52 protein-coding genes (2 of these 52 running past the window's edge) are annotated in these 57671 nt (G+C 64.6%); 44 read left to right on the top strand and 8 right to left on the bottom strand.

Going from position 1 to position 57671, the window contains the following annotated elements; translation table 11 throughout:
• The 3 genes from scpB to rluB all read left to right on the top strand — a co-directional run.
• Window positions 1-476, top strand: the final stretch of a protein-coding gene (gene scpB, locus CAG41_RS18100; RefSeq protein WP_085707281.1) for an SMC-Scp complex subunit ScpB. The gene continues 505 nt to the left of window position 1, outside the view; the window shows 476 of its 981 coding nt (coding positions 506-981); the start codon falls outside the window, past its left edge; it ends in the stop codon at window positions 474-476.
• Window positions 477-738: 262 nt separating this feature from the next.
• The gene (locus CAG41_RS18095; RefSeq protein ID WP_085577893.1) at window positions 739-930 is read left to right on the top strand and encodes a DUF1289 domain-containing protein; all 192 of its coding nucleotides are present in this window, start codon (window positions 739-741) and stop codon (window positions 928-930) included.
• A gap of 154 nt (window positions 931-1084) precedes the next feature.
• Complete coding sequence (gene rluB, locus CAG41_RS18090; RefSeq protein ID WP_085631100.1) at window positions 1085-2260, top strand: 23S rRNA pseudouridine(2605) synthase RluB; 1176 nt, start codon at window positions 1085-1087, stop codon at window positions 2258-2260.
• A gap of 219 nt (window positions 2261-2479) precedes the next feature.
• Here rluB and CAG41_RS18085 read toward each other — a convergent pair whose 3' ends face one another.
• Together CAG41_RS18085 and CAG41_RS28635 are read right to left on the bottom strand one after the other, a co-directional pair.
• Window positions 2480-3445, bottom strand: coding sequence for a leucyl aminopeptidase (locus tag CAG41_RS18085; protein ID WP_085707280.1), 966 nt, complete (start codon window positions 3443-3445; stop codon window positions 2480-2482).
• A 70-nt stretch (window positions 3446-3515) separates the two neighbouring features.
• Window positions 3516-3653 carry a hypothetical protein gene (locus tag CAG41_RS28635; RefSeq protein WP_170930044.1) on the bottom strand — a complete coding sequence of 46 codons (138 nt, stop codon included), beginning with the start codon at window positions 3651-3653 and terminating at the stop codon, window positions 3516-3518.
• Window positions 3654-4582: 929 nt separating this feature from the next.
• On the opposite strand from CAG41_RS28635, the gene CAG41_RS18080 reads away from it, so the two are divergent.
• On the top strand, window positions 4583-6001 hold the full coding sequence (locus CAG41_RS18080) for an amino acid permease (protein WP_085577853.1): 1419 nt from the start codon (window positions 4583-4585) through the stop codon (window positions 5999-6001).
• A gap of 131 nt (window positions 6002-6132) precedes the next feature.
• A complete protein-coding gene (arfB, locus tag CAG41_RS18075; protein WP_085577852.1) occupies window positions 6133-6546 on the top strand; it encodes an alternative ribosome rescue aminoacyl-tRNA hydrolase ArfB in 414 nt (137 codons plus the stop codon).
• Here arfB and CAG41_RS18070 read toward each other — a convergent pair.
• From CAG41_RS18070 to phhA, 6 genes are all read right to left on the bottom strand, one after another.
• The gene (locus CAG41_RS18070) at window positions 6543-7730 is read right to left on the bottom strand and encodes an MFS transporter (protein WP_085577851.1); all 1188 of its coding nucleotides are present in this window, start codon (window positions 7728-7730) and stop codon (window positions 6543-6545) included. The genes arfB and CAG41_RS18070 overlap by 4 nt on opposite strands.
• An 83-nt stretch (window positions 7731-7813) precedes the next feature.
• On the bottom strand, window positions 7814-8032 hold the full coding sequence (locus tag CAG41_RS18065; RefSeq protein WP_085631102.1) for a hypothetical protein: 219 nt from the start codon (window positions 8030-8032) through the stop codon (window positions 7814-7816).
• Window positions 8033-8066: 34 nt separating this feature from the next.
• Window positions 8067-8198, bottom strand: coding sequence for a hypothetical protein (locus CAG41_RS28870; RefSeq protein WP_256575451.1), 132 nt, complete (start codon window positions 8196-8198; stop codon window positions 8067-8069).
• A 310-nt stretch (window positions 8199-8508) separates the two neighbouring features.
• On the bottom strand, window positions 8509-9702 hold the full coding sequence (locus tag CAG41_RS18060; RefSeq protein WP_085577849.1) for an amino acid aminotransferase: 1194 nt from the start codon (window positions 9700-9702) through the stop codon (window positions 8509-8511).
• On the bottom strand, window positions 9702-10058 hold the full coding sequence (locus CAG41_RS18055) for a 4a-hydroxytetrahydrobiopterin dehydratase (protein ID WP_085577848.1): 357 nt from the start codon (window positions 10056-10058) through the stop codon (window positions 9702-9704). Before CAG41_RS18055 ends, CAG41_RS18060 begins: the two co-directional genes overlap by 1 nt.
• Window positions 10059-10177: 119 nt before the next feature.
• Window positions 10178-11014 carry a phenylalanine 4-monooxygenase gene (gene phhA / locus CAG41_RS18050; RefSeq protein WP_256575465.1) on the bottom strand — a complete coding sequence of 279 codons (837 nt, stop codon included), beginning with the start codon at window positions 11012-11014 and terminating at the stop codon, window positions 10178-10180.
• A gap of 288 nt (window positions 11015-11302) precedes the next feature.
• On the opposite strand from phhA, the gene CAG41_RS18045 reads away from it, so the two are divergent.
• The 39 genes from CAG41_RS18045 to fliF form a co-directional block, all read left to right on the top strand.
• A complete protein-coding gene (locus tag CAG41_RS18045) occupies window positions 11303-12865 on the top strand; it encodes a sigma-54-dependent transcriptional regulator (protein WP_085577846.1) in 1563 nt (520 codons plus the stop codon).
• A gap of 304 nt (window positions 12866-13169) precedes the next feature.
• Window positions 13170-13910 carry a flagellar basal body rod protein FlgF gene (locus CAG41_RS18040; protein WP_085577845.1) on the top strand — a complete coding sequence of 247 codons (741 nt, stop codon included), beginning with the start codon at window positions 13170-13172 and terminating at the stop codon, window positions 13908-13910.
• A 45-nt stretch (window positions 13911-13955) separates the two neighbouring features.
• A complete protein-coding gene (gene flgG / locus CAG41_RS18035; RefSeq protein WP_085577844.1) occupies window positions 13956-14741 on the top strand; it encodes a flagellar basal-body rod protein FlgG in 786 nt (261 codons plus the stop codon).
• Window positions 14742-14794: 53 nt separating this feature from the next.
• Window positions 14795-15490: a flagellar basal body L-ring protein FlgH gene (gene flgH / locus CAG41_RS18030; protein WP_085577843.1), complete on the top strand. Its 696-nt coding sequence runs from the start codon at window positions 14795-14797 to the stop codon at window positions 15488-15490.
• Window positions 15491-15517: 27 nt separating this feature from the next.
• Entirely contained in the window at window positions 15518-16606 is a 1089-nt protein-coding gene (locus CAG41_RS18025; RefSeq protein WP_085577892.1) for a flagellar basal body P-ring protein FlgI, read from the top strand.
• Between the two features lie 11 nt (window positions 16607-16617).
• The gene (gene flgJ / locus CAG41_RS18020) at window positions 16618-17895 is read left to right on the top strand and encodes a flagellar assembly peptidoglycan hydrolase FlgJ (RefSeq protein ID WP_085631108.1); all 1278 of its coding nucleotides are present in this window, start codon (window positions 16618-16620) and stop codon (window positions 17893-17895) included.
• 24 nt (window positions 17896-17919) lie between these two features.
• Window positions 17920-19965, top strand: a complete 2046-nt coding sequence (gene flgK, locus CAG41_RS18015) for a flagellar hook-associated protein FlgK (RefSeq protein ID WP_085577841.1) — start codon at window positions 17920-17922, stop codon at window positions 19963-19965.
• Between the two features lie 13 nt (window positions 19966-19978).
• Entirely contained in the window at window positions 19979-21550 is a 1572-nt protein-coding gene (locus CAG41_RS18010; protein WP_085640322.1) for a flagellar hook-associated protein 3, read from the top strand.
• 111 nt (window positions 21551-21661) lie between these two features.
• Window positions 21662-25255: a glycosyltransferase gene (locus CAG41_RS18005; RefSeq protein WP_085707279.1), complete on the top strand. Its 3594-nt coding sequence runs from the start codon at window positions 21662-21664 to the stop codon at window positions 25253-25255.
• A 215-nt stretch (window positions 25256-25470) separates the two neighbouring features.
• The gene (locus CAG41_RS18000) at window positions 25471-27903 is read left to right on the top strand and encodes a calcium-binding protein (protein ID WP_085707278.1); all 2433 of its coding nucleotides are present in this window, start codon (window positions 25471-25473) and stop codon (window positions 27901-27903) included.
• A 97-nt stretch (window positions 27904-28000) separates the two neighbouring features.
• Entirely contained in the window at window positions 28001-28396 is a 396-nt protein-coding gene (locus CAG41_RS17995) for a hypothetical protein (protein WP_256582613.1), read from the top strand.
• Between the two features lie 126 nt (window positions 28397-28522).
• Window positions 28523-30529, top strand: coding sequence for a calcium-binding protein (locus CAG41_RS17990; RefSeq protein ID WP_085707276.1), 2007 nt, complete (start codon window positions 28523-28525; stop codon window positions 30527-30529).
• A gap of 254 nt (window positions 30530-30783) precedes the next feature.
• Window positions 30784-31557, top strand: a complete 774-nt coding sequence (gene rfbF, locus CAG41_RS17985) for a glucose-1-phosphate cytidylyltransferase (RefSeq protein WP_085577835.1) — start codon at window positions 30784-30786, stop codon at window positions 31555-31557.
• Window positions 31539-32621 (top strand): CDP-glucose 4,6-dehydratase, encoded by a 1083-nt coding sequence (rfbG, locus tag CAG41_RS17980; protein WP_085707275.1) that lies wholly within the window; start codon window positions 31539-31541, stop codon window positions 32619-32621. The genes rfbF and rfbG overlap by 19 nt, the downstream gene beginning before the upstream one ends.
• A complete protein-coding gene (locus CAG41_RS17975) occupies window positions 32618-33178 on the top strand; it encodes a dTDP-4-dehydrorhamnose 3,5-epimerase family protein (RefSeq protein WP_085707274.1) in 561 nt (186 codons plus the stop codon). Before rfbG ends, CAG41_RS17975 begins: the two co-directional genes overlap by 4 nt.
• A complete protein-coding gene (locus CAG41_RS17970) occupies window positions 33175-34401 on the top strand; it encodes a class I SAM-dependent methyltransferase (protein WP_085577832.1) in 1227 nt (408 codons plus the stop codon). Before CAG41_RS17975 ends, CAG41_RS17970 begins: the two co-directional genes overlap by 4 nt.
• Entirely contained in the window at window positions 34398-35255 is an 858-nt protein-coding gene (locus CAG41_RS17965) for an NAD(P)-dependent oxidoreductase (protein ID WP_085707273.1), read from the top strand. The genes CAG41_RS17970 and CAG41_RS17965 overlap by 4 nt, the downstream gene beginning before the upstream one ends.
• Complete coding sequence (locus CAG41_RS17960) at window positions 35245-36315, top strand: class I SAM-dependent methyltransferase (protein WP_085707272.1); 1071 nt, start codon at window positions 35245-35247, stop codon at window positions 36313-36315. The genes CAG41_RS17965 and CAG41_RS17960 overlap by 11 nt, the downstream gene beginning before the upstream one ends.
• A 17-nt stretch (window positions 36316-36332) precedes the next feature.
• Complete coding sequence (locus tag CAG41_RS17955) at window positions 36333-37070, top strand: cephalosporin hydroxylase family protein (protein WP_085577829.1); 738 nt, start codon at window positions 36333-36335, stop codon at window positions 37068-37070.
• Window positions 37071-37124: 54 nt separating this feature from the next.
• Window positions 37125-40040 (top strand): TIGR00180 family glycosyltransferase, encoded by a 2916-nt coding sequence (locus CAG41_RS17950; RefSeq protein WP_085707271.1) that lies wholly within the window; start codon window positions 37125-37127, stop codon window positions 40038-40040.
• 29 nt (window positions 40041-40069) lie between these two features.
• Complete coding sequence (pseB, locus tag CAG41_RS17945; RefSeq protein ID WP_085577827.1) at window positions 40070-41071, top strand: UDP-N-acetylglucosamine 4,6-dehydratase (inverting); 1002 nt, start codon at window positions 40070-40072, stop codon at window positions 41069-41071.
• Entirely contained in the window at window positions 41068-42225 is a 1158-nt protein-coding gene (gene pseC / locus CAG41_RS17940; RefSeq protein ID WP_085707270.1) for a UDP-4-amino-4,6-dideoxy-N-acetyl-beta-L-altrosamine transaminase, read from the top strand. Before pseB ends, pseC begins: the two co-directional genes overlap by 4 nt.
• Window positions 42226-42253: 28 nt before the next feature.
• Window positions 42254-42874: a pseudaminic acid biosynthesis-associated methylase gene (locus CAG41_RS17935; protein WP_085577825.1), complete on the top strand. Its 621-nt coding sequence runs from the start codon at window positions 42254-42256 to the stop codon at window positions 42872-42874.
• The gene (pseF, locus tag CAG41_RS17930) at window positions 42871-43566 is read left to right on the top strand and encodes a pseudaminic acid cytidylyltransferase (RefSeq protein ID WP_085631131.1); all 696 of its coding nucleotides are present in this window, start codon (window positions 42871-42873) and stop codon (window positions 43564-43566) included. The genes CAG41_RS17935 and pseF overlap by 4 nt, the downstream gene beginning before the upstream one ends.
• The gene (gene pseG / locus CAG41_RS17925) at window positions 43563-45065 is read left to right on the top strand and encodes a UDP-2,4-diacetamido-2,4,6-trideoxy-beta-L-altropyranose hydrolase (RefSeq protein ID WP_085707269.1); all 1503 of its coding nucleotides are present in this window, start codon (window positions 43563-43565) and stop codon (window positions 45063-45065) included. The genes pseF and pseG overlap by 4 nt, the downstream gene beginning before the upstream one ends.
• Complete coding sequence (pseI, locus tag CAG41_RS17920) at window positions 45062-46114, top strand: pseudaminic acid synthase (RefSeq protein WP_085577822.1); 1053 nt, start codon at window positions 45062-45064, stop codon at window positions 46112-46114. The genes pseG and pseI overlap by 4 nt, the downstream gene beginning before the upstream one ends.
• Window positions 46115-46341: 227 nt before the next feature.
• A complete protein-coding gene (locus tag CAG41_RS17915; protein ID WP_085707268.1) occupies window positions 46342-47268 on the top strand; it encodes a ketoacyl-ACP synthase III in 927 nt (308 codons plus the stop codon).
• An 88-nt stretch (window positions 47269-47356) separates the two neighbouring features.
• On the top strand, window positions 47357-48649 hold the full coding sequence (locus tag CAG41_RS17910) for a motility associated factor glycosyltransferase family protein (RefSeq protein WP_085707267.1): 1293 nt from the start codon (window positions 47357-47359) through the stop codon (window positions 48647-48649).
• Window positions 48646-48912, top strand: a complete 267-nt coding sequence (locus CAG41_RS17905; protein WP_085577819.1) for a hypothetical protein — start codon at window positions 48646-48648, stop codon at window positions 48910-48912. The genes CAG41_RS17910 and CAG41_RS17905 overlap by 4 nt, the downstream gene beginning before the upstream one ends.
• Before the next feature lie 243 nt (window positions 48913-49155).
• Window positions 49156-50007 carry a flagellin domain-containing protein gene (locus tag CAG41_RS17900; protein ID WP_085577818.1) on the top strand — a complete coding sequence of 284 codons (852 nt, stop codon included), beginning with the start codon at window positions 49156-49158 and terminating at the stop codon, window positions 50005-50007.
• A 73-nt stretch (window positions 50008-50080) separates the two neighbouring features.
• Window positions 50081-50437: a flagellar protein FlaG gene (locus CAG41_RS17895; protein ID WP_085577891.1), complete on the top strand. Its 357-nt coding sequence runs from the start codon at window positions 50081-50083 to the stop codon at window positions 50435-50437.
• An 81-nt stretch (window positions 50438-50518) separates the two neighbouring features.
• Window positions 50519-51961: a flagellar filament capping protein FliD gene (gene fliD / locus CAG41_RS17890; protein ID WP_085577890.1), complete on the top strand. Its 1443-nt coding sequence runs from the start codon at window positions 50519-50521 to the stop codon at window positions 51959-51961.
• A gap of 129 nt (window positions 51962-52090) precedes the next feature.
• A complete protein-coding gene (gene fliS / locus CAG41_RS17885; protein WP_085577817.1) occupies window positions 52091-52489 on the top strand; it encodes a flagellar export chaperone FliS in 399 nt (132 codons plus the stop codon).
• Between the two features lie 10 nt (window positions 52490-52499).
• A complete protein-coding gene (locus tag CAG41_RS17880) occupies window positions 52500-52796 on the top strand; it encodes a flagellar protein FliT (RefSeq protein ID WP_085577889.1) in 297 nt (98 codons plus the stop codon).
• A gap of 172 nt (window positions 52797-52968) precedes the next feature.
• Window positions 52969-54444 carry a sigma-54 dependent transcriptional regulator gene (locus CAG41_RS17875; RefSeq protein ID WP_085577816.1) on the top strand — a complete coding sequence of 492 codons (1476 nt, stop codon included), beginning with the start codon at window positions 52969-52971 and terminating at the stop codon, window positions 54442-54444.
• Between the two features lie 128 nt (window positions 54445-54572).
• Window positions 54573-55766, top strand: coding sequence for a PAS domain-containing sensor histidine kinase (locus CAG41_RS17870; protein ID WP_170930048.1), 1194 nt, complete (start codon window positions 54573-54575; stop codon window positions 55764-55766).
• A gap of 5 nt (window positions 55767-55771) precedes the next feature.
• Window positions 55772-57163: a sigma-54 dependent transcriptional regulator gene (locus CAG41_RS17865; protein WP_085656704.1), complete on the top strand. Its 1392-nt coding sequence runs from the start codon at window positions 55772-55774 to the stop codon at window positions 57161-57163.
• Window positions 57164-57291: 128 nt separating this feature from the next.
• Window positions 57292-57621 carry a flagellar hook-basal body complex protein FliE gene (gene fliE, locus CAG41_RS17860; RefSeq protein WP_085577814.1) on the top strand — a complete coding sequence of 110 codons (330 nt, stop codon included), beginning with the start codon at window positions 57292-57294 and terminating at the stop codon, window positions 57619-57621.
• A gap of 15 nt (window positions 57622-57636) precedes the next feature.
• Window positions 57637-57671: the start of a flagellar basal-body MS-ring/collar protein FliF gene (gene fliF, locus CAG41_RS17855; RefSeq protein WP_085577813.1), read on the top strand. It continues 1750 nt past the right edge of the window; 35 of the gene's 1785 nt are visible here — the first part of the coding sequence; the start codon lies at window positions 57637-57639; the stop codon falls past the right edge of the window.

The following is a 57671-nucleotide window of genomic DNA, read 5'->3' as shown; positions in this document are numbered from 1 at the left end:
TGCCGCCGTTGGCCGAGCTGCGCGAGATCGAGCCGGAACCGATGCTCGACTTCGACGACGCCCCGGTGCCGCCGGGCCTCCAGGAACAGGCCGACGCCAGCGCCGAGCCGGAGGAGCCGAAGGAGGAAACCAGCTTCCACACCCTGCTGCTGGAGCTGGACAGCATGGAGGAGGGGATCAAGACCGACTTCGACGACCTGCTGCGCGACGGACTGGAAGAGGGCGGGGCGCCGGACGGTTTCGAAGACGTGCCGGAACCTGAGTCGGTGTTCGAGCCCGAGCCAGAGCCTGAGTCGGTGTTTGAGCCCGAGCCTGAGCCCGAAGAGGACATCCTCGGCGTCGCCCAAGCCCGGGAAAAGCTGCTGGCCGCCGTCGCCGCTCTTGAACAGCCGGAGCCCGAACTGAGCGACGAAGAAGCCGAAGCCCGCGCCCTGGCCGAAGCCATCGAAGCCGAGCGCCTCGAACGCGAAGACTGACGCCAACACCTGTTGGAGCGAGCCTGCTCGCGAAGGCGGCGGTCCGTTCGTCACCGATGCGTCCGACAGACCGCCATCGCCAGCAGGCTGGCTCCCACAGGTTTGGCGGCGTCACAAAACCTCTGTAGGAGCGAGCCTGCTCGCGAAGGCGGCGGTCCATTCGGAATCGATGCGTCAGGCAGACCGCCATCGCCAGCAGGCTGGCTCCCACAGGTTTGCCTGCATCATGACCCTTGTGGAATGGCATTGAAGGGAGATGTTCATGAGCTCAACCAAAGACCCCTGCATCGATGTCTGCAAGTTCAGCGACGACATCTGCCTGGGCTGCGGCCGCAGCAAGCGCGAGATCAAGGCCTGGAAGAAACTCGACAAGGACGACAGGCGCACGGTGCTGGCCGAGGCCGCGTTGCGCCTGGCCCGGTTGGGCGGCGCCGGTCGGCGGAAAAAGAAATGAACGGGCGCGCGTCAGCTAGTCTCTGATGCGCGAACGGCCAGATCCGCGTATGATTCGCGACCCTTCGGCGAACCCTTCGCCCGAACACACTGTTTCCAATGCTTCAGGGCACCCGTTCCGGGGCCCTGGACAGACCACACCGGGAGGTGCCCAGATGAGCGACATCGAACAGCAAGACGACCAGCCAACCCCACCTGCAGGCGAAAAGCTGCAGAAGGTCCTCGCCCGCATCGGCGTGGGCTCGCGCCGTGACGTCGAGGCCTGGATCAGCCAGGGCCGGATCAAGGTCAACGGCAAGGACGCGACCCTCGGCGTGCGGGTCGACCTGCACGACGCCATCACCATCGACGGCAAAGTGATCAAGCGCGAAGAGTCCGCCGAGTCCGTGCGCCGCGTGATCATGTACAACAAGCCCGACGGCGAGATCTGCACCCGCGACGACCCGGAAGGCCGCCCGACCGTGTTCGACAAGCTGCCGCGTCCGAAAGAAGGCCGCTGGATCAACATCGGCCGTCTCGACATCAACACCACCGGCCTTCTGATGTTCACCACCGACGGTGAGCTGGCCAACCGCCTGATGCACCCGTCCTACGAGATGGACCGCGAATACGCGGTGCGTGTGCGCGGCGAGGTGGACGACGAAATGATCGACCGGCTCAAGGCCGGCGTCATGCTCGAAGACGGTCCGGCGAAGTTCACCGACATTCAGCAGGCACCGGGCGGTGAAGGCTTCAACCACTGGTACCACTGCGTGGTGATGGAAGGCCGCAACCGTGAAGTGCGTCGTCTGTGGGAATCCCAGGGCCTGGTGGTCAGCCGCCTGAAGCGCGTGCGTTTCGGCCCGGTGTTCCTCAACTCCGACCTGCCGATGGGCCGCTGGCGCGAAATGAGCCAGTACGAAATCGACATCCTGAGCGCCGAGGTCGGCCTGACCCCGGTGGCGTTGCCGCAGTTGAACGCCAAGAGCAAGGACAAGATGGAGCGCCTGCAGCGCAAGTCGTCGCGGCCGATGGCCCGGGCCGACCGGGTGCGCACCCTGCGCCCGGCCAACGGTGCGCCGGCCACGCCGCGCACGGGTCGTGAGCCGCAGTTGGAAGGCGAGCGTCCTGGCCGCAAGCCGGCCGCCCGTGGGGACGGTGAGCGTGCTCCGCGTGGCCGCAGCGAGCGTGGCGAAGGCCGCGGTGCGCCTGCCGGTCGCGGTACGCCGGTGGCCGAGCGTCCGGCAGACACCAAGCGCCCGGCCAAGCCGGCGGCGAAGCGTCCGGGGATCAAGCTGACCGACGGCGACAAGCCAGCGGGCAAGCGCCGCAGCACGCCGAAGCCGCGTTAAGCTCCAGCCGATGCAATGAACGAAAAACGCCAACCTCAGGGTTGGCGTTTTTTTTGCCCGGCGTTCAGCCTTGTGGTGTCCGCAGATTCCGCACTCACCCAAGATCCCTGTGGGAGCCAGCCTGCTGGCGATGACGGCGGCACATCCGGTATCGATGCGTCAGGCAGACCGCTATCGCCAGAAGGCTGGCTCCCACAGGTTGTCCTCCAACAGCCGGGTTCAGAGCACAAACCGCCCGTCGAACACCGGCTTGTCATCCAGGGCCAGCACGCCGCCGGAGAAGATCAGGTCCAGGTGATGGCTGCCCTTGGCGCCGCCGCCAAGGCCTAGGTGCAGGCCGCAATGGCGTTCCTCGAACCCGGCGTTGCGCGCATACAGCGACTTCACGCCTTCGTTGGTGCCGATGCCCAGCTCCTCGATCCGCCGGTTCGACGGGTTGGCGTCCAGGTACTTGTTGAAGTCGTGCTCCAGGCCCGGCACGTCGGTGGCGATGCGCTGGATGGTCGAGTTCTCGATCCACAGTTCCAGCGGCGATTCCAGCACGCCGTACTTGCGGGCGAACGGAATGGTGCTGAGGAAGGTGCCCTTGAACTTCACGTGGCCGTTGATGGCCTCGCTGTGGGTGGCGATCTCGCCGGGGGCCAGGTCGAAGTTGCCGACGCCGTTGATGTCGGTCCACTTCTTGATGCTGCTCAGGGGCGTTTCGAACCACGAGCCGTGCTCGTCGCTGAAACTCAAGGTGGTGGCCTGGGACATGCGCTGGATCAGGTGACTGTTGAGCCCGGCGATCCGCTGCGGCGCGATGCTGAAGGTGTCGTAGAAATAATCGCCGTAGTCCTTGAACAGCAGCGACTTCTTCCAGTTCTCCGCCATCACCCCTTGCAGGGCGCGCACGAAGTCCGGGCCGTCGGGGCGCGGGTTGGGCAGGGTGGAGGAGTCGTAGAAGAAAATGTAGAGATCGGTGTCGGTGATCGCCGAGGCCAGCACGGCGGTGGATTCCAGGTCCAGGCGCATGGCGTTGAAGCTGAAGCGCGGGTGGTCGCCGGCCTGTTCGGCGATGGCGCCGGTCAGCGCTTCGTAGTCGGCGGTGTGGCCGAGCAGTACCTTCGCCGATTCGAGGCCGGCAAGGGCAGGATGATGTTCGAGGTAGTACAGGAAATGCGCTATCGCGCGTGGCTTGTCCATGAATGCTCCCTGACAGACCGTGTGGAATGCGGCGGGCACGACCGGCCGATCGTGCCCGCCCGGGAATGGCTTACAGAGGCCACATCGCCGTGCCGAACGGTACGACCGCGTCGGCTTGCATCATTTCCACGGCGGCTTCATGGGTCGGGGCTTCGAACCATTCGTCCAGTTGCAGTTCGGAGTCCAGGTCTTTTTCGATCGCTTGCATGGTCTATCTCCTAGATAACGTTCACGGTGGGAGCAACAGTGCGGCCCAAGGGTGGGTCACACACTGACTCGCCGGTCGATGCGGCTCGGCGAGACGTGAAGAACGTAGACCAGCGCTTTTTGCATTGCAAAAAATCCTCTATTTAATTTTTAAATGGACTTTTTATTCCATTTTTCCGGGTGAATCTTTCTCATTGCAAAACAGTGACTAAATCGATTCACCTGACCGTTAGCCTCCTACCGTCAATTTGCAGACGGCTGTCGGAATTTTCTGAAATGGAATTTTTTCGTTACGGCTTGTACAGAAATATTTACGCAAATACCGAGGAAACGACCTGAGTGCCGCGTGTTTTTCGGGGTGTAAGGAAAACCTGCCGAAGTGCCCGCCCCCGGGGGCTTCCCAAGGCTCTGGCGTGCTTGTTTCAGGGGCGTTTGGCAGGTGAGATGCGCCCCATGCCTGTCGTGCAGGTGCATAACAAGAAGGAGGCGCAATGAACGCCGCAATCCGTTTTTTCTCACCCCGTGTGACGTGTTTTCCGACGTCCGCGCCGATGGCCCGCAAAGGCCTGACCCTTCTTTTGCAGCCGCCCGGGCCTCCCGGGGCGGACACGTGCAATCCCGGCCCAAGGCAACGCTGATCCAGTGATGTCTGGCAGCAGGGGGTTGGCGGTGTACAATGCGCCGCGTTTGAACTGTGACTCCCTGCGTAATCGCGCAAACCTCAAGGCTATCCGCCTTGTTCACTCCGTCGCGCCACAAGCGTGCCGGGTTCGATTTCGTCACAGACAAGAACAAACAGGTGACGCATGAGTGTTGTTAAAGAGCTTAATTCCTGGTGCCTGCGCTGGGGTTTGATCGGGGTCGCCTGAAAATCGCGACCGTGCAGCAACGTCTACTGACCAACATCAAACCCTGCGTGAGACCCTTTTCATGAGTGGACAAAACCCGCAATCAGGCGAACTGAAACGCGGCCTGAAAAATCGCCACATTCAACTGATCGCCCTCGGCGGCGCCATCGGCACCGGCCTGTTCCTCGGCTCGGCCGGGGTGCTGAAGTCCGCCGGCCCGTCGATGATCCTCGGTTACGCCATCTGCGGCTTCATCGCGTTCATGATCATGCGCCAGCTGGGCGAGATGATCGTCGAAGAGCCGGTGGCCGGTTCCTTCAGCCATTTCGCGCACAAGTACTGGGGCGGCTTCGCCGGCTTCCTGTCGGGCTGGAACTGCTGGATCCTGTACATCCTGGTGGGCATGTCGGAGCTGACGGCGGTCGGCAAGTACATCCATTACTGGGCGCCGGAGATCCCGAGCTGGGTCACCGCAGCGGCCTTCTTCCTGCTGATCAACGCGATCAACCTGGCCAACGTCAAGGTCTTCGGCGAGGCCGAGTTCTGGTTCGCGATCATCAAGGTCGTGGCCATCGTCGGCATGATCGCCCTGGGCAGCTACCTGCTGGTCAGCGGCCACGGCGGCGAACAGGCCTCGGTGAGCAACCTGTGGTCCCACGGCGGGTTCTTCCCCAACGGCGTCAGCGGCCTGGTGATGGCCATGGCGATCATCATGTTCTCCTTCGGTGGCCTGGAGATGCTCGGTTTCACCGCAGCCGAAGCCGACAAGCCGAAGACCGTGATCCCGAAAGCGATCAACCAGGTGATCTACCGCATCCTGATCTTCTACATCGGCGCCCTGGTGATCCTGCTGTCCCTGACCCCGTGGGACACGCTGCTGGCGACCCTGAACGCTTCCGGCGACTCCTACAGCGGCAGCCCGTTCGTGCAGGTGTTCTCGATGCTCGGCAGCAACACCGCCGCGCACATCCTCAACTTCGTGGTGCTGACCGCCGCGCTGTCGGTGTACAACAGCGGCACCTACTGCAACAGCCGCATGCTGCTGGGCATGGCCGAGCAGGGCGACGCGCCGAAAGGTCTGGCCAAGATCGACAAGCGCGGCGTGCCGGTGCGTTCGATCCTTGCCTCGGCCGCGGTGACGCTGGTGGCGGTGCTGCTCAACTACCTGATGCCGCAGCATGCGCTGGAGCTGCTGATGTCGCTGGTGGTGGCCACCCTGGTGATCAACTGGGCGATGATCAGCTACTCGCACTTCAAGTTCCGCCAGCACATGGACAAGACCGGCCAGAAGCCGCTGTTCAAGGCGCTGTGGTACCCGTACGGCAACTATGTCTGCCTGGCGTTCGTCCTGTTCATCCTGGGCGTGATGCTGCTGATCCCTGGCATCCAGGTGTCGGTCTACGCGATTCCGGTGTGGGTCGTGTTCATGTGGGTCTGCTACGTGATCAAGAACAAGCGCAGCGCGCAGCACGCCGTGCCTGCGGCGGGCATCGCCAAGTAAGCGTCAGATGCAGAAACGACAAACCCGGCCCCGTGCCGGGTTTGTCGTTTCTGGCCTTTGCGCAATGGATTGGCGGCAAGGGCGGGGCGGTTTCGCGGTATCCTGCGCGCTCTGAATCCGGACGCTTTTCCATGCTGGCGATTTCCAACAACGTGCACCTGCCCGACGCCGAGATCGAGCTGACCTACATCCGCGCCCAGGGCGCCGGCGGGCAGAACGTCAACAAGGTCTCCAGCGCCGTGCACCTGCGCTTCGACATCCCGGCCTCGTCGTTGCCGGAGTTCTACAAGGAGCGCCTGCTGGCGCTGCGCGACAGTCGCATCACTGCCGACGGCGTGCTGATCATCAAGGCCCAGCAGTACCGCACCCAGGAGCAGAACCGCGCCGATGCGCTGGAGCGCCTCGCCGAGCTGATCCAGGGCGCCGTCAAGGTCGAGAAGAAACGCCGTCCGACCAAGCCGACCCTGGGTTCCAAGAAGCGTCGGCTGGAGTCCAAGGCCAAGCGCGGCAACATCAAGGCCGGACGGGGCAAGGTGGACTTCTAGTCCTGCGGGTATTTGCGCGTGTGCCGGTACAGGTAGACGCTCAGCGCCAGGCCGCTCAGCGCCGCCAGCGCCGCGAACAGAAAGATCGAAGCGAAGCCGAACCCTGCCGCGATCGCCCCGGCCAGCGGCCCGGTGATCCCCAGCGACAGGTCGATGAACAGCGAGTAGGCGCCCACCGCCGCGCCGCGGCTGGAGGCCGGTACGAGGTTCACCGCCTCGACGCCCAGCGCCGGGAACACCAGCGAGAAACCGAAGCCGCTGAGCGCCGCCCCGGCCAACGCCCAGTGGGCGTCCGGCGCCAGCCACAGCAGCAACAGGCCGAGGGTTTCCACCGACAGGCAGGCGATCGCCACCCGGAAGCCGCCGAGGCGGTTGATCAGGTTGCCGAACAGCAGCCGCGCGCCGATGAAGCTGGCGCCGAACAGGCTCAGGCACAGCACGGCGTTGTCCCACTGGCGGGTGGCGTAGTACAGGGTGATGAAGGTGGCAATGGTGCCGAAGCCGATCGAGCCCAGCGCCAGGCCGCAGCCGTGGGGAAAGACGCGCCCCAGCACATGCATGAACGGCAGGCGTTCGCCGGCGACGATAGGCGCGGCGGTCTTCGGCCAGGCCAGCAGCAGCCCCAGCGCCGCCAGCAGGATGATGCTCACGCCCATGCTCCACAGGCCCAGGCGGCTGACCAGCCACACCCCCAGCGGCGCGCCGACCGCGAGGGCGCCGTAGCTGGCGATGCCGTTCCAGGAAATGACCTTGGCGGTGTTCGCCGCGCCGACCCGGCCTATTCCCCAGCCGATGGAGCCCGAGCCCACCAGGCTTTCCGCGCTGCCCAGCACCAGCCGGCCGATGAACAGGCTGATCAGGCTGAGCAGCGGCAGATGGGGCGTCCACGCCGAAATCAGCATGAACACGCCGCTCAGGCCACAGCCCGCCAGCCCGATCATTACGGCACGCTTGCTGCCCTTGTTGTCGATGATCTTGCCGGCATAGGGGCGGCTGAGCAGGGTGGCCAGGTATTGCACGCTGATCACCAGGCCCGCGATCACCGCACCGAAGCCCAGGTCGCTGTGGACGTAGCCGGGCAGCACGGCGAGCGGAATGCCGATGTTGAGGTAGCCGATGAAGGTGAACAGGACGATGGAGACGACTTGCAGCGTGACCGCCAAGGGGCGCCGGGTTTCTGACATGGGGAACGATCCACGGGACAGGCAGGATAGATAGGCTGCTTATGATACCGGCGTGGATGGGGCAGGGGCGTGCAAAAGTAAAACTATTTGTCGGGTGCGACCAGTTGCGTGGTGACCAATGCGGCCAGGGCGTTCTCTTCGCTGCCGAAGCGGGCGAGCAGGGCGGCCTGTTTTTCCGGCGGCAGACGGCTCCAGATCTCGATCATGCGCTCGGTGGCGTCGATCAGGACGGCGGCCTGCTGTTCGTTGAAGGATTCGTCGGTCATGGCGGAGTCGGCTTTCAGGCAGTGTGGAAAGCGCATGTTAGCGCTTTCCACACGGTCTGTACGGCGGGGTTTACTCTTCGCTGTCGGCCGGGCGGCCTTCGGCGGCTTCTTTGGGCTCGGGCTGTTGGGCGCCGGCCTGTTGCGTGGTCGTCTGCTCAGGTACGTGCAGGCTTGGGAAGGGGAGATTCGGAATCTCGTGCATGGTTGCGCTCCTCGCTAAGTCTGTTGATAGATCTGGTAGATCCGCGCTTTGAAAAAGCCTGGGAAGGATACAGCACTGAAAATGACAATCAGGCTTTTATGTCCGTTTATTTCGACGGGCGGGATTGTCTAGACAGGTCAATGGCGGGAGTGTGGAAGCCGATGCCTGGATCCTGTTCGGCGGTGCCTGGGCTGACGTCATCGCGGGCAAGCCCGCTCCCACAGGTATTGGTGGCGCATGCAACGCTTGTGAGCGACAGGGGAGGTTGCGAACCCTTGCGGGGGCGGATTTTTCCGCCCCCGCAAGGGTTTTAGCGGCAGACCTTGGCGATGGCCTCGGCCAGCAGATCCAGGCGGGTGGCGTCGATGCCGGCCACGTTGGCCCGGCCCGAGCTGACCATGTACACGCTGTGGTGGTCGCGCAGCTGCTTCACTTGCTCCGGCGACAGGCCGGTGTAGGAGAACATCCCGCGCTGCACGCCGATGTGGGCGAAGCGCTCACGCAGGCCATGGGGCTCCAGCGCCTCGACCAGGCCGCTGCGCAGCTGCGCGATGCGCAGGCGCATGGCTTCCACTTCGTCGGCCCAGCGGCGTTTGAGCTCCGGGTCGTCGAGGATGGTCGCCACCACCGCCGCGCCATGGTCCGGCGGCGTCGACCACAGGTTGCGGGCGATGTGGGCCAGTTGGCTGCGCACGTCGGTCAGCTTGTCGGCGGTTTTCGCGCAGACGATCAACGCGCCGGTGCGGTCGCGGTACAGGCCGAAGTTCTTCGAGCAGGAACTGGTGATCAGCAGCTCCGGCAGTTCGGCGGCGAACAGCCGGGTCGACCAGGCGTCCTGCTCCAGGCCGTCGCCGAAGCCTTGGTAGGCGAAGTCGATCAGCGGCAGCAGGTCGCGGCTGCGCACCACCTCCAGCACCCGGTGCCAGTCGTCGTGGCTCAGGTCGAAGCCGGTCGGGTTGTGGCAGCAGGCATGCAGCAGCACCACATCGCCTTTCGGCGCCTGGTTGAGCGCGGCGATCATCGCGTCCACGTCGAGGCGGTTGTCGGCGCCGACGTAAGGGTAATGGCTGATCTTGACGCCGGCCGCCGCGAAAATGGTCTCGTGGATCGGCCATGTCGGGTCGCTCAGCCACACGCCACGGCCCGGCAGGCAGTGGGCGATGAAGTCGGCGGCCAGGCGCAGGGCACCGGTGCCGCCCGGGGTCTGGGTGGCGCCGGCGCGCTGCTGGGCGATCAGGGCGGAGTCTGCGCCCAGCACCAGTTCATTGATGACCTTGCCGAACAGCGGGTTGCCGTGGCCGCCGATGTAAGTCTTGGTGGTCTGGCTGTCCACCAGGCGCGCCTCGGCGATCTTCACTGCTTCGGGGATCGGCGTCAGGCCCTGGGCATCCTTGTAGACGCCCACGCCGAGGTCGAACTTGCGCGGGTTGGGATCCTGCGCGTAGGCCTCCATCAGGCCGAGGATCGGGTCGCCGGGCACCCGGCCGATGGCGTCGAAGTGCATCACTTGCGTCCTTCTGCGGTCTTGGCCACGTCGTCGGTGCGGGCGGCCATGATGAAGTCGTTGCGGTGCAGGCCTTTGATCGAGTGGCTCCACCAGGTCACGGTGACCTTGCCCCATTCGGTCAGCAGGCCAGGGTGGTGGCCTTCGGCCTCGGAGATGTCGCCCACGGCGTTGGTGAAGGCCAGCGCGTGCTTGAAGTTCTTGAACAGGTAGACCTTTTCCAGCTGCATGATCCCGTCGCGCACTTCGATGTTCCAGTCAGGGATCTGCTTGATCAGGATCGGCAGCTCTTCGTCGCTGACTTGTGGCGCATCGGCACGGCAGGCTTCGCAATGGGCTTGGTTCAAACTGGACATGGCATGTTTCCTGAAATCGGGTGTGTGTTTTTTTTATGGGGCGTATCGGTCGCCTGTGTCGCCACGCTAAACCAAAGCGGCGGCGACGGACAGACTCACTTGCAAGTCAAAGCTGCGGGTCACGCGGCCTTGGGCTTGGGCGGAAACTTCGGTGCGTGCAGGCCCAGCTCCATGCCTTGCTTGACCATGGCCATGATGTCTTCGTGGGCCAGGTCGAACAGGCGCTTGAGGTTCGGCAAGACGAAGTACAGCGGCTGCAGGATGTCGATGCGGTAAGGGGTGCGCATGGCTTCCAGCGGGTCGAAGGCCTGGTGCTCCGGCTCGCCCGACAGGCTGTACACGGTTTCCTTCGGCGAGGACAGAATGCCGCCGCCGTAGATGCGCTTGCCTTGCGGGGTGTCCAGCAGGCCGAACTCGATGGTCATCCAGTACAGGCGCGCCAGGTACACGCGCTCTTCCTTGGTGGCCTGCAGGCCGAGCTTGCCGTAGGTGTGGGTGAATTCGGCGAACCACGGGTTGGTCAGCAGCGGGCAGTGGCCGAAGATCTCGTGGAAGATGTCCGGCTCTTGCAGGTAGTCCAGCTCTTCACGGGTGCGGATGAAGGTGGCCACCGGAAATTGCTTGCTGGCCAGCAGTTCGAAAAAGGTCTGGAACGGGATCAGCGCCGGCACGCGGGCGACCTGCCAACCGGTGGTCTCGCCGAGCACCTTGTTGATTTCGCCCAGCTGCGGGATGCGGTCGTGGGGCAGGCCGAGCTTTTCGATGCCGTCCAGGTATTCCTGGCACGCGCGGCCCTCGATCACTTTCATCTGACGGGTGATCAGCGTGTTCCACACCGCATGCTCTTCGGCGGGGTAGTCGATAAAACCGTTCGCATCGGGCTCGCGGGCCACGTATTGCGTGTGCTTCATACTGCTCTCCTGCGAGGGGAATTCGTTCTTGTTATGTCCTGCGATGGACTCAGAATTAGCGCAGGCGGGGCGGGAATGCAGCAGGTCGGCACGGGTTTGTCGTAGGAAAGGTCTCCATAATTCGTAAACTATTCGTTACGCTTTGTGGGGCGAGTCGCGTTTGCGGTGGTTTTCGGGTTTGAAAGCGCGCTCGTGTGTCACATAATCTTGACGACTGTTTTCGCCTCCCGACAGAAATCCAGGGCGGTGCCGCCCTCTGTAGGGGCCAGCAGGCTGGCTCCCACAGGGTTTTGCATCGGGCATTCCATCCATTCACCGCTATCCGAGCTTCCTATGCGTATCAAAGTCCACTGCCAGAACCGCATCGGCATCCTGCGCGACATTCTCAACCTGCTGGTGGAGTACGGTATCAACGTCGCCCGTGGCGAGGTGGGCGGGGAGCACGGCAACGCGATCTACCTGCATTGCCCGAATCTGATCAACCTCCAGTTCCAGGCGCTGCGACCCAAGTTCGAGGCCATCGCCGGGGTGTTCGGGGTCAAGCGGGTCGGGCTGATGCCCAGCGAGCGCCGGCACATGGAACTCAACGCGCTGCTCGGGGCCCTGGAGTTCCCGGTGCTGTCGATCGACATGGGCGGCTCGATCGTCGCGGCCAACCGCGCAGCGGCGCAACTGCTCGGGGTGCGGGTGGACGAGGTGCCGGGGATTCCCCTGTCGCGCTACGCCGAGGACTTCGACCTGCCGGAGCTGGTGCGCGCCAACAAGTCGCGGATCAACGGCATGCGGGTCAAGGTCAAGGGCGACATCTTTCTGGCCGACATCGCGCCGTTGCAATCGGAGCATGACGACAGCGAGGCCATGGCCGGGGCGGTGCTGACCCTGCACCGCGCGGACCGGGTCGGCGAGCGCATCTATAACGTGCGCAAGCAGGAGCTGCGTGGTTTCGACAGCATCTTCCAGAGTTCCAAGGTCATGGCGGCGGTGGTGCGCGAGGCCCGGCGCATGGCGCCGCTGGATGCGCCGCTGCTGATCGAAGGCGAGACCGGCACCGGCAAGGAATTGCTGGCGCGGGCCTGCCACCTGGCCAGTCCGCGCGGGCAGTCGCCGCTGATGGCGCTCAACTGCGCCGGCCTGCCGGAGTCGATGGCCGAGACCGAACTGTTCGGCTACGGCCCTGGCGCCTTCGAGGGGGCGCGGGCCGAAGGCAAGCTCGGGCTGCTGGAGCTGACGGCGGGCGGCACGCTGTTTCTCGACGGCGTGGGCGAGATGAGCCCGCGCCTGCAAGTGAAGCTGCTGCGCTTTCTGCAGGACGGCTGCTTCCGTCGGGTGGGCAGCGACGAAGAGGTGTACCTGGATGTGCGGGTGATCTGTGCGACCCAGGTGGACTTGTCCGAGCTGTGCGCCCGGGGCGAGTTCCGTCAGGACCTCTACCATCGCCTCAACGTGCTGTCGCTGCACATTCCGCCCCTGCGCGAATGCCTCGACGGCCTGACGCCCTTGGTGGAGCACTTCCTCGACCAGGCCAGCCGGCAGATCGGCTGCCCGCTGCCCAAGCTTGCGCCGGCGGCGATGGATCGCCTCAGCCATTACCACTGGCCGGGCAACGTGCGGCAACTGGAGAACGTGCTGTTCCAGGCGGTTTCCCTGTGCGACGGCGGGACGGTCAAGGCCGAGCACATCCGCCTGCCGGATTACGGCGTGCGTCAGCCGCTTGGCGATTTCTCGCTGGAGGGCGGCCTCGATGAAATCGTCGGGCGCTTCGAGAAGGCGGTGCTGGAGCGGTTGTACGCCGAGCACCCGAGCAGCCGGCAACTGGGCAAGCGGCTGGGCGTCTCGCACACCACGATCGCCAATAAACTGCGCGTGTACGAGGTGGGCAAAGACCCCGAGGCCTGAGCGAGCCCCGGAGTGGCGCGGGAGCCTGCTCCCGCTTGAGCGCAAAGCGCTCACATCCTTGGGGGACGCTGCGCAGTCCGGCGGGAGCAAGTCTCGCCACAGGTCATCTCGCCGCACATTGCCGCCAAGCGGCAGGAGCGCGCCGGTTTTTCGTCTTCGATACATTCCCGCGATTCCCCGCTTAACCCCTCAAGTCCTTTGTTTACCGGGCCGTCGGCCGTCAGAAAAAAGTTGGTCTGCAAATTGCTTATGGCTTCGCAGTACAGCAGTGGGCGGCAAACGTCCGGCAGGCAGAGGAATCAGCGTGGACAAGTACCTTTATGTGGCAATGACCGGCGCCAGCCAGAACGCACTGGCGCAGAAGGCCCATGCCAACAACCTGGCGAACATCTCCACCAACGGCTTTCAGCGCGACCTGGAGCAGGCGCGTTCGATGCCGGTGTTCGGCGACAGCTTTCCGGCGCGTGCGTTTGCCATGAGCGAACGGCCGGCCACGGATTTCAGCCCGGGCTCGCTGGTGCAGACCGGGCGCGACCTGGACGTGGCCGTGAGCGGCAACGGCTGGATCGCCGTGCAGAACCCCAACGGCGGCGAGAGCTACGTGCGCACCGGCAGCCTGAACATCGACGCCCTGGGCGTGCTGCGCGCCGGCAACGGCATGCCGGTCATGGGCAACGGCGGACCGATCGCCGTGCCGCCGGAGCAGCAGGTGGAAGTCGGCGAAGACGGCACCATCAGCATCCGCGCGATGGGCGAGGGCCCGCGGGTCATGGCCGAGGTCGACCGCATCAAGCTGGTCAACCCGGACATCAAGACCATCACCAAGGGCCTGGACGGTTCGATCCACACCAAGGACGGCCAGCCTGCGCCGGCCGACGCCAACGTCAAACTGGTGTCGGGGTTCCTGGAGTCGAGCAACGTCAACGCCGTCGAAGAGATGACCTCGGTGCTGGCCCTGGCCAAGCAGTTCGAGTTGCACGTCAAGATGATGAACACCGCCAAAGACGACGACCAGGCCATGGCTCGGGTCTTGCAGATCAGCTAATTATCAGAACGTCGCGCCGTAAAACAGGCGCACGAGGAGAATCGAATGCTTCCGGCTCTATGGGTTGCCAAAACCGGTCTGTCCGCCCAGGACACCAACCTGACCACCATTTCCAACAACTTGGCCAACGTGTCGACCACGGGCTTCAAGCGCGACCGCGCCGAGTTCCAGGACCTGCTGTACCAGATCAAGCGTCAGCCAGGCGCCCAGTCGACCCAGGACAGCGAACTGCCGTCGGGCCTGCAAGTGGGCACCGGTGTGCGCATCGTCGGCACCCAGAAGAACTTCACCGCCGGCAGCCTGCAGACCACCGAGCAGCCGCTGGACATGGCCATCGACGGCCGCGGTTTCTTCCAGATCCTGCAGCCGGACGGCACCACGTCCTACACCCGTGACGGTACGTTCCACCTGGACGCCAACGGCCAGATCGTCAACGCCAACGGTTTCGCCCTGGAGCCGGCCATCGTCATCCCGGACAACGCCAAGACCTTCACCGTGGGCAAGGACGGCACCGTGTCGATCACCGTCGCCGGCAACCCGGCCTCCCAAGTGATCGGCAACCTGCAGACCGCCGACTTCATCAACCCGGCCGGCCTGCAGGCCATCGGCAGCAACCTGTTCCTGGAGACCGCCGCCTCCGGCGCGCCGCAAGTCGGCACCCCGGGCCTGAACGGCTTCGGCACCACCGAGCAGAACATGCTGGAAACCTCCAACGTCAGCACCGTGGAAGAGATGGTCAACATGATCACCACCCAGCGCGCGTACGAGATGAACTCCAAGGTGATCTCCACCGCCGACCAGATGCTCTCGTTCGTAACGCAGAATCTGTAATCAAGTCCGAACGGCGGCCATGAGGCCGCCGGCAACACCGTGAGGTAAGGGTCATGAATCGCTTTGTATCCGTTCTGGCATTGAGTGGGGCGGTCTCGCTCGCGGGCTGCGTCGCGCCGACGCCCAAGCCCAATGACCCTTATTACGCCCCGGTGCTGCCGCGCACGCCGCTGCCGTCGGCGGCCAACAACGGCTCGATCTATCAGGCCGGCTTCGAGCAGAACCTGTACAGCGACCGCAAGGCGTTCCGGGTCGGTGACATCATCACCATCACCCTGAACGAGAAGACCCAGGCCAGCAAGAACGCCAACTCCCAGGTGGCCAAGAACAGCAAGACCGGCATCGGCCTGACTTCGCTGTTCGGCGGCAGCGGCACCACCAACAACCCGTTGGGCGGCAATGACTTGAGCCTGGACGTCGGCTACAGCGGCGACCGCGCGACCAAGGGCGACAGCAAGGCGGCCCAGGGCAACACCCTGACCGGCTCGATCACCGTGACCGTGGCCGACGTGCTGCCCAACGGCATCATCGCCGTGCGCGGCGAGAAGTGGATGACCCTCAACACCGGCGACGAGCTGGTGCGGATCGCAGGCCTGGTGCGTGCCGATGACATCTCCACCGACAACACCGTGTCCTCGACCCGGGTCGCCGATGCGCGCATCACCTATTCGGGCACCGGTTCGTTCGCCGATGCGAGCCAGCCAGGCTGGTTCGACCGTTTCTTCCTCAGCCCGCTGTTCCCTTTCTAGGTGGCTACTTTGAATTTCAAGCGCCTCATGATGGCCGCGCTGTTGTTGTCGGCGGCCTTCAACGCACACGCCGAACGGCTGAAGGACATCGCCAGCATCTCCGGCGTGCGTTCCAACCAGTTGATCGGCTACGGCCTGGTGGTCGGCCTCAACGGCACCGGCGACCAGACCACGCAGACCCCGTTCACCCTGCAGACCTTCAACAACATGCTCTCGCAGTTCGGCATCAAGGTGCCGCCGGGATCGGGCAACGTGCAGCTCAAGAACGTCGCGGCCGTGTCGGTCAGCGCCGACCTGCCGGCGTTCGCCAAGCCGGGTCAGCAGATCGACATCACCGTCTCGTCCATCGGCAACTCCAAGAGCCTGCGCGGCGGCACGCTGCTGCTGACCCCGCTCAAGGGCATCGACGGCAACGTCTATGCCGTGGCCCAGGGCAACCTGGTGGTCGGCGGCTTCGACGCCGAAGGCCGTGACGGCTCCAAGATCACCGTCAACGTTCCGTCGGCCGGCCGGATCCCCGGCGGCGCCTCGGTGGAGCGTGCGGTGCCGAGCGGTTTCAACCAGGGCAACAGCCTGACCCTGAACCTGAACCGTTCCGACTTCACCACCGCCAAACGCATCGTCGACAAGATCAACGACATGCTCGGCCCGGGCGTGGCCCAGGCCATCGACGGCGGCTCGATCCGCGTCACCGCGCCGCTGGATCCGAGCCAGCGCGTGGACTATCTGTCGATCCTGGAGAACCTGGAAATCGATCCGGGCCAGGCCGTGGCGAAGGTCATCATCAACTCGCGCACCGGCACCATCGTCATCGGTCAGAACGTGAAAGTGGCACCGGCCGCCGTGACCCACGGCAGCCTGACCGTGACCATCACCGAAGACCCGATCGTCAGCCAGCCGGGCCCGCTGTCCAACGGCCAGACTGCCGTGGTGCCGCGCTCGCGGGTCAACGCCGAGCAGGAAGCCAAGCCGATGTTCAAGTTCGGCCCGGGCACCACCCTCGACGAGATCGTGCGTGCGGTGAACCAGGTCGGCGCAGCGCCGGGCGACCTGATGGCGATCCTTGAAGCATTGAAACAGGCCGGCGCGCTGCAAGCCGATCTGATCGTGATCTGAGGACGGCGACCATGGATATGCGCAAGAGCGGTCTGGTCAGCAGCAGCGACTCGGGGGCCTACTCGGACCTCAATCGCCTGAACCAGCTCAAGGTCGGCGACAAGAACAGCGACGCGAACATGCGCAAGGTGGCGCAGGAGTTCGAATCGCTGTTTCTGGGCGAAATGCTCAAGTCGATGCGATCGGCCACCGAGGCTCTCGGGAAGGACAACCCGATGAACACCGCGGAAGCCAAGCAGTACCAGGAAATGTACGACCAGCAGTTGGCGGTGTCGCTGTCCCGCGAGGGCGGCGGCATCGGCCTGGCCGACGTGCTGATGCGGCAGATGACCAAGAACAAGCCGGTGGCGCCGGGCGAGGCGGCGGCCAAGGCGGCCGCGGTGGAAACGCCGATCGCCGCCGGCACCGCCGCCACCGGCCCGCTGTCGCGGGTCAGCGGCGAGCGTCCGCTGTGGGCATCGCGTTCGCTGCGTGCGCCGAACGTCGAGCTTTCCCACCGCAACGACATGGAAATGATCAACCGGCGCCGTCTGGCCCTGCCGCCGAAGCTGGCCGACCGCTTGCTCGCCGGCCTGGTGCCGTCCGCCTCGGCGGCCACGAACACCGTGTTGCCGCAGCGCAGCACTGTCGGCGCCAACACCAATGCCATGGCCGCCAACACCGGCGCAGGCCCGCTGTACAACGGCGACTGGCTGGCGCGGGCCGAGGCGGACAAGGCCTCGGGCGGGCAGATGCAGATCTACGGCCGCGCCATGGCGCAGATCCCGCTGGCGCCGGCGAAACGCGCGTTCAGCGACGCCGACGAATTCGTCAACACCATGCTGCCGATGGCCAAAGAGGCCGCCGCGCGCATCGGCGTCGACCCGCGCTACCTGGTGGCCCAGGCCGCACTGGAGACCGGCTGGGGCAAGTCGGTCATGCGCGCCCAGGACGGCAGCAGCAGCCACAACCTGTTCGGCATCAAGGCCAGCGGCAACTGGAAGGGCGATTCGGCCCGGGCGATCACCAGCGAGTTCCGCAACGGCCAGATGGTCAAGGAGACGGCCGAGTTCCGTTCCTACGCCTCCTACAAGGACAGCTTCCACGATCTGGTGACGATGCTGCAGAGCAACAATCGCTATCAAGAAGTGCTGAAGTCGGCCGATAACCCAGAACAGTTTGTACGCGAGTTGCAAAAGGCCGGTTACGCGACCGACCCGAACTACGCGACCAAGATTTCGCAGATAGCCAGGCAGATGGGCAGTTACCCCAACTACGCTGCGGCGGGTGCCTCCACCACGCCTCTCTAGGGCATAAGGAATAAGGTTTAAATCATGAGTTTGCTCAATATCGGGATGTCGGGGCTGTCCGCCAGCCAAGCCTCGCTGGCGACGACAGGCAATAACATCGCCAACGTCGACACCGCCGGTTATTCGCGCCAGCAAACCGTGCAGGGCACCAAGTCCTCGCAGCAGTACGGCAACGTCTTCATCGGCACGGGCACGACCCTGGCCGACGTGCGCCGGGTGTACAACTCCTACCTTGAGGCCCAGTTGCACACCGCCACTTCGCTCAACAGCGAAGCGGCCGCCTACCAGGTCCAGGCCAGCGCGCTGGATGCCTCGCTGTCGGAAACCAACACCGGCCTGACGGGCGTGCTGCAGAAGTTCTTCTCGTCGATGCAGTCGGTCGCGACGTCGCCCACCGACGACACGTCCCGCCAGACCGTCCTGACCGGCGCCCAGGCCCTGACCAGCCGCTTCAACGCGCTGGCCAAGCAACTGAACGACCAGAACACCACGATCAACGGCAACCTGTCGGACATGGCGTCCCAGGTGAACAAGCTGGCGACCTCGATCGCCACGCTGAACCAGAAGATCGGCGAGATCTCCACCAGCGGCGGCCAGCCGAACGACCTGCTCGACAGCCGCAACGAGGCCGTGCGCCAGTTGTCCGAGCTGGTCGGCGCCCAGGTCGTCGAGCGTGGCACCAGCCTCGACGTCTATGTCGGCAGCGGCCAGCCACTGGTCGTCGGCAACACCATCAATACCCTGAGCACCGTGCCGAGCAAGGACGACCCGTCGCGCATGGCGCTGCAGATGGACCGCGGCTCGAGCACCATCGACATCACCTCGGTGGTCAGCGGCGGCGAAATCGGCGGCCTGCTCACCTACCGCAAAGAAGTGCTCGACCCGTCGCTCAACGAGCTGGGCCGCGTCGCACTGGTGGTGGCCGACCAGATGAACCGCCAGCAGGCCCAGGGCATCGACAAGAACGGTGACTTCGGCGCGGCGATCTTCAACAACATCAACAGCGCCGCGCTGATCAGCCAGCGCAGCATCGGCAAAGACGGCAACAGCGCCGGCTCCGGCAACCTCGATGTGACCATCAAGGACACCGGCAAGCTGACCACCAGCGATTACCAGGTGACCTTCACCAGCGCCACCGACTACACCGTCAAGCGCTCCGACGGCACTGACCTGGGCACGTTCAGCACCACCACCACGCCGCCTCCGGTGATCGACGGCTTCACCCTGTCGCTCAACGGCGGTGCCCTGAGCGCCGGCGACTCGTTCAAGGTGACGCCGACCCGCAACGCGGCCGCCAGCATCCAGACCGTGCTGACCGATCCGAAGAAAATCGCCGCAGCCGGCCCGCTGACCGGCGTGGCCAGCGCCAACAACTCGGGCACCTACACCCAGCCGACGCTGACCAGCACCATCGACATCTACAACCCGGCCGCCCAGGCGGAAATGCAGACCGCGCTCAAGTACTCGACGCCGGTCAAGCTGGTGTTCGGCGCGGTGAGCGGCGGCAGCCAGTCCTACAGCATGGTCGACGCCAAGGGCAACAGCATCGGCACCGGCACCATCGTGCCGGGCCAGGCCAACACCCTGAACCTGAACGTGGGCATGGTCGACGCCACCGGCGCGCCGGTGATGGACAACAGCGTCGTGCCGCCGGTGCAGAAGACCTTCACCGTGCAGACCACCGTGGGCGCCACGCCGAAGGCCGGCGAGACCTTCACGATGAACCTGACCGGCGCGGCGTCCTCGGACAACCGCAACGCCCAGGCGCTGGTCGGCCTGCAGACCAAGCAGACCGTGGACACCGGTTCGGCGAGCAAGGGCATCAGCCTGACCGACGCCTACAACAAGCTGGTGACCAACGTCGGCACCCAGGCGGCCCAGGGCAAGTCCGACAGCGCCGCCACCACGGTGATCCTGAACCAGGCCAAGGGCGCCCGCGACTCGCTGTCCGGCGTCGTCCTGGACGAAGAGGCCGCCAACCTGGTCAAGTACCAGCAGTACTACACCGCGTCTTCGCAGATCATCAAGGCTGCGCAGGAAACTTTCAGCACGCTGATCAACAGCCTTTAAGGAGTCGTAATCCATGCGCATTTCCACCGCCCAGTATTACGAGACGCAAGCTGCGAACTACCAGCGCAACTACAGCAACGCCGTGGCGACCAGCAACGAAGCCAGCAACCTGACCAAAATCAACACCGCCGCCGACGATCCGGTCGGCGCCGGCCGCCTGCTGGCTCTGGGTCAGCAGAGCGCGATCCTGGAGCAGTACAAGGGCAACATCAGCAGCACCAAGAGCGCGCTGAACCTGCAGGAATCCACCCTGGACGCGATCAACACCGCTTTGGCGCGCGCCAAGGAACTGGGCCTGGCCGCCAACAACGGCTTCAAGACCGACGCCGACCGCAGCGCCTACGCCGAAGAACTGGGCCAGATCCAGCAACAGGTGCTGGGCCTGATGAACTCCAAGGACGCCAACGGCAACTACCTGTTCTCCGGCTCCAAGACCGACACCGCGCCGTACTCGCAGAACGCCGACGGCACCTTCACCTATAACGGCGACCAGACCCAGATCAACCTGGGCATCGGCGACGGCCTGACGGTGGGCACCAACACCACCGGCTGGGACGCGTTCCAGCAGACCATCAACACCAGCCGCACCCAGACCGCCATGACCGCCCCGGCCGTGGACGACGGCCGTGTGGTGCTGTCCAACGGCACCGTCGGCACCGCCGCGACCTACAACGCCAAGTTCAGCGGCGGCCAGCCGTACACCGTCAGCTTCCTGAGCAGCACCCAGATCAAGATCACCGATGCCCTGGGCAACGACGTGACCGCCGAAGCCAGCCAGAACGGCGTGATCAGCAACAGCAACGGCGCCAACCAGACGGTCAGCTTCCGTGGCGTGGACATGAAGCTGAACATCAACCTCAAGCCCGGCGACACCAACCCGGACGCCGTCATCGCCGGCCACAGCTTCCAGCTGTCGGCCAGCCCTGACTCGTTCACCACGGCGCGCAGCCCGGGCAACCCGTCGACGGCGGTGATCACCGGCTCCACCATCACCAACCCGTCGGACTACACCAACACCTTCCCGGCGAACGGCAGCACGGTGCTCAAGTTCACCAGCGCCACCGCCTTCGACCTGTATGCCGCGCCGATCACGGCCGACAGCAAGCCGATCTCGTCGGGCACCATGGTCGGCGGCAACGCCGTCGCCGCCGGCGTGACCTTCGCCATTGGCGGCACACCGGCCAACGGCGACCAGTTCTCGATCCAGTCGAACAACCACCAGACCCAGAACGTGCTCGACACCCTGGGGCAGATGATCACCGCGCTGAAGGCGCCGATCGACGGCGACCCGGTGGCCAAGCAGAAGTTCCAGGGCACCATGGAGTCGGCGCTGGGCAACATCGACAGCGCCGTGAACCAGATCGGCTCTGCGGTCACCTCGATCGGTGCCCGCGGGCAGGCGCTGGAAGAGCAGACCACCACCAACGACAGCCTGACCGCGGCGAACGCCACCACCCAGAGCTCGATCCGCGATTCGGATCCGGCCGAGGTGATGACCCGCCTGACCCTGCAGCAGACCATGCTGCAGGCCGCCCAACTGGCGTTCAGCAAGATCTCCCAGTTGAGCCTGTTCGACAGGATCTGAGGATGAGCGGGCGCGCGAGCGCCCGTTTCCCCACCGTTCTTTCTTTGTCTTCTTTTGCGGTTTCGAAGGGCTCGCTGTACCGGGCGGGTTCCCGCCGCTTGCGAGTCCGCCGTGAATTCACTCCCCCTTGTCAGCCTCGTCATCCCCGCCTTCAACCCGCGCTTCTTCGAGCGGACGTTGAACAGCGCCGTGAGCCAGACCTACGGTTCTCTTGAAATCATCGTCTGCGACGACAGCCGCGGCAGCCAGATCCAGGAGATCGTCGCTTCGGTGAGCGAGCAGTCCGGCGTTGCGGTGCGCTACGTGCGCAACCCGCGCACGCTGGGCATGATCGGCAACCTCAAGGCCTGCCTGGCCGAGGCGCAGGGCGAGTTCGTCAAGTTCCTGTGCGACGACGACCACCTCTACGCCTCCTGCATCGAGCAGCAGGCCCACGAGCTGGTGCGCGACGAAGTGAGCCTGGTGCTGGCCCAGCGTCTGCTGTGGGACGCGCAGGACATCATCCTGCCGGCGCGCCTGGAAAACACCTCGCTGTCGCCGGCCAGCGGCCTGTTCAAGGGCGACGACCTGCTGGCGATCTTCGAGAAGTTTCCGGTGAACGTCCTGGGCGGCTTCAGCAACGCCCTGTTCCGGCGCACCGATCTTGAGGAACTGTTGCCGGCGCTGACCCAGGAAGGCCACTGCTTCACCGCGTCTCTGGATTTCGCCCTGTACATCTGCCTGATGCGGCGCGGCAACGTGGCGATCTCCAACAACGTGCTCAGCGCCGAGCGGCTGTACCCCGAGCGCCTGAGCGCCAGCCAGCCGATGAAGGATGCGGTGGAGGTCGAGCGCGAGTGGATGACGCAGATGCTCAAGGCCCGCAGCGGCGAATCGGCGCCGGCCCCGGGTTGGGTGCGTTATGTGCCGCTGGCCAAGGCCGACGAGTCGCCGCGCGCCTGGGAAGAGCTGCCCCTGAGCCGCACCCTGGGCTCCAAGCAGAGCCGTCAGGAGTGGTGCGTCGGCATCGACAGCTGGAGCTTTGCCGAGCTCTACGCGCAATGGCTGGGCTGCCGCGTGCTCAGCGAAGCCCAGCGCCGACTGCTGCCGGAGACCTTCGCCAGTTGGTCGCACAAGCCGCGGATCGTGCCGGTGGTCATCGACGCAGAAGGCAGCCGCGACGGCGTCGAGCGCACGCTGGAGGCGCTGGCCGCCCAAGACTATCCGCCGGAACTGATCCTGGTGCTGTCCGCCGACTGTTCCGAGCCGGCGCTGGACGGCCAGGTCTTCCGCATGCCGTTGCAGGGCGACGGCCTGGAGCAGGTCAATGCGCTGTTGCCGCAACTGGAAGGGGCCGACTGGTTCTACCTGCTGCAGGCGGGTGACCGTCCGGTGGCCCCGGCGCTGTTGGTCATGGCCGAGCGGATCGTGCACAACCCTTCGCTGACCTGCCTGTACGGCGACGAAGGTAGCCTGCGCAACGGCGAGTCGGCGGAGCCGGCGTTCAAGCCGGACTTCAACCTCGACCTCATGCGCAGTTACCCCTACGTCGGACGTGCGCTGGCGTTCCAGCGCGAGCGCTTCCTGGATCTGGGCGGCTTTGCGCCGGAGTTCGCAGAGCTTGCGCCTCACGATGTGCTGTGGCGCATGGTCGAAAGCGGCGGCACGCACGTGGTCGGCCATATCGCCGAAGTGATGCTGGAATCGGTCTTCGACCTGGCCAAATGGCTGGCCGAACCGGGCGTCGTCGAACAGAGCCCGCGGGTGCTCGAAGCGCACCTGCAACGCCTGGGCGTTGCCCATGAGCTGCGCCGCGGCAGCATCGACCTGCTCAACCGCATCGACTATCGCCATGCCCGCCGCCCATTGGTGTCTGTGGTCATCGTCACCAAGGACCAGACGGCGGCCTTGCAGCGCTGCGTCGAGACGCTGCTGGAAAAGACCGCCTACAGCGAGTACGAACTGCTGTTGGTCGACAACGGCAGCGAAAGCGCCGAGGCGTTGGCGTGGCTGGACGGCATGGCGCAGTTGGGCAGCGACCGGCTGCGCGTGTTGCGTTACCCGCAGCAGGGCAACCCGGCCGCCACCTACAACTTCGCGGTGGGCCAGGCCCGCGGCGAATACGTGCTGATGCTCAACTCCTTTGCGGTGATCACCCAGGCGGACTGGCTGGACGAACTGCTCAATCACGCCCAGCGCCCGGAGGTCGGCGTGGTCGGCGCCAAGCTCTACAACCCGGACGGCTGCGTGCTGCACGCCGGCCTGGTGCTGGGCATGCAAGGGGCCGTCGGGCTGCCGTTCTACGGTCAGCCGATGCAGGCGGACGGCTACATGTACCGCTTGCAGACGGCCCACGATTTGAGTGCCGTCGGCGGCGATTGCCTGATGATTCGCAAGGCGCTGTTCCAGGCAGCGGGAGGGCTGGACGAGCAGGAACTGACCCAGACGCTCAACGTCGTGGATCTGTGCCTGCGGGTCGGTCAGGACGGCTATCTGGTGGTCTGGAACCCTTACGCCAAGCTGGCGTTGGGCGCGCGTCCTACCGTGGAGGCGACGGAGCAAGAGCAGCAACTGCACGTGCAAGAGCACGAAACGTTCTACCAGCGCTGGTTGCCGGTCATCGCGCGCGACCCGGCCTTCAACGTCAACCTGGCGCTGCAGGGCGTCGGGGCGACCAGTTTCAGCCTGGAGCCGGGCCTGCGCACCGGCTGGACGCCGTTCTCCAGGAAACTGCTGCCCAATGTGCTGGCCGTGCCGATCAACGCGTCCGCCATCGGCCACTACCGCATCAGCCAGCCGATGATCGAGCTGGAAGCGGCGAACCGGGCCGAAGGGCGCATTTGCTACGGCTTGCCGTCGATCATTGAGATCGAACGCCAATCCCCCGACGTGATCGTGCTGCAAGGGCGTTACTCGAAACACGCCATCGATGAGATCCCGCCGCTGAAGCAATTCTCCAATGCGCGGAGGATCTTCGAACTCGACGACAACGTCATCGACGTGCCTCAGCGCAATGCGCACATCCGCAACATGCCCAAGCGCGATGAAATGGAGCAACTGGTGCGCCGTGCCATCGGCTACTGCGACCGGGTGGTCGTGTCCACCGCGCCTTTGGCCAACGTCCTGTCGGACATGCACCACGACATCCGCGTCGTGCCCAACATGCTGTCCCGGCACCTGTGGACCGGCCTGCGCAGCCAGCGCCGCACCTCGAAGAAGCCGCGGGTCGGCTGGGGCGGCGGCACCAGCCACCACGGCGACCTGGCGGTGATCGCCGACGTGGTGCGCGAGCTGGCCAACGAGGTCGACTGGGTGTTCTTCGGCATGTGCCCGGACGACCTGCTGCCGTACATGCACGAGTTCCACGGCGTGATCGGGCTGGACGTGTACCCGGCGAAACTGGCCAGCCTCAACCTGGACCTGGCCCTGGCGCCGCTGGAGTTCCACATCTTCAACGACTGCAAGAGCAACCTGCGCCTGCTGGAGTACGGCGCCTGCGGTTACCCGGTGATCTGCACCGACACCGAGGCCTACCGCGGTTACCTGCCGTGCACCCGGGTCAAGACCAACACCACCGACGAATGGCTGCAAGCCATCCGCATGCACCTGGCCGACCCTGACGCCAGCTACCGCATGGGCGACGAGTTGCGCGAGGTCGTGCTGCGCGACTACGTGCTGCGCGACGAGAACCTGCGTTACTGGGAGAACGGCTGGCTGGCGGACTGACCGGTTCGAGACGGCATGCTGTCAAAAAGAGGCGACCTTTTGGGGTCGCCTTTTTTTTGCTGTGACAAACCTCTCTATTTCGGGGTTATCGATGGGGCGTCGGTTCAAGGTTTGGGATTTTCCTGTAGATAACACCTCAATCGTTCGTTCGGAATGGACGGCTGGAACGTCCCGCCGGCGAGTACCGGATCAATCAAAAGGCAAGGAAGAAACACATGGCAGTCATCAACGGAACAAACGGCGCGGACACGCTGACAGGTACGGACGGGGACGACGAAATCAATGCCCTGGGCGGCAACGATGTGATCAAGGGCAGCGCCGGCGCCGACAAGATCAATGGCGGTGATGGAACCGGTGACGTGGTGGACTACTCGGGCTCGTCGCAAGCCATCAACGTCGATCTGATCCAGGGCGGCGGAACGGGACGGGCCGGCATCGGGGGCGATGCCGAGGGCGACACGCTGACCAACATCGAAAAGGTGATCGGCACCGCGTTCAACGACACGTTCAGCGTCGACAAGGGCACCGCGACCTTTGAGGGCGGCGCAGGCGACGACGTGTACATCATCAACGGGAGCAACCTCACCAACGTGATCGAGCTGGCCGGCGGCGGCAACGACGAGGTGCGCACCAGCTTCGACATCCAGTCGCTTCGGGACAACATCGAACGCCTGACCTACACCGGCAGCGGAGCGTTCACCGGCTACGGCAACGCCAGCGACAACGTCATCACGGGCGGGGCCGGCAACGACATGCTGTTTGGCGGCGCGGGTGCCGACCAGTTCATCGGCGGAGCCGGCATGGACACCGTCGGCTACACGGACAGCGCCGTCGGCGTGACGCTGAACTTCAAGACCGGCGTCAACTCCGGCATCGCGGCAGGGGACACCTACACCGGCATCGAAAGAATCCTCGGTTCGAACGTCAACGATATCTTCGTCGCCGACAGCCGTGCATTTGCCTTCGACGGCGGTGGCGGAACCGGTGACGTGATGGACTACTCGGGCTCGTCAGAGGCCATCAACGTCGATATCCGCGCCACCGGTCCGGGGCGGGCCGGTATCGGAGGGGATGCTCAAGGCGATACGTTGGCCAACATCGAGAAAGTCATCGGTACGGCGTTCAATGACACGTTCAATCTCGATACGGCCACTGCGACGTTCGAGGGCGGTCTTGGTGACGATGTCTACATTCTCAACGGCAGCGGGGGCACCGTCATCGAGCAGGCTGGCGGAGGCAATGATGAGGTGCGCTCCAACTTCGGCCAGATATTCTTGAGCGCCAATGTTGAACGTCTGACCTATACCGGCACCGGGTCTTTCACCGGTTGGGGGAATGCGGACGACAACATCATCACCGGCGGGGTCGGCAACGACATCCTGTATGGCGGTGCGGGTGCCGACCAGTTCATCGGTGGTGCAGGCACAGACACCGTCGGCTACATCGACAGTCCGGTAGGGGTCAGCATCAATCTGAAGACCGGCGTCAATTCCGGCATCGCGGCCGGGGATACCTACATCGGTATCGAAGGCCTGCGCGGCACAGGTTTCGGTGACATTTTCGTAGGCGCGAGCGCGCCCATGGCCTTTGACGGCATGGGCGGCATGGATCTGGTCAGTTACGAGTCATCTGACAGTGCCGTATCCATCGATCTGAAAAACTATGCCAACAACACCGGCGACGCCTCCGGCGATACCTACACAGGGATCGAGCTGTTCCAGGGCAGCCGGTTTGCCGACACGCTTTCGGGTTCGACCGTCAACGACATCTTCATCGGCGGAGCAGGTGCCGATGTGATCGACGGCCGGGAAGGGAACGATTCGGCCTGGTACGTCAACAGCGCCACGGCCGTGAACATCAACCTGCTGAGCGGCGTCAATCAGGGCGGGGATGCCGAGGGCGATGTGCTGATCAACATCGAGAGTGTCATCGGCAGCCGCTTCAACGACACGCTGGTCGGCAATGCAGGGGACAACGGTTTTGAAGGTGGCCTCGGCAATGATGTGATTTATGGCGGCGACGGCAACGACACACTCTACGGCAGCCTGTACAGCCCGCTCGGGCCGTTCGCCGTTGATGTCGCTGCCGGCGGGCCGCAAGCCGATATGCTGTACGGCGGCAACGGGAACGACATCATCGTCAGCGCTCCGGACGACCGCGGAACCATGGCTTTCGGCGAGGCCGGCAATGACACCATCACAGTGGTCAGCGGCACCGCCGACGGCGGTGACGGAGCCGACGCCTTGACCGGAACCGGCGACAACTTCGTGCTGCTGGGCGGTGCGGGCAACGACAAGTTGATCTTGGGGTCGCAGAACGGCAGTTCGGGCCAGCTCCTGTCCGGAAGTTTCGCCAACGGCGGTGAGGGTGACGACACCTACATCATCAACACCAGCAAACTGGTGACCCTGCGGGATGACGGAAGCAGCACCAACGACACGCTGATCCTGAACAACGTCCACTCGGCCGCATCGCTGCAACTGACGCGGATCGGCGATGACCTGCTCCTCAATGAAACCGGGGACCGGGCCGATCGGGGCGTGAAGCTTCAGGACTGGTTCGCCGGCCACAACACCATCGAGCACTTCAAGGCCGCCAACGGCGACGTTCTGCCGATCAATGGTGATGCGTTCAGCGTATTCGGCTGATACCCGGGTGCGATGCCTTTCAGGCCGTTTTTGAAAGGCATCGGCCATTTGAGGCAGGCGACTTTATGTCGCCTGTTTTTGTTTGGGGTTCAGGGGGATGCTTTTTCTCCAGGTGCATGAGGCACTCCCTTCAGACGATCTCATCACCGTGACCTACGGCATGGCCGACGGCGGCGAGGGCAATGACCTGCTGACCGGCACGGGCACCGGCTGGGCCAACGGCGGTGAAGGTGACGACACCTATACCGTCAACACCCGGGCGTTGGTCTCGATCCAGGATGACGGCGCCAGCCGTGGCGACACAGTGATCCTGTCGTTCATCCGCAGTACGGACTTGCTTGCTGACCGCGTCGGCGACGACCTCTATCTGCACGAGTCGAAGTTCGTGGCCGGGCAGACGCCGCAGGAGGGTGTGCTGCTCAAGGACTGGTTCGCCGGCTCCGCCACCATCGAACAGATCCAGACGGCCACCGCAAGGTCTTTTTCGCGGTAGGTCTCAAGCTTTGGTTTTGTCGAATCGATAGCTTCGTATTCGCCGTTTAGGTGATCAGGTGGCAGGCCTGGGAGAGAGGTCTGCGCCACCGGTTCAGGATTCAACAACCACGCAAGGAAGAAACACATGGCAGTGATAAATGGAACGAGTGATGCGGATTTCATGGGCGGCACTCAAGACAATGACGAACTCTACGGACTGGAGTCGGACGATCGGCTTTGGGCCAGCGCCGGCTCGGATCTTCTGGATGGCGGGGAAGGGTTCGATGCAGCGGACTATGGGCTGATGCAGGCGGGTGTCAGTGTCGATCTGCGCGAAACGCTGGCGACGGTCACCAAGGCGGATGGATCCGTCGATACGCTGGTCAATATCGAGAAAGTCATCGGCAGCTCCAACAACGACACGCTGGCCAGTTCGGTTGCCGGGGTGACGCTGGAGGGTGCTGGCGGTGACGATATCTACATTATCGACAGCGAAGGCGTGACGATCATTGAAGAGGAACGGGGCGGCTATGACGAGCTGCGCACCAGCGTCAACACCATGAAGCTTGATCCGTTCCTGGAGAAACTCACTTTCACCGGCACGGGCGACTTCAAGGGTTACGGCAATGCCCAGATGAACGTGATTGTTGGCGGTGCCGGCAATGACGTGCTGTGGGGCGGCGATGGCGGCGATCAGTTCGTGGGCGGTGAAGGCTTCGATACTGTCAGCTACACCGACAGCCCTGAAGGGCTCAGTATTGAGTTGTCCAGCATCTGGGGCGCCACCGGTTTCGCTTTCGGCGATACCTACTCGAGTATCGAGGGCGTGCAGGGTTCGAATTTCAACGATGTGATCTTTGCCGGCGAGAGCGCCATGGTCATGGACGGCGCCGATGGTTTCGACGCTGCCGACTACAGCCGTTCGAACGATGCGGTCACCTTCGAATTTCACGATGGCAAGGCCTTTGGAACGGGTGGCTACGCCGAAGGCGACACGCTGGTCAACGTGGAAAAAATCGTCGGTTCGGATCTGGCAGACCACTTCACTGCCAATTCGGCGGGCATCACCTTCGAAGGTGGCCGAGGCGGTGACATCTACACGGTCAACAGCATTGGCGTGAGCATCACCGAGGGCGAGACTGATGGCTTTGACGAGCTGTACACCAACCTGTCGCTGATGAAGATGGATCCGTTCATCGAAAAAATGACCTACACCGGCACTGCCGATTTCACAGGTTATGGCAATGACGGTGCCAACATCATCGTCGGCGGCGTCGGTAATGACGTGTTCTACGGTGGTCTCGGTCAGGATGTCTTCGACGGCGGCGAGGGGATGGATACCGTCAGCTATGAGGACAGCGATGTCGGTGTGGCGGTCGGGATGTGGCAACTGGGCCAGAACGGCACGGCCCAGGGCGACATGTATCTGAACATCGAGGCGCTGCGTGGCAGTCACTTCGACGACGTCATGACGGGCAGCATGGGCGACGATATCTTCGAAGGCAGCGACGGCAACGACACGCTGAACGGCGACTACGGCAACGACTACCTCTATGGCGGGCTGAAGTCGGGGCTCGACAGCGATGTCGCGCAGGCTGACATCCTCAATGGCGGTGCCGGCGACGACGTGATCGTCGGCGCCAAAAATGACTTGGGCACCCTCGCCTACGGTGGCGATGGCAATGACACCATCACGGTCGGCAGTGGCAGTGCCTTTGGTGAGGAGGGCTTTGACCTGCTCACCGGTACCGGCAGCCATTACCTGTTGTCCGGTGGCGGCGGCAACGACGTGCTGGTGCTCAACCTTGCCGGGCAGTCGAACAGCGGCGGCGTCGCGATGGGCGGCAGCGGGGATGATACCTACATCGTCAACACGACCGGTCTGGTGACGATTCAGGACCAGCCCGGCTGGGAGATCAACGACACCCTGATCCTCAATACCATTGCCAACATCAGCCAGTTGAACGTCACCCGTGTCGGCGACGACGCGTACCTGCACAGCGTCAATGATGGCAGCGCCGGTGTTCCGGACAGCGGCGTCAAGCTGCAGGGTTGGTATGCCGGGAATGACAACATCGAGATCCTGCAGACCGCCGACGGCCAGTCTTACGACCTGCGTGCCACTGTCGACGGGTTCGCGCTTTTCGGCTGATCCACCGATGCATTGATGCAGCCACACGAAAGGGATGGCCCCGGCGACGGATCCATCCCTTTTTCATGCCCGTGTCCCCGCCGACGCAACGCCCGCAGAGCTGGCGCGTTTCCTGCAAGTCCCCCTCAAATCGCCATAAAACGAGCGCTCGCGGCCATTGCCCCGGCGCCCGCACCGGCAAAAAGGTTTAGCCAGAAGGCCCGCCAGGCTCAAGAACGCCGCGCGCAGCCCTGTGACGAACGAGAGGGGAGACGATGAAGGCAGTTATTTTGGCGGGTGGGCTCGGTACGCGCATCAGCGAGGAGTCGCACCTCAAGCCCAAGCCGATGATCGAGATCGGCGGCAAGCCAATTCTCTGGCACATCATGAAGCAGTATTCCGCCCACGGGATCCACGACTTCGTGATCTGCCTCGGCTACAAGGGCTACGCGATCAAGGACTTCTTCGCCAACTACTTCCTGCACACCTCCGACGTCACCTTCGACATGCGCAACAACCGCATGGACGTGCACCAGAACTACAGCGAGCCATGGCGCGTGACGCTGGTGGACACCGGCGAAGACACCATGACCGGCGGCCGCCTGCGCCGCGCCGCGCGCTACCTGGAAGACGAAGAGGCGTTCTGCTTCACCTACGGCGACGGTGTGTCCGACCTCAACATCGGCGAGCTGGTGGACTTCCACCTGAGCCACGGCAAGCTGGCCACCGTCACCGCCGTGCAGCCGCCGGGCCGCTACGGCGCGCTGGAGCGCGACGGCGACCGCGTGCTGGGCTTCACCGAAAAGCCCAGGGGCGACGGTGGCTGGATCAATGGCGGCTTCTTCGTGCTGTCGCCCAAGGTGCTGCCTTACATCGCTGACGATCAGACTTCCTGGGAGGCCGAGCCGCTGGCCGACCTCGCCGCCGAAGAGCAGTTGCAGGCGTTCCAGCACGAAGGCTTCTGGCACCCGATGGACACCCTGCGCGACAAGAACCACCTCGAAGCGCTGTGGCACAGCGGGGAGGCCCCATGGAAGCAATGGGCCTGAGTCCGGAGTTCTGGCGTGGCAAGCGGGTCCTGGTCACCGGCCACACCGGTTTCAAGGGCAGCTGGCTGACCCTGTGGCTGCAGAACCTGGGCGCACAGGTCAGCGGCTTCGCCCTCGATCCGGCGACCGAGCCGAACCTGTTCGGACTGGCGCGGGTGCACGAAGGCATCAACGATCAGCGCGGCGACCTGCGCGACCTGGGCGCCTTGCTGGAAGTCATCGCCGACACCGAGCCTGAGATCGTCCTGCACCTGGCGGCCCAGCCGTTGGTGCGCGAAGGCTACCGCGATCCGCTGGGCACCTACTCCAGCAACGTCATGGGCACCCTCAATCTGCTCGAAGCGATCCGTCAGGTCGGCTGCGTGCGCGCCTGCGTGCTGGTGACCACCGACAAGGTCTACGCCAACAAGGAATGGCTGTGGCCTTACCGCGAGGATGAAGCCCTCGGCGGCCACGACCCTTACAGCAGCAGCAAGGCCTGCTGCGAACTGTTGGCACAGTCTTACGCGGCGTCGTTCTTTCCGGCGGACAAGTACGCCGAACACGGCCTGGCGCTGGCCACCGCCCGCGCCGGCAACGTGCTGGGCGGCGGCGATTTCGCGCCGGAGCGTCTGATACCCGACGTGCTCAGGGCCTGGACCGCGGACGAGCCGGTGACCCTGCGCTACCCGCAGGCCGTACGCCCGTGGCAGCACGCGCTGGAGCCGCTGGCCGGCTACCTGCAACTGGCGGCCGGCCTCTATGAAGAGGGCCCGGAGTACGCCGGTGCGTGGAACTTCGGCCCGGGCGAGGCGGACATGTGCAGCGTCGGCGAAGTGGTCGAACTGCTCGCCAACCGCTGGCCCCAGGCCCGTGGCCTGCGCATCGAGCCGAGCGAGCTGCACGAGGCCGGCCTGTTGCGCCTGGACAGCAGCCGCGCCCGTCAGGTGCTGGGCTGGCAGCCGCGCTGGACCTTGCAGCAATGCCTGACCCAGACCCTCGACTGGCACCTGGCCTGGCAGAACGGCGATGACATGCGCCGGGTCTCCCTCGGCCAACTGAACCTGTACCGGGGCGCGCTGTGAGTGAATTCTCCTTGCAGGCCCTGCCGCTGGCCGGGCTGTTCAACGTCCGCCACAAGCGCTTCGAAGACCAGCGCGGGCACTTCGCCCGGCTGTTCTGCGAGGGCAGCCTGAGTGCGTTCGGCCGCGAGTTCCACATCCGTCAGATCAACCATTCCTGCACCCGCGAAAAGGGCAGCGTGCGCGGCCTGCATTACCAGAACGCCAATGCGCCGGAAGCCAAGCTGATCACCTGCCTGCGCGGTGAGGTGTGGGACGTGGCGGTGGACCTGCGCCCGGACTCCGAGACCTTCCTGCATTGGCACGCCGAACACCTGAAGGTCGGCGACGGCCGCAGCCTGCTGATCCCGGCCGGCTTCGCCCACGGTTTCCAGACCCTGACCGACGACGCCGAACTGCTTTACCTGCACAGCGCCGACTACGCGCCGGAGCACGAGGGCGGGCTGTCGGTGAACGATCCGCGGCTGGCCATCGCCTGGCCGCTGCCTGTCAATAATTTGTCGGCACGGGACTCCAGCCATCCCGCGCTCGATCAACACTTCGCTGGAGTGCGTCTATGAATTGCCGTGGGTGCGCCGCACCGCTGAGCCTGCCGCTGATCGACCTCGGCACCTCGCCGCCGTCCAACGCCTACGTGCATGCCGACCGCCTGGAGCAGGCCGAGCAATGGGTGCCGCTGAAGGTCGCCGTGTGCCAGCAATGCTGGCTGGTGCAGACCGAGGACTACACCCGCGCCGACAGCCTGTTCGACGCCGAGTACGCCTATTTCAGCTCGTTCTCCAGCACCTGGCTGGCCCATGCCGAGCGCTATGTGGCCGAGATGGCCGAACGCTTCGGTCTGAACGCCGACAGCCGTGTGGTGGAGGTGGCCGCCAACGACGGCTACCTGCTGCAGTACGTGGCCGGTCGCGGCATCCCGTGCCTGGGCGTCGAGCCGACCCGCAGCACCGCCCAGGCGGCACGGGAAAAGGGCCTGGAGATCCGCGAGCTGTTCTTCGGCCGCGACACCGCCGCGCAACTGAAGGCCGACGGCTGGGCCGCCGACCTGATGGCCGCCAACAACGTGCTGGCCCACGTGCCGGACATCAACGATTTCCTCGGCGGTTTCGCCGCGTTGCTCAAGCCCACCGGCGTGGCCACGTTCGAATTCCCGCAACTGCTGACGCTGATGGCCGGCGCGCAGTTCGACACGCTGTACCACGAGCACTATTCCTACCTGTCCCTGACCGCCGTGCAGACCCTGTGCGAGCGCAACGGCCTGGAAGTGTTCGACGTCAGCCAGTTGAGCACCCATGGCGGTTCGCTGCGGGTGTTCGTGCAGCGCCGGGACGGCGAGCGCCGCGCCGTGCAGCCGGCCGTGCAGCAGCAGTTGCAGGCCGAGCTCGACGCCGGGGTGAAGACCGCCGGCTACTACGCGACGCTGGCGCCCGCCGCCGAACGCATCAAGCATGACCTGTTGCGCTTCCTGCTTAAGGCCAAGGCCGACGGCAAGCGCGTGGTCGGCTACGGCGCCGCCGCCAAGGGCAACACGCTGCTCAACTACGCCGGGGTCAAGCCGGACCTGCTGGCCTGGGTGGCCGACGCCAACCCGCACAAGCAGGGCAAGCTGTTGCCGGGCAGCCGCATTCCGATCGTGGCGCCTGAACGCATCGACCTCGAGAAACCGGACTACGTGCTGGTGCTGCCGTGGAACCTGCTGCACGAAGTCAGCCAGCAGCTGGCGCACGTGCGTCAGTGGGACGGGCGCTTCGTGATCGCCGTGCCGGAGATGAAAGTCCTGTGAAGGTCCTGGTCACCGGAGCCACCGGCTTCGTCGGTCGCCACCTGGTCGCGGCGCTGCTTGCCCGCGGCTGCACGGTGCGGGCGGTGGCGCGCAATGCGCAGACTGCGCAAGGCATGCCGTGGATCAAGGACGTCGAGTTCGTGGCGGCGGATATTCACGCGCCGGACCTGGATGCCGTGGCCTTGACCGACGGCGTCGACGCCCTCGCGCACCTGGCCTGGCCGGGGTTGCCGAACTACCGCGCGCTGTTCCATTTCGAACACAACCTGATGGCCGACTACCGCTTCGTCAAAAGCGTGGTGGAGGCGGGCGTGAAGCAAGTGCTGGTGACCGGCACCTGCTTCGAGTACGGCATGCAGAGCGGGCCCCTCAGCGAAGAGGCCGCGCCGCAGCCGGCCAACCCGTACGGCCTGGCCAAGCACACGCTGCACCTGTTCCTGCGCACCCTGCAGCAAGAGCTGCCGTTCACCCTGCAATGGGCGCGGCTGTTCTACCTGCACGGCGAAGGGCAGAACCCCAACAGCCTGCTGGCGGCGCTGGACCGGGCCATCGAGGCCGGGGCGCCGTCGTTCGACATGTCGGCGGGTGAGCAACTGCGGGATTTCCTGGCGATCGAGACGGCCGCCGGGCACCTCGCCGCGATCCTCCAGCGGCGCGGTTTCGACGGCGCGGTCAACTGCGCCAGCGGCCGGCCGGTGTCGGTGCGTTCGCTGGTCGAGCAACGCCTGCGCGAGCGCGGCGCCCGTCTGGATCTGAACCTGGGCCACTACCCGTACCCGACCCACGAGCCGATGGCGTTCTGGGCGGTGACCGAGCGTCTGCAACAGTTACTGGGAGACCGCCATGAGGCATGAGTTGTACCGCGCCACCGACCTGCCGGTGCTGCAGAACCGCACCTTCGCCGATCCCGAGTCGGCGAAGGCGTCGGCCCGCGCCGACATGCTGCTGGTTCAGGACGAGCGCAGCGGCTTGATCTTCAACGCGGCGTTCGACGCCGACAAGCTCAGCTACGACGCCGACTACCAGAACGAGCAGGCCCACTCCGGCCAGTTCCAGAAGCACCTGCAGGACGTCGAAGGCATCATCGCCAAGCACTTCAAGGGCCGGGAACTGATCGAGGTCGGCTGCGGCAAGGGCTACTTCCTTGAGCTGCTCAAGGGCCTGGGCTACCGCATCACCGGCATCGACCCGGCCTACGAAGGCGACAACGCCGACGTGATCAAGGCCCCGTTCACCCGTGGCCTGGGCCTGGCGGCGGACGCCGTGGTGCTGCGCCACGTGCTGGAGCACATCCAGGATCCGGTGAGCTTTCTGGCGGTGATCGCCGAAGCCAACCAGGGCGGGCAGATCTACATCGAAGTGCCGTGCTTCGACTGGATCCTCGAACACCGCGCCTGGTTCGACCTGTTCTACGAGCACGTCAACTATTTCCGCCTCGACGACCTGCGCCGGATGTTCGGCACCGTGCACGAGGCCGGCCACCTGTTCGGCGGCCAATACCTGTACATCGTCGCCGACCTGGCCACGCTGCGCCTCGCCCCGGAGCAACCGGTGCCGCGCCTGGCCCTGCCGGACGGCTTCACCGCCAGCCTCGAGCGGGCGGTGCAGATCATCCAGGCCGCGCCCGGACAGGGTTCGGCGATCTGGGGCGCGTCCTCCAAGGGCGTGATCTATTCGCTGTTCCTGCAACGGGCGGGCGTGGCGGTGGACCGCGTGGTGGACATCAACCCGGCCAAGCAGGGGCGCTACCTGCCCCTGAGCGGCGCGCGGGTGTCCTCGCCGCAAGAGGCGATGGACGCCTTGCCCGAAGGCGCCAACCTGTTTGTGATGAATTCCAATTACCTCGAAGAGATCAAGCGGATGACCGATGGACGCTACGTCTATCACGCCGTTGACAGCGCTTCGTTCCAGTGACTACCGAGATCGTGAACATGACCGACAACAGCATCAACAAAGCCTTCGAAGCCGAGTGCCGCGAGCAGATCGCCCAGCAGGGTGACGACCAGAAGCTCACTGGCCTGGCCCGGGACTTCTTCAACGAATCGGCCAAGCACAAGTACAGCTACCACTTCTCGTGGATGGGCCGTCCGATCATCCAGCTGCCGCAAGACATGATGGCGATGCAGGAGATCATCTGGCAGGTCAAGCCGGATCTGGTCATCGAGTGCGGCATCGCCCACGGCGGTTCGATCATCTACTACGCCTCGCTGCTGGAGCTGCAAGGCCACGGCGAAGTGCTGGGCATCGACCTGGACATCCGCCCGCACAACCGCGAAGCCATCGAGAGCCACCCGATGAGCAAGCGCATCTCCATGATCGAAGGTTCGAGCATCGACCCTGAGATCGCCGCCAAGGTGCGCGCCGCCGCCGAAGGCAAGAAGGTCATCCTGGTGCTGGACTCCAACCACACCCACGACCACGTGCTCGAAGAGCTGCGCCTGTACGCGCCGCTGGTGTCGGTGGACAGCTACTGCGTGGTGATGGACACCGTGGTCGAAGACATGCCGGCCGATTTCTTCCCGGACCGTCCGTGGGGCCCGGGCGACAACCCGAAGACCGCCGTGTGGAAGTACCTGGAAGAGAACAAGGATTTCGAGATCGACGTTCAGCTGCAGAACAAGCTGCTGATCACCGTGGCGCCGGACGGCTACCTGCGTCGCGTGCGTTAATCGAAACATCATCAAAGCGTAGATTTGGCGATTCGCCGGTAGTGGGGAGAGGTTATGCAAGGCAAGTACGGTTCGGAACAGGCGCCGGTGCTCAATGAGCTGTTGACCGTGGTGCTGTTTACCCATAATCGTCCGGCGTTCCTGCGCCGGGCGGTGAAGTATTACAGCGCCTTGCCTTGCAGGATCATGGTGCTGGACTCGAGTCCGGAACTGCCCGAAGGCGACTTTTCCGCCGTCGACTATCACCACGTGCCGCAGTTCGCCTACTGGGGCATGCAGGCCAAGCTGGCCTATGGCGTGGAGCGCGTGACCACGCCGTACACCGTGCTGGCGGCGGACGACGACTTCATCCTGCACGATTCGCTGGCCGAGTCCGTGGGCTTCCTGCAAGACCATCCCGACTACGGCATGTGCCACGGCTACTGCCTGATGTACCTGACCCTGGCCGGCGACGTGAGCTACTACCGCCGCGACAAGAAGGTCTGCGAGGACTACGGCTCCGAGCGGGCCCAGGACCGCGTCATCGATTACATGAGCCAGTACATCCCGCCGTTCTACGCGGTGACCCGCACCGACCTGATGAAGTCCTGGCACGCGGCGATGCCGGCGGGCACCAGCTTCCAGTGGCAGGAGATCGGCCATGTGTACTACATGCTGGCCTGCGCCAAGGCGCGGATCCTGCCGATCCCTTACGTGGTGCGCGAAATCAACTACGGCAACTCCGAGCACAGCACCGAGGTGTACCACTCGCTGACGTACATGGACGCCAAGTCGGTGGCCGAGCGCGAGGCGTTCGCCGAGTTCCTGGCATCGTTGCCCACCGGCATCCAGGGACTGGACGCCGAGCAGGGCAAGGCCTTCGCCCTGGAGAGTTTCGAGGCGATGGTCGACAGCCTGCAATCGGGGCGCGCACTGACCGCCGAGCTGATTTTCCAATCCACCTGGCACCAGGCGCTCAAGCGTCCGGATCGTCGGTTCGGACCGTTGCAGTATGTGGAAATGCCGTTCTACAACCAGGCCTTCTTCGATCGCCTGGAGCAGATCGAATTCATGCTCCACACCATGCCGGCCGGCCGCGTTCAGCTGAACGGGCTGGAGGGCGTGTGGACCCGTCAGGCGCACCTGCTGCAGGCGCGCAACAACGACACCGCCGAGAGCGTGCTGGACCGTCTGTGGCAGGCCCACGACCTCAACGCCTTCAACCGTGAAGTGCTCAAGCGCCTGCTGGCGCAGCTGGAGCAGGCGGGCGAAGACGAAGAAGCGCAGAAGACCCGCGACTGGCTCGCGCGCCTGGAGGCTGTGACCCTGGAGGATCACCGTCAGACGTTCGGGAAGATGCAGTCCGGCAAGCTGCTCAAGTGGCTGGCCGCGCGTCAGCCGGATGCGCAGCAACGCGAAGCGATTGCCGGGCACCTGGCGGTCAACGGCGGCGGCCCGCAGTTCGGCGTGTTCCTGCTGGACCTGGACAACGACATCGACAAGGTGCAAGTCACCCTCGACAGCCTGCTCGAAGGCCAGTGCAAGGCGTTCCGGATCGTCGTGTTCACCACCGGTGAGCCGCCGGCCGCCACCACGGCGCAGAACACCCTGCACTTTGTCCGCGTCACGCCGGGCAACCTGGTCGAGAAGCTTAACCAGAGCGCCCGCCAGTCGCCGTGCGACTGGGTGCTGATGGCCGAAGCGGGCGACGAGTTCACCGCCGGCGGCCTGCTGCGCGCCAGCCTGGAACTGATGGCCGCCGACGGTTGTAGCGCGGTGTCCACCGACGAGATTCAGCGTCAGGACAGCGGCGCGCTGGCGGATGTGTTCCGTCCGGGCTTCAACCTGGACTTGCTGCTGAGCCTGCCGGGCATGATGGCGCGCCACTGGCTGATCCGCCGCGAGGCGCTGGTCGCGGTCGGCGGCTATCGGGCGGACTTCAGCAAGGCGCTGGAGTTCGACTTGCTGCTGCGCATCCTCGAACAGGACGGCCTCAACAGCCTGGCCCACCTCGACGAGCCGCTGCTGATCGCCCGCGCGCCGAAGCTTGAGGAGAACCCTCACGAGCGCCTGGCCCTGCTGCGTCACCTGGGCACCCGCGGCTACAAGGCCAAGGTCACGTCCTCGACGCCGGGGATCTACCAGATCGACTACCACCACACTGAGCGTCCTCTGGTGTCGGTGATCGTGCCGGCCGGCAACGACCTGCCCGCCCTGCAGCGCTGCCTGGAAGGCGTGCTGCTGCGCACCCGCTATCACCATTACGAGATCCTGGTGGCCGCGACGCCGCAGCAGTCGGCCGAGGTCAACGACTGGCTGGGCGCCTATCAGCATCCGAAGGTTCAGGTGCTGCGCGCCGAGCAGCCGTTGAGCGAACCGGCGCTGATCAATGCCGCCAGCCGGCAGGCCCAGGGTGAGTACCTGGTGCTGCTCGCCGCCGACGCGGAGGTGGTCAACCCGAACTGGCTCGACTCGCTGCTCAACCACGCGCTGCGTCCGGAAGTCGGCGTGGTCGGCCCGAAACTGGTCGACCGCGACGGCAAGGTCAGCCAGGCCGGCCTGATCCTGGGCCTGAACGGCGGGGTCGGTTCGGCCTTCATCGGCGAGAAGCACGACGCTGACGGTTACCTGTACCGCCTCTCGGTGGAGCACGGCTATTCGGCGGTGTCGGGCGTCTGCCTGATGGTGCGCAAGGCGCTGTTCGATGGTCTGGACGGTCTGGACGACAGCACCTTCGCCGACGGCTTCGGCGACGTCGACCTGTGCCTGAAAGCCGGGCAGGCCGGCTACCTCACCGTGTGGACGCCGTCGGTGCAGGTGCTGCATCCGGGCCAACTGCCGCAGGCGCCGCAAGCGCTTGAGGCGCTGCGGGAAAAATGGGCCGCGGCCTTCGCCGGGGATCAGGCCTACAACGCGAACCTGAGCCTGACCGGCAAAGGCTACACCCTCAACGAAAGCGCTTCGCTGGACTGGGCGCAACTGCTTGCCTAAGCCTTCGCGCAGGGGACGGGACTCAAGACATGTTCAACGGTAAATCGATCTTCATCTCCGGCGGCACCGGCTCGTTCGGCCGCCAGTTCATCCGCCGCCTGCTGGAGCAGTACCAGCCCAAGCGGGTGGTGGTGTTCTCCCGGGATGAGCTCAAGCAATACGAAATGCAGCAGACGTTCAACGCGCCGTGCATGCGCTATTTCCTGGGCGACGTGCGCGACGCCGACCGCCTGCGCCAGGCCATGCGCGGCATCGACTACGTGGTGCATGCCGCGGCGCTCAAGCAGGTGCCGGCGGCGGAGTACAACCCCACCGAATGCATCCGCACCAACGTCAACGGCGCGGAGAATATCATCGCCGCGGCCATCGACAACGGTGTGAAGAAAGTCGTGGCGCTGTCCACCGACAAGGCCGCCAGCCCGATCAACCTGTACGGCGCGACCAAGCTGCTGTCGGACAAACTGTTCGTCGCCGCCAACAACATCGCCGGCGAGCAGCAGACCCGTTTCGCCGTGGTGCGCTACGGCAACGTGGCCGGCTCGCGGGGCTCGGTGGTGCCGTTCTTCAGCAAACTGATCGCCGAGGGCGCCCGGGAGCTGCCGATCACCGACGAGCGCATGACCCGCTTCTGGATCACCCTCGACCACGGCGTGCAGTTCGTCCTCGACAGTTTTGCGCGGATGCACGGCGGCGAAGTGTTCGTGCCGAAGATCCCGTCGATCCGCATCGTCGACCTGGCCCTGGGCATGGCCGAACACCTGCCGCACAAGCATGTCGGCATCCGTCCGGGGGAAAAGCTGCATGAGCTGATGGTGCCGCTGGACGATGCGCGGATGACCCTGGAGTTCGACGACCACTACACGATCCAGCCGTCGATCCGCTTCACCAGCGTCGACGTGGACTTCTCCGTGGACAAGCTCGGCGAGCGCGGCCGGCCGGTGGGCGAGGACTTCGAGTACCGGTCCGACACCAACCCGCACTTCCTGTCGGTGGGCCAGATCGCCGACCTGCACGCGAAGCTCTCGGCATGATCCCGTACGGCCGGCAGAGCCTCGACCAGGCGGACATCGATGCGGTGGTGGAGGTGCTGCGTTCGGACTGGCTGACCCAAGGGCCGACCATTGAGCGCTTCGAGCAGGCCGTGGCCGAGCGTTGCCAGGCCGATTTCGCCGTGGCGGTGAGCAACGCCACGGCGGCGCTGCACATCGCCTGCGTCGCGGCGGGGCTGGGGCCGGGCGACCGCCTGTGGACGACGCCGAACACCTTTCTGGCGTCGGCCAACTGCGGGCGCTACTGCGGCGCCGAGGTCGATTTCGTCGACATCGATCCGCTGACCTGGAACCTCGACGCCGAGGTGCTGGCCGCCAAGCTGGATGAGGCCGAAGGCAACGGCACGCTGCCCAAGGTGCTGGTGGCGGTGGCGTTCTCCGGGCAGAGCTGCGACATGCGGCGCATCGCCGGGCTGGCCGAGCGCTACGGCTTCACCGTGATCGAAGACGCCTCCCACGCGGTGGGGGCGAGCTACGCCGGGCGTCCGGTCGGCTGCGGCGAGTTCGCCGCCATGACCGTGTTCAGCTTCCACCCGGTGAAGATCATCACCAGCGCCGAGGGCGGCATGGTGCTGACCAACCGTCGGGAACTGGCCGAGCGCCTGCAACGCCTGCGCAGCCACGGCATGACCCGCGACCCGCAGCAGATGACCGAACCCAGCCACGGCCCCTGGTACTACCAGCAGGTGGAGCTGGGCTTCAACTGCCGCATCACCGATCTGCAGGCCGCCCTGGGGCTCTCGCAACTGGGCAAGCTGGACGCCTTCGTCGCCCGCCGCCGCGAGCTGGCGGCGCGCTACGACCGTCTGATGGCGTACCTGCCGCTGACGTTGCCCAGTGCCCAGGCCGAAGCTGAATCCGCCTGGCACCTGTACGTGGTGCGCCTGCAGACCGAGCGCATCGGCCGCAGCCACCGAGAAGTGTTCGAAGGCTTGCGGGCGGCCGGGATCGGCGCGAACCTGCACTACATTCCGGTGCACCTGCAGCCGTATTACCGTGAGCTCGGATTCGCCGAAGGGGATTTCCCCGAGGCCGAGCGCTATTACACCGAGGCCATCAGCCTGCCGATGTTCCCGTTGCTGACCGAAGCGCAGCAGGATCATGTGGTCGAGCAGTTGCGCCGCCTGACCGAATGAATGCCGCTGCGGCGGACGGGTATCTGAAATGCGTGATTTGAGCGAACAGGAAAAGTTCTGGCAGGGCGAGTTCGGCAACCAGTATGTTGGTCGCAACGTCGGCCAGCCGCTGGTGGCGGCCAACCTGGCGCTGTTCGCCAAGGCGCTGGCCCGCGCCGGGCGCATCGACAGCCTGGTGGAGCTGGGCACCAACGCCGGCAACAACCTGCAGGCATTGCGCCAGTTGCTGCCGGGGTGCGAGCTGTTCGGCGTCGAGATCAACGCCAGCGCCTGCGAGCAGGCGAGGGCGCTGGACATCGCGCAGATCTGGCACGGCTCGCTGTTCGACTTCCCCTGCGAGCGCAGCTACGACCTGACCCTGAGCAAGGGCGTGCTGATCCATCTGGCGCCCGAATTGCTGGCGAATGCCTACGAACAGCTGTATCGGCTGAGCCGTCGCTACATCCTGATCGCCGAGTACTACAACCCGGCGCCGGTGGAGGTGCCCTACCGCGGCAACAGCGGCAAGCTGTTCAAGCGTGACTTCGCCGGCGAAATGCTCGACCGCTACGCCGACCTGCACCTGCTGGACTACGGCTTCGCCTACCACCGCGACCCGCAGTTCCCGGTGGATGACATCACCTGGTTCCTGCTGGAAAAACGCCCTTGAGCAACGTGGCGATCATCCCGGCCCGGGGCGGCAGCAAGCGCATCCCGCGCAAGAACCTCAAGCCGTTCGACGGCGTGCCGATGATCGTCCGTTCGATCCGCACGGCGCTCGAATCGGGGCTGTTCGACCAAGTCGTCGTCAGCACCGACGATCAAGAGATCGCCGACGTCGTACAAGCCCATGGCGCGCAGGTGCCGTTCTTGCGCCCGGCGAGCCTGGCCGATGACTTCACCGGCACCGCTGCGGTGATCGAGCACGCGTTGCGGCAACTGCCGGCGTTCGACTACGCCTGCTGCGTGTACGCCACCGCACCGCTGTTGCAGGCGCGCTATCTGCGCGAAGGGTTCGAGGCGCTGGAGCGTCATCCGGACAAGTCGTTTGCTTTTTCCGTGTGCGGTTTCGGCTTTCCGGTGCAGCGCGCGCTGACCCTCGACGGGCAGGGCGCCCTGACGGCGTTGTACCCTGAGTTTCGCAACACCCGTTCGCAGGATCTGCCCGAGGCGTTTCAGGATGCCGGCCAGTTCTATTGGGGCCGCCGTGAGGCCTGGCTGCGTGGCGAGGTGCTGTATTCGCCGGCCAGCCTGCCGGTGATCCTGCCCCGGCACCTGGTGCAGGACATCGACACCCCGGAAGACTGGATGCGGGCCGAGTACCTCTACGCCGCGCTCAAGGCCGGCGGAGAACTGACATGAGAGTCCTGATCCGCGCCGACGCCTCGCCGACCATCGGCAGTGGCCACATCGCCCGCTGCCTGCCGCTGGCCCGGGTGCTGCGCGCGCAGGGCAGCCATGTGGCGTTCGCCTGCCGCCGGTTGCCGGGCCATCGGCTGGAGGCTTTGCAGGCCGAGGGCTTCGAGACCTTCGCGCTACCGGAACGCTATCCTGGCGAAGACCCGCACCAGGCCATCGAATCGATGCTGCCGTGGCAGGCGGACATCGACGCGCTGGCCGCGCAGCTGGAAGGCCAGGCCGGGTTCGACTGGATCATCGCCGACCATTACGGCCTCGACCACCATTGGCAGACCGCCGCCCGCCGCTGGGCGCCCCGGATCGCGGCGGTGGACGACCTGGCGACCCGCCGCTACAGCGTCGACCTGCTGCTCAACCAGAACCTCTCCGGCCTGCACGAAGACTACCGGCCGCTGCTGCCTGCGCACTGCCGCACGCTGCTCGGCCCGCGCTACGCCATGCTGCGCGAGGAATTCAGTTGCCCGCCCATCGCCATCAAGCCTGTGGCCAAGCGTGTGCTGGTGAACTTCGGCGGCTTCGATGCGGCCCGGCAGACCCATCACGCGATGCTGGCGCTGGCGGACTTTCCCGAGCTGGAGGTGGACTTCGTCGCCGGTGCCGACAACCCCGCCTGGGCGCAGATGCAGGCATTGGCCGAGACGCGGCCGAACTGGCGCCTGCACAGTTTCGTCAGTGACTTCCACCGACGCATGACCGAGGCCGACCTGTTCATCGGCGCCGGCGGCGGCACCAGCTGGGAGCGGGCGGCCCTGGGCCTGCCGACGATCTGCATCGCGGTGTCGAACAACCAGCAGGCCAACGGCGAAGTGATGGCGGCGGCGGGCGCGCATGTGTTCATGGGCGCCCGCGAGCAAGTCAGCGTCGAGCAACTGCGCCAGGCGGTCGGCTTTGTGGTGAACAACCCTTACCTGCGCCAGAGCCTGGCCGAGCGTTCGCGCACACTGGTGGACGGGCGCGGTGCCCTGCGGGTCGCGGCCGCGCTGGCCGGCGCGGTGCTTACGGTGCGGCCGGCGACGACGGACGATGCGCAATTGCTGTTCGACGGACGCAATGCCGAGCCGGTGCGGCGCTGGTCACTGGAGTCCGGCGTGATCGAATGGCCGCAGCACCTGAACTGGCTGACGGCGAGCTTGAGCAATCCCCGGCGTCTGTTGCTGATCGCCGAGGCCGACGACGGCCCGGTCGGCGTGCTGCGCTATGATTTGCGCGGTTTCGAGGCCGAAGTGTCGATCTACCTGCTGGAGGGGCGTTTCGGCCTCGGCTGGGGGCGGGCGCTGCTGGAACGGGGCGAAGCGTTCGTCACCGCGCACTGGCCGCAGCTGACCGCCGTCACCGCCCAGGTGCTGCCCGCCAACCAGGCCTCATTGAATGTGTTTCGCGACGCCGGGTTCACCCAGAGTGCCTGTGCGTTCACCCGTGTCCTGAAGGAATCCCGCCCATGAGCCGTTTCAAGATCGGTGACCGCCTGATCGGTGCCGACGCGCCGCCGTTCATCATTGCCGAGATGAGCGGCAACCATAACCAGTCGCTGGACGTGGCCTTGCAGATCGTCGAAGCGGCGGCCAAGGCCGGCGCCCACGCCTTGAAGCTGCAGACCTACACCGCCCAGACCATGACGCTGGACCTGGCCGAAGGCGAGTTCTTCATCAAGGATCCCGGCAGCCTGTGGGCCGGCACCTCGCTGTACGACCTGTACGAAAAGGCCCATACCCCGTGGGAATGGCATGCGCCGATCTTCGCCCGGGCCAAGGAGCTGGGCATGCTCGCGTTCTCGACGCCGTTCGACGACACGGCGGTGGACTTCCTGGAAAGCCTCGATGTGCCGGCCTACAAGATCGCCAGTTTCGAGAACACCGACCTGCCGCTGATTCGTCGGGTGGCGGCCACCGGCAAGCCGCTGATCATCTCCACCGGCATGGCCAGCCTCGCCGAGCTGGACGAGACCGTGCGCGCCGCCCGCGAGGCCGGCTGCAAGGATCTGGTGCTGCTCAAGTGCACCAGCACCTACCCGGCCACGCCGCTCAACAGCAACGTGCGCACGATTCCCCATCTGCGCGAACTGTTCGGCTGCGAAGTGGGGCTGTCCGACCACTCCATGGGCGTCGGCGTGTCCGTCGCCGCCGTGGCGCTGGGGGCGACGGTGGTGGAGAAGCATTTCACCCTCGACCGCTCGGCCGGCGGGGTGGACGCCAGCTTCTCGCTGGAGCCGGCCGAACTGGCCAGCCTGGTGGTGGAGACCGAGCGCGCCTGGCAGGCCCTGGGCCAGGTGCATTACGGCGTCACCGAGGCCGAGCGCAAGTCGCTGGTCTATCGCCGCTCGCTGTACGTCACCGCCGACATGGCGGCCGGCGAACCCTTCACGGCGGCCAACCTGCGCGCCATCCGTCCCGGCCTGGGCCTGGCGCCCAAGCACGCCGAAAACGTCCTCGGGCGCCGTGCGCGCCAGCCGATCAAACGCGGCACGCCGCTGGACTGGTCCTTGGTCGAATGACCTGATCCGCACCGATTCGGCAAAATAGCGTGACCTGCGAGTCATAACGCGCATCTTCACTGTATTGTATTGACCGGGGAGATGGCGCCTGGCCCGTGATTCGGTTCCAGTGATAGCCCTTTGCGCTCCCCGTGGCTGCCCTTTGCGGCGGCCGTTTTTTGTTTGTCGGCGCCCCTCGAAATCCTTGCGAGCGGTGGTATTGGGCTGTTTATTATTGGGAAGCCGTAATGATTGGCATAAAAAGCATTGCGAGCTACGTTCCTGTAGCCGGCGTGGACAATTACGCACAAGGTGCAAAATTCGAGAAGGATGAAGAGTTCATCCTCGGCAAGATCGGTTCGGCCTTCCTGCCGCGCAAGGACGCAGAACAGGAAACCTCCGACCTGTGCGTCGAAGCGGCCAATGCGCTGTTTGCCGGCAACCCTGACCTGAAACGCGAATCCATCGACGCCCTGATCGTCGTCACCCAGAACGGCGACGAAGAAGGCCTGCCGCACACCGCGGCCATCGTCCAGGACAAACTGGGCCTGCCGACCCACGTCGCGGCGTTCGACATTTCCCTGGGCTGCTCGGGCTACGTCTACGGCATCTATGCGATCAAGGGCTTCATGGAAGCCGCCGGCCTGAAGAACGGCCTGCTGATCACCGCCGACCCGTACTCCAAGATCGTCGACCCGGAAGACCGAAACACCACCATGCTGTTCGGCGACGCCGCCACCGCCACCTGGATGGGCGAAGACCCGACCTGGGCGTTGGGCAAGGCCAAGTTCGGCACCGACGGTTCCGGCGCGCCGCACCTGAAGGTCACCGACGGCGTGTTCTTCATGAACGGTCGCCAGGTGTTCAACTTCGCGCTGCTCAAGGTGCCGGCGCACCTGCATGAGCTGCTCGACGATTCGGGCCTCAAGGCCGACGACATCGACGCGTTCTGCATCCACCAGGGCAGCGCGGCCATCGTCGATGCCGTGGCGCGGCGCTTCGAGGGCGATCCGGAGAAGTTCGTCAAGGACATGGTCGAGACCGGCAACACCGTGTCGTCGAGCATTCCGCTGCTGCTGGAGAAGCATGCGCTGGACTCGGCGTGGCAGCGTGTGGCGCTCAGCGGCTTCGGCGTCGGGCTGTCGTGGGGTTCGGCGATCATCTACCGTCCCTGAGCCCGGCCGGAAACAACGGATACAAAAATGGCGTTCAAGGGTTAACCTTGAACGCCATTTTTTTGCCTGAACGAAATGCGAGGTGCCAGTGAGCGAGTTTTTCCGGGATAACGCCGAGGTCATCGAACGCCGTTGGCCGGCGCTGTCCGCGCGGTTGATGGCCGAGGACAGCTCAGCGATCCAGGCAGAGTTGACGCAGGGGCTGGGGTCGACACTGAGCGTGGCCGGCATCCAGCTCACCAGCCGCCACGACCGCGTGCACGAGGCCCGGATCCAGGCGGCGAGCCTGCCGGCCGACAAGGCGCAACTGCATGTCTACGGCACGGGCCTGGGGGACTTGCCGGCGGTGCTGCTGGAGCGCCCGGGGCTTGAGCGGCTGTACGTGCACATCCTCAACGGCGCGCTGTTCTCGCTGGTGCTGCAACTGCTCGATCAGCGCCACTGGCTGGACGATGCCCGGGTGGAACTGTTGTACGCCGGGGATCTCTCCGACATCTGCACGCCGTTCTTTGCCCTGCCGGCGGAGATGCTGCTGGCCGACGACTTCAACGCGAAGATCCGCGATCGGCTGGTCAGCGAGGTGCACCTGAGCTTCAACAACCGCGAGTTCGACCCGCAGTCGCCGTTCATTGTCCAGCGCTTGCAGGATTGTCTGCCGGTGCTGCTGGCGGACGACGATGTGGCGCAACTGTTCGGCACCTGCGCCGGCCGTGAGGTCTATGTGATCGCTACCGGGCCGACCCTGGAGGGACACCTTGAGCAGTTGGCGCAGATTCGCGCACGGGTCGAGCGCCCACTGTTCATTTGCGTCGACACCGCTTACCGGCCGCTGCGCGAGCACGGGATCGTGCCGGATCTCGTGGTGAGCATCGATCAGCGCATCAGCTTCCGGCATTTGCCGTTCGAAGGCTCCGACGGCATTGCGCTGGTGTACCTGCCGATGAGCGATCCGCAGGTGCTGAAGGCCTGGAAGGGCAAGCGCTACGGCGGCTACTCGCTCAGCCCGGTCTATGCCGAGTTGCGCGAGCGGCACCCGCGGGCCTTGCTGCATGTGGGTGGCAGCGTGATCCATCCCGCCGTGGACCTGGCGGTGAAGATGGGCGCGGCAAGCATCACGCTGTTCGGCGCCGACTTCGCCTTTCCGATGAACAAGACCCACGCCGGTTGGGACGACGGCGACCTGGGGCCGTCGGTCAACCAGGCGCGGCACTGGGTGCATGACGGCAACGGCGAGCGGGTCAAGACCCAGCTCAACTTCCGCGGCTACCTCTGCGTGCTGGAGCGCTACATCGCCCGACACCCGCAGGTGACATTCCTCAACAGCAGCCGGGCGGGGGCGAGGATCGCCGGAACGGGGTTCAACCAGGAGTTCGTGCAATGAGTGCGTTGCAGCAGTGCGTCGACGAGTGTCGACAATGTGCCGGGCTGTTCCGGTTGGGGCGGGATGTCGAAGCGGCGCTGGAGATGGTCGATGTGTTCGAGAAAGCGCAGCGGTTGATGGTCGGCGCAACGGCAGAAAACCAGCAGGGGTGGATGCAGGTGCTGACGCGCATCCTGGCGTGCCAGGAGCGCCAGGATTGGCTGGGGCTGGCCGATTACATGGAATGTGAACTGGTCGACCTTCTGCAAAACCTGCCGGGCTGAACGGCAGCGGAGGCGCTAGCCCGCAGGTTTGCGCCGCGGACGGTTTTATGACGTCATTTTTTCGTGGGTAAAGGACGGCTAAGTCCTTGTTTTCTGAGGGGTGGCAGGTTGATGGCAAATTTTTTGAAAAAAGCCCTCAAGCAACCTGCGATCCCGACGATAACTATTACGAAGGTTCTCTAGGCCATACCCGGCGGTTGCCAGGGCCGGAAGCCGCAGTACCCAACCAACGAGGAATTCGTCATGGCTTTAACTGTAAACACCAACACCACGTCGCTGAACGTTCAGAAAAACCTGAACCGCGCTTCCGACGCTCTGTCGACTTCGATGCAGCGCCTGTCTTCCGGCCTGAAAATCAACAGCGCCAAAGACGACGCCGCTGGCCTGCAAATCTCCAACCGCATGTCTTCGCAGATCCGCGGTAACACCCAGGCCATCCAGAACGCCAACGACGGTATCTCCGTTGCCCAGACCGCTGAAGGCGCTCTGCAAGCTTCGACCGACATCCTGCAGCGTATGCGTGAACTGGCTGTTAAAGCCCGTAACGGAACCAACGGCACCGCTGACCAGACCGCGACCAACGCCGAATTCGCTCAGATGTCTGACGAACTGACCCGTATCGCTCAGTCCACCAACCTGAACGGCAAGTTCCTGCTGGACGGTTCGGCTGGTACTGTGACCCTGCAAGTGGGCGCGAACACTGGCTCCGCCAACCACATCGACCTGGTGCTGAGCGCCAAGTTCGACGCCGCCAGCCTGTCCGTAGGCAGCGGTACTGTGGTTCTGACCGGTGCTACCGTAACTGGCGCTGCACAGAACATCGACAACGCGATCACCGCTATCGACGCCGCTATCGCCACCATCGGTGCAACCCGTGCAAACCTGGGTGCTTCGCAGAACCGTCTGACCAGCACCATCCAGAACCTGCAGAACATCAACGAAAACACCACCGCTGCACAAGGTCGCGTACAAGACACCGACTTCGCCGCGGAAACTGCTAACCTGACCAAGCAGCAGACTCTGCAGCAGGCTTCGACCTCCGTTCTGGCTCAAGCCAACCAACTGCCTTCCGCCGTACTGAAGCTGCTTCAGTAATTTCGGAATGAGTTTAGGCGGGGGAGTGCGCTGGTCGTGCTCTCTCGCTTTTTCACGTTAGGAGGTGATGGACATGGACATGAGCGTCAAGCTTAACGTGTCTTATCCGGCTCCCAAGCCAGCGAATACCGTTGCTGAAAAATCGTCCGAGCCTGCCAAGGCGGCTGAAGTCACCCCCGTCGCGGACAAGAAGACCCGTGAAACCGAGGAGACCAAGTTGAAGCTGGCCGTGCAGGAGATCGAGAAGTTCGTGCAGTCGATCAAGCGCAACCTCGAGTTTTCGATCGACGAGAACTCCGGGAAGGTCATCGTCAAGGTGATCGCGAGCGAGACGGGCGAGGTCGTTCGACAGATCCCCTCCGCGGAGGCGCTCAAGCTGGCAGACAGCCTAGCCAACGCGAGCCACGTGTTGTTCGACGCCAAAGTCTGACAACTGGCATGAATAGTGTTTGAAGTGTCTTAGGCGCTGGCAAAGGTCAAAAGACCGGCAGCAAACTGAAGGGAGATGCACATGGCAAGTCCAATTCTACCGGGTACCGGCCTGGGTTCCGGCCTGGACATCGGTGCGATCGTCACCGCGCTGGTCAATGCCGACAAGGCAGCGAAGCAGACGCAGCTCGATACCCAGACAAAAAACAACACCCTGAAGATTTCGGGTGTGGGCACGCTCAAGAGCGCGCTGACCACATTCCAGTCGACGCTGGCCACCCTGGGCAGCAAGACCAACCCTGCGTTCGCCGGTTACACGGCCACGTCGAGCAAGCCTGAAACGCTGACCGTCACCTCCGACAACACCGCGGTGTCCGGCTCCTACAGCGTCGTCGTGAACAATCTGGCCACAGGTTCGAAAGTCGCCAGCGCGGCCTTCGCCGGCGGTGCGTCCAGTGCCATTCCGAGTGGTACCCTGAAAATCAGTCAGAATGGCACTGATTACAATGTCACCATTCCGGCCAACGCCACCTTGCAGAGCACCCGCGACGCCATCAACACGGCCCAGGGCAGCAATGGCATTTCCGCCAACATCGTGACCGACGCCAGCGGCGCCTCGCGCCTGGTGATCAGCTCGAACAAGACCGGTGCGGGCTCCGACCTGAGTGTCAGCGGCATCGCCGGCCTGGAAATCGACGGCACCAAGGTCATGTCGGCCACTCCGGCGGCCGGTGACTCGGGCTCTGTCGGCGGTCTCGCCAAGGATGCGTCGCTGACCATCGACGGTCTGCCGGTGACCAGCAAGAGCAACACGGTTTCCGGTGCGATCAGCGGCATGACCCTGAACCTGGTGGCCGCCAACGCGACGCCGACCACGATCACCGTCGACAACAACACCAAGGGCCTGCAGACGTCGCTCCAGACCTTCATCGATGCCTACAACACGCTCAAGAGCACTGTCGACAGCCTGTCCAAGGCGACGCCGGACGAAGACGGCAAACTGACCGTGCAGGCCGCCTTCACGGGCGACTCCTTGCCGCGCTCGCTGATCGCCGGCATCCGTGCCGAGTTCACCAACACGAAGACCAACGGCAAGATTTCGTTCCTGTCGGAAATCGGCGTGAATACCGATCCCCTCACCGGTAACCTGAAGCTCGACACCACCGCCTTCAACAAGGCGATGGCGGTTCCGGGGGCGTCCGGCCAGGTGCAGCTATTGTTCACCGGCACCGACGACACCAACGGTCTGCTGGCGCGGGTGAGCAAGTCCGTGGATCCGTACCTCAAGGCTTCGGCCGACGGTAAGACCAAGGGCTTGCTGGATCAGCGGCTCGCGATCCTGAACAACAATACCCGGGACATCTCCGACCAGCAGAAAGCGTTGGATATCCGGGTGGCCGCCCTGACCAAGACGCTGACCGCAAAATACAACGCCATGGACTTGCTCGTAGGGCAAATGAAAGCCACGGCGAGCAACATCACGTCGTTCTTCACGTCGCTGACCGCTCAGCAATCTGCGAAGTAACGCGCAAGAATGACAAAAACCCGGCTACGCACTTGAGCGTGCGCCGGGTTTTTGTCTTATGGTCTAAAGTTTCCCGGCTCGCTGGCGATATATTGGCCATACGAGTCATTGTGGCAAATGAGGTAGAACATGAATCCGATGTTAGCCCTTCGGCAGTACCAGAAGGTCGGCTCCCACGCCCAGACGTCCGAAGCCAGCCCGCACCGTCTGGTGCAGATGCTGATGGAAGGCGGCCTGTCGCGCATCGCCCAGGCCAAGGGCGCCATCGAGCGCAAGGACATCCCGGCCAAGTGCACGGCGATCAGCAAGGCGATCGGCATCGTCAGCGGCCTGCGCGAAGGCCTGGACCTTGAGAACAGCGCCGAGGCGCTGGCCGACCTGGACGGTCTTTACATCTACATGATGAAGCGTCTGGCCGAGGCGAACATCAGCAGCGATCCGCGCATCCTGGACGAAGTGGCAGGCCTGCTGACCACCGTCAAGGAAGGCTGGGACGCCATTGCGCCTGCGCCCGGTGCGCAGCCCTGAGGAGGCCATCATGAGCCCTGTGTTGCAGCGAATCGAAGATACCCGCATGGCGCTCGTCAGCGCGCTGGCCGAGCGCAACTGGGAGGCCATCGGGCAATTGGACCTCGATTGCCGGTCCTGCATGGAAGATGTCTTGAGCGAAGCGTCGCTGGACGAGGAAGAGTTGCGCAGCAACCTTGAGCAACTGCTGCACGTGTACAAGGATCTGCTGGAAGTGGCGATGGGGGAGCGTCAGGCTATAGTCGACGAGATGACGCAGATCAACCAAGCCAAGAACGCGGCAAAGGTTTACCATCTGTTTGGTTAATTAACCCTCAGTTAATCCAGATGTGTGCGCCATAAATTTGACTGTGCACGGTTTTTTGACTTAACTAGTGGCTGTTTTCAGATTTCGGACGTCTACGGGCACAAGGTGTCCTGCAAGCGTCTCGCTTGCCCCTCGTTTCGGGCATTGAGTTGACTAGGGAAGTTGCTATTGCATGTGGCGTGAAACCAAAATTCTGCTGATCGATGACGATAGCGTCCGCCGCCGCGATTTGGCGGTGATCTTGAATTTTCTCGGCGAAGAAAATTTGCCCTGCGGCAGCCATGACTGGCAGCAGGCTGTCGGCTCTTTGTCGTCGAGCCGTGAGGTCATTTGCGTGCTGATCGGGACGGTCAATGCTCCGGGTGCGCTGATGGGCTTGTTAAAGACACTCTCAACCTGGGATGAGTTCCTTCCGGTTTTGCTGATGGGCGAAAATTCTTCCGTGGACCTTCCGGAAGACCAGCGCCGCCGCGTGCTGTCCACCCTTGAAATGCCGCCCAGCTACAGCAAGCTGCTCGACTCCCTGCACCGTGCCCAGGTCTACCGCGAGATGTACGACCAGGCCCGCGAGCGCGGCCGTCACCGCGAACCCAACCTGTTCCGCAGCCTCGTCGGCACCAGCCGGGCGATCCAGCATGTGCGCCAGATGATGCAGCAGGTGGCCGACACCGACGCCAGCGTGCTGATCCTCGGCGAGTCCGGCACCGGCAAGGAAGTGGTCGCGCGCAACCTGCATTACCATTCCAAGCGCCGCGACGCGCCGTTCGTGCCGGTCAACTGCGGCGCGATTCCGGCCGAGCTGCTGGAAAGCGAACTGTTCGGCCACGAGAAGGGCGCCTTCACCGGCGCGATCACCAGCCGTGCCGGCCGCTTCGAGCTGGCCAACGGCGGTACGCTGTTCCTCGACGAGATCGGCGACATGCCGCTGCCGATGCAGGTCAAGCTGCTGCGCGTGCTGCAGGAGCGCACCTTCGAGCGCGTGGGCAGCAACAAGACCCAAAGCATCGACGTGCGCATCATCGCCGCGACCCACAAGAACCTCGAAAGCATGATCGAGATCGGCACCTTCCGCGAAGACCTCTACTATCGCCTGAACGTGTTCCCGATCGAGATGGCGCCGCTGCGCGAGCGCGTCGAGGACATCCCGCTGCTGATGAACGAGCTGATCTCGCGCATGGAGCACGAGAAGCGCGGTTCGATCCGCTTCAACTCGGCGGCGATCATGTCGCTGTGCCGTCACGGCTGGCCGGGCAACGTCCGCGAGCTGGCCAACCTGGTCGAGCGCATGGCGATCATGCACCCGTACGGGGTGATCGGCGTGGCCGAGCTGCCGAAGAAATTCCGCTACGTCGACGACGAAGACGAGCAGATGGTCGACAGCCTGCGCAGCGACCTGGAAGAGCGCGTCGCGATCAACGGCCACACGCCGGACTTCACCGCCAACGCCATGCTGCCGCCGGAAGGCCTGGACCTGAAGGACTACCTCGGTGGCCTGGAGCAGGGCCTGATCCAGCAGGCGCTGGATGACGCCAACGGCATCGTCGCCCGTGCCGCCGAGCGTCTGCGCATCCGTCGCACCACCCTGGTGGAGAAGATGCGCAAGTACGGCATGAGCCGGCGTGACGGAGACGAACAGGCGGATGATTGACGCCTGTTTTTCAAGTGCTTCATTTATAGGCGGTTTTTTTTAGGCACGGGTATTGCTACAGCCCTCGCAACGTTCCGTTTCACTGACGGTCAGCCATGCGAGAGAGCACAATGCCCCAAGCCGCCCAGATGTCTTCTGCCCCCAACGCTTCGGGGCAACCGTCGTCCGTAGAGCAGGCGAGCCGGCAGGGGCTTGAGCAGGCGTTTGCGCTGTTCAATCAGATGTCGAGCCAGCTGACCGATTCCTACAGCATGCTCGAAGCCCGGGTCACCGAGCTCAAGGGCGAGCTGGCGGTGGTCAGCGCCCAGCGCATGCAGGAGCTGGCGGAGAAGGAGCGTCTGGCCAACCGTCTGCAGAACCTCCTCGACCTGTTGCCCGGCGGCGTGATCGTCATCGACGGCCACGGCATTGTCTGCGAAGCCAACCCGGCGGCCACCGAGCTGCTGGGGCTGCCGCTGGAAGGCGAGCTGTGGCGCCATGTCATTGCCCGTTGCTTTGCGCCGCGCGAAGACGACGGCCATGAAATTTCCCTGAAGAACGGTCGGCGCCTGTCGATCGCCACCCGCTCGCTGGATGCCGAGCCGGGGCAGTTGGTGCTGCTCAACGACCTGACTGAAACCCGTCACCTGCAGGATCAGCTGGCGCGCCACGAGCGCTTGTCCTCCCTGGGGCGCATGGTGGCGTCGCTGGCCCATCAGATCCGCACGCCGCTGTCCGCCGCCTTGCTTTACGCCAGTCATCTGACCGAACAGGAACTGCCGGTCGCCACCCAGCAGCGCTTCGCCGGGCGCCTCAAGGAGCGCCTGCATGAGCTGGAGCACCAGGTGCGCGACATGCTGGTGTTCGCCCGCGGCGAGCTGCCGCTGACCGACCGGGTCACGCCCCATGCCTTGATGCAGTCGTTGCAGGCGGCGGCGCTGACCCATGTGCAGGACTTGCCGATCCGCTGGCAGTGCGACAGCCATGCCGGCGAATTGCTGTGCAACCGCGACACCCTGGTCGGGGCCATCCTCAATCTCATCGAAAACGCGGTTCAGGCCAGCGGCGGCGACGTGCGCCTGAAAGTGCACGGCTACACCCGTGACAACACATTGCGCCTGTGCGTCAGCGACAGCGGCAGCGGCATCGAGCCGGCGGTGCTGGAGCGCTTGGGTGAGCCGTTCTTCACCACCAAGGTCACCGGCACGGGGTTGGGGCTGACGGTGGTCAAGGCGGTCGCCCGGGCGCATCAGGGAGAATTGCGGCTGCGCTCGCGCATCGGGCGCGGCACGTGCGCGCAGGTGATCCTGCCGTTGTTTTCCGCAGGACAAGGAGCTGAGTGAAGGACATGGGCATCAAGGTTTTGCTGGTCGAGGATGACCGCTCGTTGCGCGAAGCGCTGGCCGACACGCTGCTGCTTGCCGGTCACGACCATCATGCGGTGGGTTCGGCCGAAGAAGCGCTGAAAGCCGTTGAGCGCGAGCCGTTCAGTCTGGTGGTCAGCGACGTCAACATGCCGGGCATGGATGGCCACCAGTTGCTGAGTCTGTTGCGCGTCCGTCAGCCGCAACTGCCGGTGCTGCTGATGACGGCGCACGGCGCGGTCGAGCGGGCCGTGGACGCCATGCGCCAAGGCGCGGCGGACTACCTGGTCAAGCCGTTCGAGCCCGGTGCCTTGCTGGCGCTGGTGGCGCGGCATGCGTCGGGTGCGCTGGAGGCTGCGGACGACGAAGGCCCGGTGGCGGTCGAGCCGGCCAGCGCGCAATTGCTCGACCTGGCGGCGCGGGTGGCGCGCAGCGATTCCACGGTGTTGATCTCCGGCGAGTCCGGCACCGGCAAGGAAGTGCTGGCGCGTTACATTCACCAGCAGTCGCACCGCGCCAGCCAGCCGTTCATTGCGATCAACTGCGCGGCGATTCCCGACAACATGCTGGAGGCCACGCTGTTCGGCCACGAGAAAGGCTCGTTCACCGGCGCCATCGCGGCCCAGGCCGGCAAGTTCGAGCAGGCGGACGGTGGCACCATTCTGCTGGATGAGATTTCCGAGATGCCCATGGGCTTGCAGGCCAAGCTGCTGCGGGTCCTGCAGGAGCGGGAAGTGGAGCGGGTCGGGGCGCGCAAGCCGATCAGCCTCGACATCCGGGTGGTGGCGACCACCAACCGCGACCTGGCGGGGGAGGTGGCTGCCGGGCGTTTCCGCGAAGACCTCTATTACCGCCTGTCGGTTTTTCCGCTGGCCTGGCGTCCGCTGCGCGAGCGCACCGCCGATATCCTGCCGCTGGCCGAGCGTCTGCTGGCCAAGCACGTCAATAAAATGAAACACGCCACGGCGAAGCTCTCGGCTGAGGCTCGGGCGTGCCTGGTCGCCTATCCGTGGCCGGGCAATGTGCGGGAACTGGACAACGCGATCCAGCGTGCGTTGATCCTGCAGCAGGGCGGCCTGATCCAGCCGCAGGATTTCTGCCTGGCCGGTCCCGTGACGTTCGCCCCGTCGCCGGCGGCTGCCATGGCGACTCCTGTGGTGCGCGACGTCGAGATCGAAGCGGATTCGGCCGGCGCCCTGGGCGACGACCTGCGCCGCCACGAATTCCAGATGATCATCGACACCCTGCGGGCCGAGCGCGGCCGGCGCAAGGAGGCGGCGGAAAAGCTCGGCATCAGCCCCCGCACCCTGCGCTACAAACTGGCGCAGATGCGTGACGCGGGTATGGATGTCGAAGGGTATCTGTTCGCCACGTAAGCGGCGCTGCGTTTGTCTGAAGCAAGGTTTCTGAAGAGGGTGCCCGTGAGCTGGCACCCTTGTTGCTAATACCTGTGTACCCGCCGAGTGAGCGTCAAAAAATTGCGGGCCGCCCAAGAGAGTAGACCATGAGCCAAGGTATTGAATTTAATCGGTTGATGCTGGATATGCGCGCCATGCAAATGGACGCCATGTCTGCGCCGAAATCGACTGCCGCCGTCCCTGAAATGGCGGGCAGCAGCTTTTCCGACATGCTCGGTCAGGCCATCAATAAAGTGAGCGACACCCAGCAGGCCTCGACCCAGTTGGCCAATGCGTTCGAGATCGGCAAGAGCGGCGTCGACCTGACGGACGTGATGATTGCCTCGCAGAAGGCCAGCGTGTCGTTCCAGGCTCTGACCCAGGTGCGCAACAAGCTGGTTCAGGCCTATCAAGACATCATGCAGATGCCGGTTTAAGGACGAGATTGAGTCATGGCAGAAGCAGTCGCCGATAACGTTCCGGCCAA

This window comes from Pseudomonas sp. B35(2017), from assembly GCF_002113645.1.
GTDB lineage: Bacteria > Pseudomonadota > Gammaproteobacteria > Pseudomonadales > Pseudomonadaceae > Aquipseudomonas > Aquipseudomonas ekonensis.
This window is presented reverse-complemented; position numbering and strand designations above follow the sequence as displayed.

Bases quoted from the DNA above. Each gene is read 5' to 3' on its own strand.
- pseI (WP_085577822.1), top strand. From the start codon at position 45,062: ATGAGCCGTTTCAAGATCGGTGACCGCCTGATCGGTGCCGACGCGCCG.
- CAG41_RS18055 (WP_085577848.1), bottom strand. From the start codon at position 10,058: ATGTCCAGTTTGAACCAAGCCCATTGCGAAGCCTGCCGTGCCGATGCG.
- flgK (WP_085577841.1), top strand. From the start codon at position 17,920: ATGAGTTTGCTCAATATCGGGATGTCGGGGCTGTCCGCCAGCCAAGCC.
- CAG41_RS17915 (WP_085707268.1), top strand. From the start codon at position 46,342: ATGATTGGCATAAAAAGCATTGCGAGCTACGTTCCTGTAGCCGGCGTG.
- rfbG (WP_085707275.1), top strand. From the start codon at position 31,539: ATGGAAGCAATGGGCCTGAGTCCGGAGTTCTGGCGTGGCAAGCGGGTC.
- pseC (WP_085707270.1), top strand. From the start codon at position 41,068: ATGATCCCGTACGGCCGGCAGAGCCTCGACCAGGCGGACATCGATGCG.
- fliD (WP_085577890.1), top strand. From the start codon at position 50,519: ATGGCAAGTCCAATTCTACCGGGTACCGGCCTGGGTTCCGGCCTGGAC.
- CAG41_RS18010 (WP_085640322.1), top strand. From the start codon at position 19,979: ATGCGCATTTCCACCGCCCAGTATTACGAGACGCAAGCTGCGAACTAC.
- CAG41_RS17970 (WP_085577832.1), top strand. From the start codon at position 33,175: ATGAATTGCCGTGGGTGCGCCGCACCGCTGAGCCTGCCGCTGATCGAC.
- CAG41_RS17960 (WP_085707272.1), top strand. From the start codon at position 35,245: ATGAGGCATGAGTTGTACCGCGCCACCGACCTGCCGGTGCTGCAGAAC.
- pseG (WP_085707269.1), top strand. From the start codon at position 43,563: ATGAGAGTCCTGATCCGCGCCGACGCCTCGCCGACCATCGGCAGTGGC.
- rluB (WP_085631100.1), top strand. From the start codon at position 1,085: ATGAGCGACATCGAACAGCAAGACGACCAGCCAACCCCACCTGCAGGC.
- CAG41_RS17905 (WP_085577819.1), top strand. From the start codon at position 48,646: ATGAGTGCGTTGCAGCAGTGCGTCGACGAGTGTCGACAATGTGCCGGG.
- pseB (WP_085577827.1), top strand. From the start codon at position 40,070: ATGTTCAACGGTAAATCGATCTTCATCTCCGGCGGCACCGGCTCGTTC.
- CAG41_RS18095 (WP_085577893.1), top strand. From the start codon at position 739: ATGAGCTCAACCAAAGACCCCTGCATCGATGTCTGCAAGTTCAGCGAC.
- CAG41_RS28635 (WP_170930044.1), bottom strand. From the start codon at position 3,653: ATGCAAGCGATCGAAAAAGACCTGGACTCCGAACTGCAACTGGACGAA.
- CAG41_RS18000 (WP_085707278.1), top strand. From the start codon at position 25,471: ATGGCAGTCATCAACGGAACAAACGGCGCGGACACGCTGACAGGTACG.
- CAG41_RS17870 (WP_170930048.1), top strand. From the start codon at position 54,573: ATGTCTTCTGCCCCCAACGCTTCGGGGCAACCGTCGTCCGTAGAGCAG.
- CAG41_RS18045 (WP_085577846.1), top strand. From the start codon at position 11,303: ATGCGTATCAAAGTCCACTGCCAGAACCGCATCGGCATCCTGCGCGAC.
- CAG41_RS17900 (WP_085577818.1), top strand. From the start codon at position 49,156: ATGGCTTTAACTGTAAACACCAACACCACGTCGCTGAACGTTCAGAAA.
- fliE (WP_085577814.1), top strand. From the start codon at position 57,292: ATGAGCCAAGGTATTGAATTTAATCGGTTGATGCTGGATATGCGCGCC.
- CAG41_RS17990 (WP_085707276.1), top strand. From the start codon at position 28,523: ATGGCAGTGATAAATGGAACGAGTGATGCGGATTTCATGGGCGGCACT.
- flgJ (WP_085631108.1), top strand. From the start codon at position 16,618: ATGGATATGCGCAAGAGCGGTCTGGTCAGCAGCAGCGACTCGGGGGCC.
- CAG41_RS17880 (WP_085577889.1), top strand. From the start codon at position 52,500: ATGAGCCCTGTGTTGCAGCGAATCGAAGATACCCGCATGGCGCTCGTC.
- CAG41_RS28870 (WP_256575451.1), bottom strand. From the start codon at position 8,198: ATGCACGAGATTCCGAATCTCCCCTTCCCAAGCCTGCACGTACCTGAG.
- CAG41_RS17895 (WP_085577891.1), top strand. From the start codon at position 50,081: ATGGACATGAGCGTCAAGCTTAACGTGTCTTATCCGGCTCCCAAGCCA.
- CAG41_RS18080 (WP_085577853.1), top strand. From the start codon at position 4,583: ATGAGTGGACAAAACCCGCAATCAGGCGAACTGAAACGCGGCCTGAAA.
- CAG41_RS18025 (WP_085577892.1), top strand. From the start codon at position 15,518: ATGATGGCCGCGCTGTTGTTGTCGGCGGCCTTCAACGCACACGCCGAA.
- CAG41_RS17865 (WP_085656704.1), top strand. From the start codon at position 55,772: ATGGGCATCAAGGTTTTGCTGGTCGAGGATGACCGCTCGTTGCGCGAA.
- CAG41_RS17950 (WP_085707271.1), top strand. From the start codon at position 37,125: ATGCAAGGCAAGTACGGTTCGGAACAGGCGCCGGTGCTCAATGAGCTG.
- arfB (WP_085577852.1), top strand. From the start codon at position 6,133: ATGCTGGCGATTTCCAACAACGTGCACCTGCCCGACGCCGAGATCGAG.
- flgG (WP_085577844.1), top strand. From the start codon at position 13,956: ATGCTTCCGGCTCTATGGGTTGCCAAAACCGGTCTGTCCGCCCAGGAC.
- CAG41_RS18065 (WP_085631102.1), bottom strand. From the start codon at position 8,032: ATGCGCTTTCCACACTGCCTGAAAGCCGACTCCGCCATGACCGACGAA.
- CAG41_RS18060 (WP_085577849.1), bottom strand. From the start codon at position 9,702: ATGCACTTCGACGCCATCGGCCGGGTGCCCGGCGACCCGATCCTCGGC.
- CAG41_RS17875 (WP_085577816.1), top strand. From the start codon at position 52,969: ATGTGGCGTGAAACCAAAATTCTGCTGATCGATGACGATAGCGTCCGC.
- rfbF (WP_085577835.1), top strand. From the start codon at position 30,784: ATGAAGGCAGTTATTTTGGCGGGTGGGCTCGGTACGCGCATCAGCGAG.
- CAG41_RS18085 (WP_085707280.1), bottom strand. From the start codon at position 3,445: ATGGACAAGCCACGCGCGATAGCGCATTTCCTGTACTACCTCGAACAT.
- flgH (WP_085577843.1), top strand. From the start codon at position 14,795: ATGAATCGCTTTGTATCCGTTCTGGCATTGAGTGGGGCGGTCTCGCTC.
- CAG41_RS17935 (WP_085577825.1), top strand. From the start codon at position 42,254: ATGCGTGATTTGAGCGAACAGGAAAAGTTCTGGCAGGGCGAGTTCGGC.
- CAG41_RS17955 (WP_085577829.1), top strand. From the start codon at position 36,333: ATGACCGACAACAGCATCAACAAAGCCTTCGAAGCCGAGTGCCGCGAG.
- fliS (WP_085577817.1), top strand. From the start codon at position 52,091: ATGAATCCGATGTTAGCCCTTCGGCAGTACCAGAAGGTCGGCTCCCAC.
- CAG41_RS17995 (WP_256582613.1), top strand. From the start codon at position 28,001: ATGCTTTTTCTCCAGGTGCATGAGGCACTCCCTTCAGACGATCTCATC.
- CAG41_RS18070 (WP_085577851.1), bottom strand. From the start codon at position 7,730: ATGTCAGAAACCCGGCGCCCCTTGGCGGTCACGCTGCAAGTCGTCTCC.